General features: G+C 70.1%; 48 protein-coding genes and 1 pseudogene (1 of these 49 only partly in view). 34 read left to right on the top strand and 15 right to left on the bottom strand.

The annotated features are described in order from the left end of the window. Window positions 1–87: 87 nt before the first annotated feature. A complete protein-coding gene (locus NON19_RS11490) occupies window positions 88–2607 on the top strand; it encodes a glycoside hydrolase family 3 C-terminal domain-containing protein (protein ID WP_255926979.1) in 2520 nt (839 codons plus the stop codon). Window positions 2608–2672: 65 nt separating this feature from the next. Here the strand turns inward: NON19_RS11490 and NON19_RS11485 are convergent, their stop codons facing one another. Next, window positions 2673–4718 carry a SpoIIE family protein phosphatase gene (locus tag NON19_RS11485; protein WP_255926977.1) on the bottom strand — a complete coding sequence of 682 codons (2046 nt, stop codon included), beginning with the start codon at window positions 4716–4718 and terminating at the stop codon, window positions 2673–2675. Between the two features lie 677 nt (window positions 4719–5395). Between NON19_RS11485 and NON19_RS11480 the strand changes: the two genes are divergently transcribed. The 5 genes from NON19_RS11480 to NON19_RS11460 all read left to right on the top strand — a co-directional run bounded on the left by NON19_RS11480 (window position 5396) and on the right by NON19_RS11460 (window position 10412). Further along, on the top strand, window positions 5396–6928 hold the full coding sequence (locus NON19_RS11480; RefSeq protein ID WP_255926975.1) for a penicillin-binding transpeptidase domain-containing protein: 1533 nt from the start codon (window positions 5396–5398) through the stop codon (window positions 6926–6928). A gap of 613 nt (window positions 6929–7541) precedes the next feature. Further along, complete coding sequence (locus NON19_RS11475) at window positions 7542–7682, top strand: lasso RiPP family leader peptide-containing protein (RefSeq protein ID WP_255926973.1); 141 nt, start codon at window positions 7542–7544, stop codon at window positions 7680–7682. Between the two features lie 119 nt (window positions 7683–7801). After that, on the top strand, window positions 7802–9721 hold the full coding sequence (locus NON19_RS11470; RefSeq protein ID WP_255926971.1) for an asparagine synthase-related protein: 1920 nt from the start codon (window positions 7802–7804) through the stop codon (window positions 9719–9721). After that, complete coding sequence (locus NON19_RS11465) at window positions 9718–9975, top strand: lasso peptide biosynthesis PqqD family chaperone (RefSeq protein ID WP_255926969.1); 258 nt, start codon at window positions 9718–9720, stop codon at window positions 9973–9975. Before NON19_RS11470 ends, NON19_RS11465 begins: the two co-directional genes overlap by 4 nt. Then, window positions 9972–10412, top strand: coding sequence for a lasso peptide biosynthesis B2 protein (locus NON19_RS11460; protein ID WP_255926967.1), 441 nt, complete (start codon window positions 9972–9974; stop codon window positions 10410–10412). The genes NON19_RS11465 and NON19_RS11460 overlap by 4 nt, the downstream gene beginning before the upstream one ends. A gap of 121 nt (window positions 10413–10533) precedes the next feature. Here the strand turns inward: NON19_RS11460 and NON19_RS11455 are convergent, their stop codons facing one another. Beyond that, window positions 10534–11739 carry a hypothetical protein gene (locus tag NON19_RS11455; RefSeq protein ID WP_255926965.1) on the bottom strand — a complete coding sequence of 402 codons (1206 nt, stop codon included), beginning with the start codon at window positions 11737–11739 and terminating at the stop codon, window positions 10534–10536. A gap of 321 nt (window positions 11740–12060) precedes the next feature. Between NON19_RS11455 and NON19_RS11450 the strand changes: the two genes are divergently transcribed. Both NON19_RS11450 and NON19_RS11445 read left to right on the top strand, forming a co-directional pair. After that, the gene (locus NON19_RS11450; protein WP_255926963.1) at window positions 12061–13500 is read left to right on the top strand and encodes an alkaline phosphatase family protein; all 1440 of its coding nucleotides are present in this window, start codon (window positions 12061–12063) and stop codon (window positions 13498–13500) included. A gap of 30 nt (window positions 13501–13530) precedes the next feature. Continuing rightward, window positions 13531–14157 (top strand): hypothetical protein, encoded by a 627-nt coding sequence (locus NON19_RS11445; RefSeq protein WP_255926961.1) that lies wholly within the window; start codon window positions 13531–13533, stop codon window positions 14155–14157. A 98-nt stretch (window positions 14158–14255) separates the two neighbouring features. On the opposite strand, the gene NON19_RS11440 is transcribed toward NON19_RS11445, so the two are convergent. Beyond that, window positions 14256–15125 (bottom strand): universal stress protein, encoded by an 870-nt coding sequence (locus tag NON19_RS11440; protein WP_255926959.1) that lies wholly within the window; start codon window positions 15123–15125, stop codon window positions 14256–14258. Between the two features lie 252 nt (window positions 15126–15377). Here NON19_RS11440 and NON19_RS11435 point away from each other — a divergent pair, with 252 nt between their 5' ends. Further along, on the top strand, window positions 15378–16061 hold the full coding sequence (locus tag NON19_RS11435; RefSeq protein ID WP_255926957.1) for a helix-turn-helix domain-containing protein: 684 nt from the start codon (window positions 15378–15380) through the stop codon (window positions 16059–16061). Window positions 16062–16096: 35 nt separating this feature from the next. Here NON19_RS11435 and NON19_RS11430 read toward each other — a convergent pair whose 3' ends face one another. Next, window positions 16097–17218, bottom strand: a complete 1122-nt coding sequence (locus NON19_RS11430) for a cation diffusion facilitator family transporter (RefSeq protein WP_255926955.1) — start codon at window positions 17216–17218, stop codon at window positions 16097–16099. Window positions 17219–17294: 76 nt separating this feature from the next. Between NON19_RS11430 and NON19_RS11425 the strand changes: the two genes are divergently transcribed. Continuing rightward, complete coding sequence (locus NON19_RS11425) at window positions 17295–17651, top strand: ArsR/SmtB family transcription factor (protein ID WP_255926953.1); 357 nt, start codon at window positions 17295–17297, stop codon at window positions 17649–17651. A gap of 173 nt (window positions 17652–17824) precedes the next feature. Here the strand turns inward: NON19_RS11425 and NON19_RS11420 are convergent, their stop codons facing one another. Then, window positions 17825–18226, bottom strand: a complete 402-nt coding sequence (locus NON19_RS11420; protein WP_255926951.1) for a BlaI/MecI/CopY family transcriptional regulator — start codon at window positions 18224–18226, stop codon at window positions 17825–17827. A 226-nt stretch (window positions 18227–18452) separates the two neighbouring features. On the opposite strand from NON19_RS11420, the gene NON19_RS11415 reads away from it, so the two are divergent. Then, the gene (locus NON19_RS11415; RefSeq protein ID WP_255926949.1) at window positions 18453–19097 is read left to right on the top strand and encodes a phosphatase PAP2 family protein; all 645 of its coding nucleotides are present in this window, start codon (window positions 18453–18455) and stop codon (window positions 19095–19097) included. 113 nt (window positions 19098–19210) lie between these two features. Here the strand turns inward: NON19_RS11415 and NON19_RS33640 are convergent, their stop codons facing one another. After that, complete coding sequence (locus NON19_RS33640; RefSeq protein ID WP_255926947.1) at window positions 19211–21304, bottom strand: NEW3 domain-containing protein; 2094 nt, start codon at window positions 21302–21304, stop codon at window positions 19211–19213. Window positions 21305–21718: 414 nt separating this feature from the next. On the opposite strand from NON19_RS33640, the gene NON19_RS11405 reads away from it, so the two are divergent. Continuing rightward, window positions 21719–23269, top strand: coding sequence for a Na+/H+ antiporter (locus NON19_RS11405; protein ID WP_255926945.1), 1551 nt, complete (start codon window positions 21719–21721; stop codon window positions 23267–23269). Between the two features lie 169 nt (window positions 23270–23438). After that, window positions 23439–24887 (top strand): RtcB family protein, encoded by a 1449-nt coding sequence (locus NON19_RS11400; RefSeq protein WP_308213675.1) that lies wholly within the window; start codon window positions 23439–23441, stop codon window positions 24885–24887. A 158-nt stretch (window positions 24888–25045) separates the two neighbouring features. Here the strand turns inward: NON19_RS11400 and NON19_RS33380 are convergent, their stop codons facing one another. The 3 genes from NON19_RS33380 to NON19_RS11385 form a co-directional block, all read right to left on the bottom strand. Further along, window positions 25046–25930: a glycoside hydrolase family 25 protein gene (locus NON19_RS33380; protein WP_308213674.1), complete on the bottom strand. Its 885-nt coding sequence runs from the start codon at window positions 25928–25930 to the stop codon at window positions 25046–25048. A 232-nt stretch (window positions 25931–26162) separates the two neighbouring features. Further along, window positions 26163–27734: a glycerol-3-phosphate dehydrogenase/oxidase gene (locus NON19_RS11390; RefSeq protein ID WP_255926943.1), complete on the bottom strand. Its 1572-nt coding sequence runs from the start codon at window positions 27732–27734 to the stop codon at window positions 26163–26165. Then, complete coding sequence (locus NON19_RS11385; protein ID WP_255926941.1) at window positions 27731–28330, bottom strand: TetR/AcrR family transcriptional regulator; 600 nt, start codon at window positions 28328–28330, stop codon at window positions 27731–27733. The genes NON19_RS11390 and NON19_RS11385 overlap by 4 nt, the downstream gene beginning before the upstream one ends. Before the next feature lie 98 nt (window positions 28331–28428). Between NON19_RS11385 and NON19_RS11380 the strand changes: the two genes are divergently transcribed. From NON19_RS11380 to NON19_RS11365, 4 genes are all read left to right on the top strand, one after another. Further along, entirely contained in the window at window positions 28429–30027 is a 1599-nt protein-coding gene (locus NON19_RS11380) for an FAD-binding oxidoreductase (protein WP_255926940.1), read from the top strand. A gap of 32 nt (window positions 30028–30059) precedes the next feature. Then, on the top strand, window positions 30060–30941 hold the full coding sequence (locus NON19_RS11375) for a diacylglycerol/lipid kinase family protein (protein WP_255926939.1): 882 nt from the start codon (window positions 30060–30062) through the stop codon (window positions 30939–30941). A gap of 434 nt (window positions 30942–31375) precedes the next feature. Then, window positions 31376–32296, top strand: coding sequence for an ABC transporter substrate-binding protein (locus NON19_RS11370; RefSeq protein ID WP_255926938.1), 921 nt, complete (start codon window positions 31376–31378; stop codon window positions 32294–32296). Window positions 32297–32357: 61 nt separating this feature from the next. Next, window positions 32358–33413, top strand: coding sequence for a LacI family DNA-binding transcriptional regulator (locus tag NON19_RS11365; protein WP_255926937.1), 1056 nt, complete (start codon window positions 32358–32360; stop codon window positions 33411–33413). Window positions 33414–33556: 143 nt separating this feature from the next. Here NON19_RS11365 and NON19_RS11360 read toward each other — a convergent pair whose 3' ends face one another. From NON19_RS11360 to NON19_RS11350, 3 genes are all read right to left on the bottom strand, one after another. Beyond that, window positions 33557–34273: an alpha-ketoglutarate-dependent dioxygenase AlkB family protein gene (locus NON19_RS11360; protein WP_255926936.1), complete on the bottom strand. Its 717-nt coding sequence runs from the start codon at window positions 34271–34273 to the stop codon at window positions 33557–33559. 333 nt (window positions 34274–34606) lie between these two features. After that, complete coding sequence (locus tag NON19_RS11355; protein ID WP_255926935.1) at window positions 34607–35977, bottom strand: FAD-binding oxidoreductase; 1371 nt, start codon at window positions 35975–35977, stop codon at window positions 34607–34609. A gap of 298 nt (window positions 35978–36275) precedes the next feature. Beyond that, a complete protein-coding gene (locus NON19_RS11350) occupies window positions 36276–37241 on the bottom strand; it encodes an antibiotic biosynthesis monooxygenase (protein WP_255926934.1) in 966 nt (321 codons plus the stop codon). Window positions 37242–37349: 108 nt separating this feature from the next. Between NON19_RS11350 and NON19_RS11345 the strand changes: the two genes are divergently transcribed. The 14 genes from NON19_RS11345 (at window position 37350) to NON19_RS11280 (ending at window position 50971) form a co-directional block, all read left to right on the top strand. Then, window positions 37350–37952 (top strand): nucleoside deaminase, encoded by a 603-nt coding sequence (locus NON19_RS11345; RefSeq protein ID WP_255926933.1) that lies wholly within the window; start codon window positions 37350–37352, stop codon window positions 37950–37952. Window positions 37953–38229: 277 nt separating this feature from the next. After that, entirely contained in the window at window positions 38230–38739 is a 510-nt protein-coding gene (locus NON19_RS11340; RefSeq protein ID WP_255926932.1) for a hypothetical protein, read from the top strand. A 254-nt stretch (window positions 38740–38993) separates the two neighbouring features. Continuing rightward, on the top strand, window positions 38994–39263 hold the full coding sequence (locus tag NON19_RS11335; protein WP_255926931.1) for a DUF1876 domain-containing protein: 270 nt from the start codon (window positions 38994–38996) through the stop codon (window positions 39261–39263). A gap of 830 nt (window positions 39264–40093) precedes the next feature. Next, complete coding sequence (locus tag NON19_RS33375; protein WP_308213673.1) at window positions 40094–40264, top strand: SDR family NAD(P)-dependent oxidoreductase; 171 nt, start codon at window positions 40094–40096, stop codon at window positions 40262–40264. Window positions 40265–40577: 313 nt separating this feature from the next. Beyond that, entirely contained in the window at window positions 40578–41915 is a 1338-nt protein-coding gene (locus NON19_RS11325; protein ID WP_255926929.1) for an MFS transporter, read from the top strand. Between the two features lie 591 nt (window positions 41916–42506). Next, window positions 42507–43727, top strand: a complete 1221-nt coding sequence (locus NON19_RS11320) for a cytochrome P450 (protein ID WP_255926927.1) — start codon at window positions 42507–42509, stop codon at window positions 43725–43727. Between the two features lie 4 nt (window positions 43728–43731). After that, on the top strand, window positions 43732–44862 hold the full coding sequence (locus tag NON19_RS11315; protein WP_255926925.1) for an acyl-CoA dehydrogenase family protein: 1131 nt from the start codon (window positions 43732–43734) through the stop codon (window positions 44860–44862). A gap of 140 nt (window positions 44863–45002) precedes the next feature. Then, window positions 45003–46115 (top strand): GNAT family N-acetyltransferase, encoded by a 1113-nt coding sequence (locus tag NON19_RS11310; RefSeq protein WP_255926923.1) that lies wholly within the window; start codon window positions 45003–45005, stop codon window positions 46113–46115. Between the two features lie 41 nt (window positions 46116–46156). Then, a complete protein-coding gene (locus tag NON19_RS11305; RefSeq protein ID WP_255926921.1) occupies window positions 46157–46600 on the top strand; it encodes a type II toxin-antitoxin system RatA family toxin in 444 nt (147 codons plus the stop codon). Between the two features lie 75 nt (window positions 46601–46675). Continuing rightward, the gene (locus NON19_RS11300; RefSeq protein ID WP_255926919.1) at window positions 46676–47953 is read left to right on the top strand and encodes an aspartate aminotransferase family protein; all 1278 of its coding nucleotides are present in this window, start codon (window positions 46676–46678) and stop codon (window positions 47951–47953) included. A 29-nt stretch (window positions 47954–47982) separates the two neighbouring features. Continuing rightward, window positions 47983–48240, top strand: coding sequence for an acyl carrier protein (locus NON19_RS11295; protein ID WP_255926917.1), 258 nt, complete (start codon window positions 47983–47985; stop codon window positions 48238–48240). Further along, on the top strand, window positions 48237–49484 hold the full coding sequence (locus NON19_RS11290; RefSeq protein WP_255926915.1) for a beta-ketoacyl-[acyl-carrier-protein] synthase family protein: 1248 nt from the start codon (window positions 48237–48239) through the stop codon (window positions 49482–49484). Before NON19_RS11295 ends, NON19_RS11290 begins: the two co-directional genes overlap by 4 nt. 16 nt (window positions 49485–49500) lie before the next feature. Further along, window positions 49501–50526, top strand: coding sequence for an SDR family oxidoreductase (locus NON19_RS11285; protein ID WP_255926913.1), 1026 nt, complete (start codon window positions 49501–49503; stop codon window positions 50524–50526). Window positions 50527–50638: 112 nt separating this feature from the next. After that, complete coding sequence (locus NON19_RS11280) at window positions 50639–50971, top strand: hypothetical protein (protein ID WP_255926911.1); 333 nt, start codon at window positions 50639–50641, stop codon at window positions 50969–50971. On the opposite strand, the gene NON19_RS11275 is transcribed toward NON19_RS11280, so the two are convergent. Next, complete coding sequence (locus NON19_RS11275) at window positions 50956–53172, bottom strand: glycoside hydrolase family 15 protein (protein WP_255926909.1); 2217 nt, start codon at window positions 53170–53172, stop codon at window positions 50956–50958. The genes NON19_RS11280 and NON19_RS11275 overlap by 16 nt on opposite strands. A 378-nt stretch (window positions 53173–53550) precedes the next feature. On the opposite strand from NON19_RS11275, the gene NON19_RS11270 reads away from it, so the two are divergent. From NON19_RS11270 to NON19_RS11260, 3 genes and pseudogenes are all read left to right on the top strand, one after another. Then, window positions 53551–53952, top strand: coding sequence for an SAV_915 family protein (locus NON19_RS11270; RefSeq protein WP_255926907.1), 402 nt, complete (start codon window positions 53551–53553; stop codon window positions 53950–53952). Between the two features lie 13 nt (window positions 53953–53965). Next, window positions 53966–55308 (top strand): annotated as a pseudogene (gene lysA, locus NON19_RS11265) (diaminopimelate decarboxylase). A 199-nt stretch (window positions 55309–55507) separates the two neighbouring features. Beyond that, a complete protein-coding gene (locus NON19_RS11260; RefSeq protein ID WP_255926905.1) occupies window positions 55508–55915 on the top strand; it encodes a DUF3224 domain-containing protein in 408 nt (135 codons plus the stop codon). Here NON19_RS11260 and NON19_RS11255 read toward each other — a convergent pair. Together NON19_RS11255 and NON19_RS11250 are read right to left on the bottom strand one after the other, a co-directional pair. Further along, window positions 55900–56688, bottom strand: a complete 789-nt coding sequence (locus NON19_RS11255) for a nucleotidyltransferase domain-containing protein (RefSeq protein ID WP_255926903.1) — start codon at window positions 56686–56688, stop codon at window positions 55900–55902. The genes NON19_RS11260 and NON19_RS11255 overlap by 16 nt on opposite strands. 171 nt (window positions 56689–56859) lie before the next feature. Beyond that, window positions 56860–57671, bottom strand: the 3' portion of a protein-coding gene (locus NON19_RS11250) for a DUF2268 domain-containing putative Zn-dependent protease (protein WP_255926901.1). Its footprint extends 79 nt past the window's final position; only the last 812 of its 891 coding nucleotides appear in the window; its start codon lies beyond the right edge, outside the window — the gene reads right to left on this strand; it ends in the stop codon at window positions 56860–56862.

Raw genomic sequence — 57671 nt, 5'->3', positions numbered from 1 at the left:
CCATCATGTCAAAGTTAACTTCTGCAACGCGCGTGTGGACCGGCTCCCTCGTTCGGATCGTCTGAACCTCCCCCCAGGAGCGTGCCCATGTCTTCACCTCTTTGCCAAAGGGCCGCTCGCTGCGGCTCAGCAGCACTGACACTGCTGGTCGCCGCCTCGGCCGGGCCGGTGGTGTTCGCACCCGCGGCCCACGCCGCCAACTCCTGCCCCTGGGTGGGTTCGACCGCGCCGGTGGACCAGCGGGTCGACGAGGTGATGGCACGGATCACTCAGAACAAGGAAGTCAGCCTTGTCCACGGCAACGGCTCCACCCAGCCCTACGTGGGCAACGTGCCCGCCATTTCCCGGCTCTGTGTCCCGGCGCTGGGCCTGGAAGACGGTCCGGCCGGTATCGGCGACGGGATGACCGGTGTGACGCAGTTACCGGCGCCCGTGGCTAGCGCGGCAACCTGGGACACCGCCCTGGAGCAGCGGTACGGAGCGGTCATCGGCGCGGAAGACGCTGGCAAGGGCGCCAGCGTCGCCCTGAGCCCGACCATCAACATCGTGCGCGACCCGCGCTGGGGGCGCGCCTTCGAATCTCTCGGCGAAGACCCGTACCTCGCCGGGAAGATGGGTGCGGCCGACATCACCGGCACCCAGAGCCAGGGTGTGCTGGCCCAGGTCAAGCACTTGGCCGTCTACAACCAGGAGACCCATCGCAACAGCGCCGCCGACAACGCCGACGTCTCCGAGCGGACGATGCAGGAGATCTATCTGCCCGCGTTCCAGGCCGCGGCGCGGGCCGGGGCCTCGTCGGTGATGTGCTCCTACAGCTGGGTCAACGGCCAGGACGCGTGTGCCAACCCCTACCTGCTCAACACGGCGATGAAGAGCCAGTTCGGTTTCAAGGGCTTCGTCACCTCCGACTGGGGTGCCACCCACTCGACCATCAACTCCGCCTACAACGGCCTCGACATGGAGATGCCGGGTGGCGGCTACTTCGGCGCGCCGCTCAACTCGGCAGTCAACGGCGGTCAGGTGGCGAAGTCACGCCTGGATGACATGGTCCGCCGGATCCTACGGCAGATGTTCGCCTTCGGGCTGTTCGACAGGAAGCCGTCCGGCTCTCCGGGCGCGGTCGTCACCAGCGACGCGCACTCCACGACGGCCCGTCAGGTCGCCGAGGAAGGCAGCGTGCTGCTGAAGAACGCCGGTGGTGTGCTGCCGCTGCGGCCCTCCACCGTGCACTCGATCGCGGTGATCGGCGCGGATGCCGACTCCAAGGCGAGGACCGCGGGCGGCGGGAGCGCGGGCGTCAAGGCACCGTACGTCGTCACCCCGTTGACGGGCATCACCCACCGCGCTGGCAGTGGGATCAAGGTCGCCTACGACGACGGTTCCAACCCCAGCTCGGCGGCCGATCTGGCTGGCTCCTCCTCGGTGGCCGTGGTCTTCGCCAGCACCTTCGAGTCGGAAGGCAGCGACCTCGGCACCATCGACCTGTCGAGCGCGGACAACTCGCTGATCTCCGCGGTCGCGGCCAGGAACCCGCACACCATCGTGGTGCTCAACACCGGTTCCGCCGTCACCATGCCGTGGATCGACCAGGTCGCGGGCGTCTTCGAAGCCTGGTACCCAGGGCAGGAGGACGGCAACGCCATCGCCGCGCTGCTCTTCGGAGACACCAACCCGTCGGGGAAACTGCCTGTCTCCTTCCCCAGGAGCCTCACCGACGTCCCGGCCAGCACACAACAGCAGTGGCCCGGCGCCAACGGGCAGGTGCGGTACTCCGAGGGAGTCGACGTCGGCTACCGCTGGTACGACACCAAGGACATCACGCCGCTGTTCCCGTTCGGCTACGGCCTGTCCTACACCACCTTCTCGTACGACGACCTCTTTGTGGCAGGTCCCGACGCGCACGGCACGGTCAACGTCTCGGCGACCGTCACCAACACCGGCCGCCGACAAGGCGCTGATGTCGCCCAGCTCTACGTCGGCGACCCGGCCAGCACGGGCGAGCCGACCCACCAGCTCAAGGGCTTCCAACGGGTCGACCTCGCGCCCGGCGCGAGCACCACGGTCCACTTCACCCTCACCACCAAGGACCTGTCCTACTGGGACCAGAACGCCCACGGATGGACCGCCCCCGCCGGGCGGTACCGGATCGCCGTCGGCGACTCCTCCCGCACCCTTCCACTGACCGGCACCGTCACCCTCACCTCCACCACGGCCCCGCCGAGCGGAGCCGTCACCGGCATCGCGGGCCTCTGCCTCGACGACCGCGGGGCATCCCTCGCCAACGGAACCCCGATCCAGCTCTACGACTGCAACCACACCGGCGCCCAGAAGTGGACGGTCACCTCCGACCACCGGCTGACCGTCCTCGGCAAGTGCATGGACGCCGCCAATGGCGCGACCGCCAACGGCACGCTCGTCCAGCTCTATGACTGCAACGGAACCGGCGCCCAGATCTGGGAACCACAGCCCAACGGGGCGCTGTACAACCCGCAGTCCGGCCGCTGCCTCGACGACCCCGGCGCAACGGCCGAGCGGGAAACCCAACTTCAGCTCTATGACTGCAATGGCACGCACGCACAGAAGTGGCAGCTGCCTGAACGAATGTGACGTAGCGTCAAGTGACTCAGGCCCACGCGTGTCGACGACGAGGGCCTGCCGGGCCTGTCGGGCATTCACCGGGGACCGGGGGTGCCGACGCGGGCGATGAGGAGGGCGATGTCGTCCTGCGCGGGGGTGGGGGCGAGGCGGTTGATGAGGGTGTCGGCGAGGTCTTCCAGGGACGGATGGGTACCGGTGAGGAAGCGGACGAGCTTCTTCAGGCGCTCGTCGAGGTCTTGCCCGCGGGCTTCGACGAGCCCGTCGGTGTAGAGGACGAGCACGGTCCCGGGAGTGAGGGGGATCTCGGTGGTCGTGTAGGAGATGCCGCCGATGCCGAGGGGCGCGCCAGGGGGCAGGTCGATCAGTCGGGCGGTGCCGTCCGGGCTGATCAGGGCGGGTGGGGGGTGTCCGGCCCGGGCGAGCCAGCAGCGGTTGGCCGCGGCGTCACACACGCCGTACAGGCATGTCGCCAGGATGGGACCGTCGAGGTCCTGCATGGACTGGTCAAGGTGGTGCAGGAGCTGGTCGGGCGGCAGGTCCAAGCGGACGAGGGCGCGCAGTGTGGTGCGCACCTGCCCCATCACGGCGGCGGCGGGGATGCCGTGCCCCATGACGTCGCCGATGGCGATGGCGGCCTTGTCGGGTGTCAGGGCGGCCACGTCGTACCAGTCGCCGCCGACCTCGGTGGCGTCGGAGGCGGGCGTGTAGCGGTGGGCGATCTCGATACCGTTCGGGGGTTCGAAGCTGCGGGGCAGCATGCTGCGCTGCAAGGTCAAGGCGGTGTCGTGCTCGCGGGCGTAGCGCAGCGCGTTGTCGATCGCGACGGCGGCCTTGGCGGCCATTTCCTCGGCGTCGGACAGCTCGTCCTGCTCGAACGGGCTGGGGTTCTCCGATCGCCAGAGGCCGACGGCACCGACGAGCATGCGCCGCGAGTACAGCGGGACGGTGATCAGCGAGTGCATGCCGTAGTCCAGCAGCTCGCGGGCCTGGTGGCGGTTGCGGATCTGCCATGCGGAGGAGGTACGCAGGTGCGGCAGGAAGGTCGCGTTCGCGCTGGCCACGTCACGGATGTGCGGCGCGAAGGAGGCGAGGGTGATCCGTGAGCCCACGGGGTCGAGCGGGGGGTCGTCGCGGATCCCGCCCAGGGCGACGCGGCGAGCCTGTGTGCCGTGGTCCGTGAGCGGTTCCTCGGCGAGCAGGACGGCCGTGGTCAGGTCGACGGTGACGAAGTCGGCGAACCGGGGGACCGCCACCCGCACCAGTTCCTGCGCGGTCTGCTGCGCGTCGAGCGTCGTGCCGATGACGATGCTGGCCTCGTACAGCAGCCTGAGGCGCTCGTGAGCGTGGCGTGCCTGCTCACGGCTCTCCTCAAGTGAGCTGGCCATGGTGTTGAACGCCGTCCCGAGCTGAGCGATCTCGCCCCTGCCGGTTTCGGGCATCCGCACGGCGAGGTCGCCGCCAGCGAGCCGGGAGGCCACGTCGGCCGCCTTGCGGACCGGCCAGACAACAGCCCGGATCACGTACCCGGCGAAGGCCGCGATGAGGAGCATCGAACCGGCGAGGCCGATCGACGCTGCGATGACCGCCTCCCGGGCCTCATCGTTGGCCGCGCTCTCGCGGGCCGCGATCAGAGCCGCCTGGACCGAGTCGTAGCGGTCGAACTGCTTCCTGAGCCCGTCGACGCGCCGCTTGCCTTCCAGCGTCGCCGCCACGCCGCGCGCACGGGGGTCCCCTCGGCGTGCCGCCGCGACCAGCGGAATCGAGTAGTCGCGGATGAGGGACTCGCCAGCCTGGCTGATCTGCTGGGCCAGTCTCCGCTGGCCGGGGGTGGTGCTGAGGCGTACGAGCTGCCCTGCCTGGCCGGAGAACGTGGTCCGGGCGGTCTGCCATGGCTCAAGGAACTGGTTCTGCCCGGTGATGACGAAGCCGCGCTGACCTGTCTCCAGGTCGACGACGAGTCCCTCGACCTTCCTCGCCTGGGTGAGTGCCGCACGGGAGTCACGTTCGGTGGCCGTCGACTGGCCGAGGCCGATGATCGACCAGAGGAGCACCGCGAAGGCAAGACCGATCAGCGCGGCGAGCAGCCCACCAGCGACGGCGGTGAGGGGCACCAGCCCCACACGTGCGCGTCTTTTGGGTGGACCTGGCATGTGCATCCCCTACCTGCGCACCAACCGGCGGTCGTGCCGTCAGCAGGGCGGCACCTCGGTGAGGTCCGTCTTTTTGAGTCTATGGTGGGTTCGCCGGACCTGCCGGGACAGCGGACGGCATGGGCGCCGGGGCTGCCCGTTTCACAAGGAAAATGCCACCTCCTCCGTGTTTGGCGGCGCGATATTTGCCCCAGGCGGACCCCGTCAGGAACCATGCGGGGCCGCAGGGACGTCCTGGCTCGTGGTGCTGCGTGGCCCGCAAGGGTCACATCCGGGGTATGGACGTCCAACGCCGCCTTCAGGCGAAACCGCCTGCCCGAGGAGCTGGAAGCATGAGCGAGCACCGGCGAAAGCCGCCGCAGTCGAACGACTACGGCCGCCCCACCCTGCCCGGAGCGCTCCCCACACCGACATCTCCGTCAGTCCCGGCGGATTCCGGCCCATACACCGCCCCGCCAACCGACGCCGCGCACGCGGCTTCCGGCCGCCGCGCACGTCGGGCGTCGATGCGGCGTCGTGCCCGGTCGAGCGTCCTTGCGCAGCGGGGCATCAAGGGCGCTCTGATAGGCGGAGCCTGCTCGGTCGCGGTCGGAGCAGCGGGCTACGCGTGCTATGCCCTGCTCCAGGGCCCGGCGCACAGTAGGCCGTTGGGGCACGCCACTCACGCCACGGCCCGGGTGCCCGCGCGAAGAGAGGCCACCGCGCTGTCGCCCGCCGAGGTGGCGCGCACCTCGAGCGCCTTCCTCGCGGCGTGGTCGTCCGGCGACACGGCGAAGGCCGCCGGCCTGACCGACGACGCACGGCACTGCGCTGGCCAACTCGACGCCTTCCGGACCGAGTTGCACGCCACCTCGCTGGTGCTGACCGGCCAGTCGGCAAAGGGCACCACCGTGCCGTTCTCGGTCAGCGCCCGGTTCAGTGCCGACGGTCAGCGGTCGAAGTGGGACTACCGCTCGGAACTGACGGTCGTGCGTGACGCATCGGGGCGCCCGGTGGTCAAATGGGCCCCGTCCGTGCTGTATCCGACGTTGGGCGACGGCGAGAAGCTGGTGGTCGACCACTCGGCCGCGCCAGCGATCACCATCCTGGACCGCGACGGCGGTGCGCTGACCGCCGCCGAGTATCCCTCGCTGGGCTCCGTGATCAGCCAGCTACAGGCGGCCTACGGCACCGCGACGGGTGGCGCACAGGGCAGCGACATCCGTGTCGAGGGCGCCGACGGGAAGCTGGGGCCGGTGCTGCACCAACTCTCCCAAGGCAGGGCGGGGAAACCGTTGCGGACGACGATCGACGCCCGTCTCCAGTCGGCGGCCGAGCAGGCGGTCAAGACCAAGGGACCGGATGCCGCAACGGTGGTGGTCCAGCCCAGCACCGGCGCGATCCTGGCGGTCGCCAACCAGCCCGCGACCGGCTCCGACAAGGCGCTCAGCGGCACGTACGCGCCAGGTTCGACGTTCAAGCTGATCACCGCCTCAACCGCGCTCGAAACCGGCCGGGTCTCCCCCGACAAACCACTCAACTGCCCGAAGAACTTCCAGTACGGCGGTGCGAACTTCCACAACGTGGATGACTTCTCGCTGCAGAACGCCACGATGGCGCAGGACTTCGCACAGTCCTGCAACACTGCCTTCATCTCCACCGCGACATACCTGCCCGACAACGCCGTCGCCGACGAGGCGCACGACGTCTTCGGCATAGGGCTCAACTGGAGTGTCGGTGTGCCCGCGTACAGCGGCAGCGTGCCTGCCGCCAGTGGGGCGATGAAGGCCATGTCGTACATCGGCCAGGGCAATGACCTGATGAGCCCGCTGGCGATGGCGTCCGTGGCGTCGACGGTCAAGGCCGGTGCGTTCCATCAGCCGTTCCTCGTCTCCCCGTCGGTCGACGGGCGAACGCTCGCTCAGCCGCCGCGGCAGTTGAGCGGCTCGGTGGCCGACCAGGTCCGCTCCATGATGCGGCTGACCGCGCAGTCGGGGACGGCGGCTCCGGCGATGGCCGGACTCGACGGCGACATCGGGGCCAAGACCGGAACCGCCGAGGTGGACGGGCAGAACAAACCCAACAGCTGGTTCGTCGCGTACCGCGATGACGTGGCCGCGGCGGCCACCGTCCCGAACAGCGGTGAGGGCTACAAGTTCGCCGGGCCGATCGTCGCGGCGATCCTGAAGGCTGCCAACTGACCGGTGGCTGCGGCGAGTTGGCTCGCCAGGCCGGTGGTCAGCGCACGGCACGCCGACAGGTGTGCGGGCTGACGCCGCTGGTCCGCTTCAACCGGTCCCGGCAGGCGGCGGGGCGCCGAGGCCGACCGTGAAGATCTCGCGGTGTTCGCGCCAGGCGGGCGCGGCGCGGATCTCCCCGGTCGGCAGGCCATGCTTGTGCGCCCCCACGTAACGGAGGTCGCCAGGGTCTGCGCTTACGCTGTCTGGGTGACGTGATCGCGCACGGCATCCCCGCCTCGCGCGCACGACGCGCTGACTGGAGAGGCCAGATGACTGATCGGAGCCCGAAGGGCTTGCGCGCGTCACCGGGCGAGGTGGCGTCCACCGCCGGATTCCGCGACCGGTCCTGCCTCACCGGAGGCTAGAAGCCGGTCCTGGGCATCACCCGAGCCGGTATGTCCATGCTGCTGTCCGATAAACCTGCCCGGGTTAGGTTCACCATCATCAGTGATAAAACGTCGGCCGCCTGGACGGTTGCCCCTCAAGTGCTGTAGCGCGGTTGGACGGGCCGGTTCTCAATGGTTCGCAGGGACGCGGAATTGCCGCGTCCCTTGACCGGAGGGATGTGATCACCGTGAACGAAGCACCGGCCATCGAGCCCACCGACGTGTACGAGCCCCCGCTGCTGGCGGAGGCGGGCGACTACGCCGAGCTGACCCAGGGCGTCGAAGGGATTACGCCGGAAGGCTGGCACGCTCACTGGATGGGCTGGTAGTCACCCGTGCCGGGTGCCGGCTCCGCCCCGCGCTGGGCGAGGGCTGGCACCCGGCCGCCATCCGCGCGGCCTGGCCGCCTCCCACCACTCGTGCCCGCCTCACCGCACTGGACAGGCCCATGGGCTCCTCCCCCACCTGGTTCGTCGTTCTTCCTGACCGCGAGTTCCACCCCGATGTCATGCGGCGGCTGCGGCAGCGCGCCTCGCGAGTCGTCGCGCACCCATCCGGGCGTCCCTGGCTGGTCGGCGCCTGGTCCCAGGGCGAGCTGTCCGTCGCCGCCGCCGGAGAGGTACGGCTGGCCGTGGCCGGGACGTGCTCGCTCACCCCCGACGAGCTGGCCACCCGGGCCAGGCGCGTGACCAGCGCGGCTGCCGTCGAGAGCGAGCTGTCCGCCTGCCATGGAAGCTTCCACGTCATCGCATCCGTCGGCGGCCACACCTATGTCCGCGGGACGCTGTCCGGACAGCGGCGGGTGTACCTGGCGGCCGTCGGGGGCGGCACGGTATGTGCCGACCGCGCGCGCACCCTGGCCTGGCTCACCGGCGCCGAGCTGGACGCCGGGCAACTCGCCGTTCGTCTCACGGGATTCACCGCGCCGCATCCGCTGGCCGGTGGCGGGTTGTGGCGTGGGATCCGCGCAGTCGTCCCAGGTGAGGCGCTGCATCTGGCCACTGGCGGCCAGTGGCGTACGGCCCGGTGGTGGCGGGCGCCCGAGGGGGAGCTGCCGCTCGCCGAGGCCGCTCCCGCGCTGCGGCAGGCGCTGCGCGAGGCCGTGGCGCTACGGGTACGGCCGGGGGAGGTGCTGGGCGCGGACCTGTCCGGGGGCATGGACTCCACTTCGCTGTGCTTTCTGGCCGCCGAGGCGGGGGCCCGCCTGGTCACCGCCACCCTGCGCTGGTCGGCGCCTGGCAACGAGGACCACGCCTACGCTCGGCACGCGGCCGAACTCCTGTGCAGCGCTGAGCATTTGGTGTTCCCCTCCGCCGAACTGCCAGCCCACTTCACCGGTCTCGACCACCGCCGCGATCCCGGTGACGAACCGTCGGCCGGGCTGCGCGACCGGGCCGGTCAGCACCACCTGGCCGAGGCGATGCGGGCCCGCGGAGCCGTCCACCGTCTGACAGGGCACGGCGGCGACCACGTGGTCCAGCCACCGGACGGCTATGTGCACGGGCTGCTGCGCCGCTCGCCCCTGGTGGGGTTGCGGCATGCCGCCGGGTTGCGGGCCCGCCGACGCTGGCCGTGGCCCGACGCGGTACGCATGCTGCTCGACCGGCGTTCGTACCGGACCTGGCTGGCCGGAACCACCGCACGGCTGCGGGCCGCCCCCGCCCGCCGTGTGGTCCGCGCACCGCAGGGGTGGGGGCTGCAGCCGCAACTCCCGCCATGGGCCAGCGACCTGGCCGTCGACCTGATCGGCGCACTGCTGCGTGCCGCGGCCGACGGCGTCGAGCCACTGGCCGCCGAACGCGGTCGGCACGCCTGGATCCACCAGGCACAGGAAGCGGGCAGGATCGCCGGGCACCTGGCGTACGAATCCGCCGCCACGGGCCTGCTCGCACACAGCCCGTTCTGCGACGACGCCGTGATCAACGCGTGTCTGGCGGCCCGGCCGCACGAGGCGGCGGCCCCGTGGTCGTACAAACCGCTGCTCGCCGCCGCGATGCGGGACGTGGTGCCGACGCGCGTCCTGTGCCGGACCACCAAGGACCACTGCGGCGTGGAGTGGCAGCACGGTCTGCGGGTGCACCAGCGGGCCCTGGCCGCGTGGGCTGAGGACTCCCGGCTGGTGGCCGCGGGCGTGGCCGACGAGGAACTGCTGCGGCGCGCCCTGCTCTCCCCCGGCCTGCTCCGCGGCGGATCGGCCGAGTTGGAGGCCACGTTGGGCGCCGAGGCGTGGTTGCGGGACCTCGAGGCGCATCCGGTCCCGGCCCACCTGAGCCCGGCGCATGCACCCCGGCCGGAGCCGGACGCCGGTGGAACGGGCCGCGCCGTCCCACGCGAGCATGAGCACACGCACAAAGGAGCACCACGTTGAGCCGACTACGCGCTGATGTCACCGCGTGCCCGACCGATGACGGCATGGTGTTGCTGGACGAGCGCCAAGGGCGTTACTGGCAGCTCAACAGCACCGGTGCCCTTGTCGTCCAGGCACTCATCGACGGCGCCACGCCTGAGCAGGTGGCCGATCAGCTCTCCCGCGTCCGTCCGGTGAGCCGGGAGCGCGCGGTCGCCGATGTCGCGGCGTTGATGGATCAACTCACCCGGGCGAAGCTGGTGAGCGCCCCGTGAGCCAGGTCCTGGAGAACAGCGCCGTCCGACCACCGCTGGGCCGACGTGTCGCCGCACGCGCCGCCGTCGGTGCCGCGCGGCTGATCGCCCGGCTGCCGCCGCGCCGCATCCGCGCGGTGCTGCACCTGCTGCGGCGCGGAGCCAAGCCCGCCGAGTACGCCGATGCGCTACGGGCGCGGCAGGAGGTGACGGCCATCAGCACGTTGTGCGCCGGACGTTACTGCCTACAGCGTTCGCTGGCCACCGCCTTGCTGTGCCGGCTCGGCGGAAGCTGGCCGACGTGGTGTTCGGGGGTGCGTACGTCGCCGTTCGCCGCACACGCCTGGGTCGAGGCCGAGGGCCGGTGCGTCGGCGAGCCGGAGGACACCACCACGTACCGGGCACTGATCCGGGTACCCGCGCGATCGGCGGCGGCCACACCGGTCTGCCCCCGTTAGGCCGCGCTTGGCACGTGCGGTGCGACGCGTGGTTGCCTCGCCCAGTGGGCCGTCGCCGAAGGCGCAGCCGAGCTCAGCCGGTTCGCCCGTCGTTCAACTCCGCGGCGTGCGCGCTGACATGTCAGGTACGTGAGTCCTTACGGCAGACGCCGGTTCCCTTGGGGAGCGGGTGGCTGCGGTCGTAGGGATCGACGACCGAGCCGGTGGGGGTGCCGCCCGATGGCTGCGCGAATTCGAAACCCGGGTGCACATAGCCGTCGTGGATGTCGCACCCCGAGTTGCCGAAGTTGGAGTCGTCCTTCACCAGCCACAACCTGCCCGCGGTGACCCGGACCCGGGACGGATCAGCGACCCGCATGCCGACCTCGCGGCGCATGATGACCCGCACCACCTGATCGGTGCTGCCATCCGCCTTGGTGAAGGCGTAGACGAAGGTGTAGTCCGCGGAGACCAGCACCGAACCGTACTGGTCCTCGGCGAACGTCATCTGACCGCGGACCTTCACCACGGTGCCGACCGGCTTGAGTTCCCCGGGGTTGTAACGGGTGGCGAAGCTGAGTGGGTTGTTGTCGTCGCTCGGGGACCGGAACGCCTCCTCGAAACGGTCCCGGGTATCGCTCTCCAGTGGGTCGATCGCGTCAAGGGCGCGCTGCGGGAAACCACCGCGGAGCACCTGCGGGTCGAGATTGGTGGCGATCAGGTAGTCCTTGGTGCTCCGCAGTGCCGCTGCGACCTGGTCGCGGCTCATCGCTCCCACCGGCCGTGCGGTGGGCAGGGTGATGGCGTCGGCGCCCTCGGCCCACTGCTCGGCGGGCGATCCGGCGAAGGGGTGGTCGAACGACGCCAGGCCCGTCGGGCCGGTCGGCGGTGCGCTGCCATGCGCGCGCGTCTCGGCGGGAAGCGGGCCCGAGTGGCTGCCCGACCCGCCGGACGATCCGCCGCGTACCAGCGACAGTGCGCCGGAGGGGTTGAGGGCGACCGCGGCCACCCCGGCGGCCACCAGCGCGGCCAACGCGTTGCGGGCCCAGTTGGGAAACCCGCGCCGCCTGGACGGGATGACGTTCGGCGCGGCCCGCCAGGGATCCGGCTGCGGCCGCTTGTTCTTCCTGCCCTTCCAACCCTTGGCCCGGGCCGCCGTCTCATCCTCGCGCCGCAGCCGTTCGGTGACCATACGGGCGCGTGCCGAGGGTTCCTTGGGTGCGGAGGCCCGGATCGCGCTCTCGGAGTCGGCGAGGAGCTTGTCGAACACCTCGTCAGGAATAGTGGTGTTCGAGTCGCCATCGGTCTGGCGCGAGGATTCATCAGGCCGAGGCGGCTCTGCGGTCATCGGACTACCTTCAGTTTGTCGAAGAAAGCCCAGTTCTACTGGTGGGCACGACACTGCGACAAGATCTGCCCACCGCGGCCCGGAAGTGACATGGGCCACACCGCCCCAGCACCGCACCGCGACGGCCCGCCGAAGCAAGGAGGTTGACCTGCTCGATGACGCTGGCCGACACATAGGCTCCTCGACACCACATCACCTGTTGTTTATCTTTCGGTTACCCGAATGTTCGTTTGAACCCAGACTGCACGTGCGTGAGTTGGTGCAGAGTGCGGGTCGTCGGCGGAGGCAGTCTTCGTCGTCTCAACACGTTGAAGGAGCGATATGGCAGGGTTCACGCTCGGCCGCCGGTGGCAACACCTGGCCGCCGGGGTGGCGTTGACGCTGGCGGCGGTCACTCTGGCCCCGTCGTCGGCCTCGGCCCAGGAAGACAACCGGCCCACGGCCCACAAGATCGGACACGTGTGGACGATCATCCTGGAGAACAAGTCCTACGAGTCGACGTTCACCGGGCTGAACCAGAACAGCTATCTGTGGAAGACCCTTCCCCAGTACGGGGAGTTGCTGCGCCAGTACTACGGCACCGGTCACTACAGCCTGGACAACTACATCAGCCTGGTCTCCGGCCAGGCTCCGGCCCCGGACAACCAGAACGACTGCCCGCAGTACAAGGACGTCACCCCCGGAACCCCCGCCCCGGACGGCCAGACCCTCGCCTCGTCCGGGTGCGTCTACCCCAAGTCGGTCAAGACGCTGTTCAACCAGCTCGACGACAAGCACGTGCCGTGGAAGGTCTACGCCCAGGACATGGGGAAGAACCCCACCCGGGAGAACGCCTACCAGTGCGGCATTCCGGGCAACCCCTCCGGCGCGGGCGTCCCCGACCCCGGTAGCGCCACCGCGACCGACCAGTACGTGCCCAAGCACAACCCGGCCGTCTGGTTCCACTCGATCTTCGACCACCCCAAGGACTGCGCGAACGTGGTCCCGCTGGACGGACTTGCCGCGACCAAGGGACACCGCGCGGAGAGCGGCCTGGCCCAGGACCTCAAGCACGAGTCCACCACCCCCAGGTTCTCCTGGATCACCCCGGACAACTGCTCCGACGCCCACGACGCCACCTGCAAGGGCGACAACCTCTCCGGTGACCCGAACAACCACCAAGGCGGCCTGTACGCCTCGGACTTGTTCCTGGAGAAGGTCATCCCGCAGATCATGGCCTCGCCCGCGTTCCAGCACGACGGCCTCATCCAGGTCGTCTTCGACGAGGCGTTCCCGCCCTACAAGATGTACGGCAACTCCATCGCCGACTACACCGGCAACGCGGACAAGTCGCTCAACACCCCGACGGACACCTCCCAGTCGATCGTCGCGTGCTGCAACGAGCTGCCCGGCCCCAACACCACGCAGCCGGGCTTCCAGGCGTTCGGGCAGGACACCACACCCGGCGGCGGCATCACCGGCTCCGTGCTCATCTCCCGGTTCATCAAGCCCGGGTCCATCAGCGACCAGCCCTACAACCACTACAGCTGGCTGCGCAGCATGGAGGACCTCTTCGGCATCGACCACGGCGGCACCGACGGCCACGGCCACCTCGGCTACGCCGGTGCCGACGGTCTGCGGCCCTTCGGCGCAGACGTCTACAACAACCCCTCCGGCCGCGCCCTGCCTCCGGCCCCCTCGGGGAGCGTCGTCTATCCCGCCGTCGCCAACAGCCAGGAGGCGGAACACCCGATCGTCAACCCGTCACCCGCCGGGCGCTGACCGACCGATCCTTCGAGGACCACGCAACTGATGAACGCTGCGCGCAACGCAGCGCCGCGCCGGGCCGACCGCAGTCGGCCCGGCCTCCGGCGCGCTCCTTCCCTCCTGCGCCTGGCCCTGCCGACCTGTGCCGCGCTGGCGCTGCTGGCAGGCTGTGCCGACCACCCGCCGTCCACCGATGGCAACGGCGACGCCGCCAGCACCGTCCACAAGCTCGGCGCCGTGCCGATCCCGTCACGACCCGCCGGGCAGGCCACGCCCACCGCCGATGAGCACCACCTGCAACTGGTGGCCATGGGTGCCCCGATCCGCGCCCAACTCCCGGGCGTCACCGCCCTGGTGGTGGCCAGCGGGCCGGTGGAAGACCTGCCGTCGGCGGGCGGCAAGGTCCCCGACCAGACGAAGGGGACCATCACCATCACCGTCAGCCAGGCCACCGCTCCGCTCACCGTCAAGGCCGATGACTTCAGCTCCCGCGACGAGCAGGGCAAGGACGTCGCCCTCTCCCCCGCGGGCCCGACGACCGTCACCGCCACCACGGGGAAGTCGGCGAACCTCGTCCTGTCGGGCACATACCACTCCGGCGCCGCACAGTTGACGTGGCGCCATGACGGCAAGGTCGTCGCGATCTGGGACTTCAACATCGAACTGGACTGACGGCGAAGTGGACACGGTTCCGGCCCGCGCGGTGGCAGTCCGTCGACCATGTGCAGGGTCACCGGCTCGTCGGACCCCCGCCGCGGTTCGCCCCGCAGTCAGGTCGGTACCACCGCGACCGGACAGTCGGCCTGGTGCAGGACGCGTTGGACGACCTTGCCCAGTCGCATGGAGAACGGTGGGCGGTGGCGTCGGGCGCCCAGGACCACCAGGCCCGCGGTGTGCGACGCGTTGATGAGTGCTTCCTCCGGCTCGACCAGCCGGATCTCCTGCGTGACGTCCACTTCGGGGAAGGCCTGGCGGGCGTCGGCCAGTACCTCCGCCACTTCGGCGCGTTCCCTGGCGACGTGCTCCTCGGCGTCCGACGGGGGCGTCGCGAGGTATCCGGGGAGTGCCTGCGGGTACGTCCAGGTCCGCAGCGCGTGCAGCGGTGCGTGCCAGCGGGCGGCCTCGGCGAAGGCGAACTCCACAGGCGCGGGCGGCTCGCCGGGGGCAACACCGAGTACGACGGGGCCCGCTGCGGCCGCGTCCGCCGTGTCCCGCGTGCCGCGTACCACCACGACGGGACCCGACGCGTGCGCGGCGAGTCGTTGGCTCACCGAGCCGAGCAGCACGGCGGTGAACCGGTTCAGCCCCCGCGCACCCACCACGACCAGCGCGACCTGCTTGGCCATGCGGATCAGCGAGGACACCGGCTCGTCCCAGACCGCCTCCCAGGTCACCACCAGACCCTCGCGGCCTTGCTGGGCGCGGTGTGCGGACCGCTCCAAGTCCTCCTCGGCTTCCAGAAGATGGTGCTCGGGGACGCCCTCATGGATGGCGCCGGGAAGGTAGACGCCCAGGGCATGCAGGATGTGCAGCTCCGTCCCGCGCTGTGCGGCCTCGTCGGCCGCCCAGTCCAGCGCTCGCCACGCGGCCTGCGACCGGTCGAATCCCACGACGACGATGTCTGCGGACGGGGTGTTCATCGCTGCCTCGGTTTCGCGGCGGGTTCCCAGGTCCTGACGGGGACGTCGTCCGTCCCGGCGGGGTCCCCTGGACGCCCGGGGGGCGATGTCCTCACTACAAGTGTCCGATCCCGCCTCGAACCTCGCACGGGGGCGAAAGACCCTCATGGGCCGCCTGCCCCGAGCAGGCCGGTGGCCGCTGATCCACGATGGATGTGAGGCGGCCGCGCACGGCTGAGCGGCGGCCGGGACGGTGGAAGGAAGTGTCCGGCTGTGGCCAAGAAGCTGTCCTCAACGGGTCCGACGGAGAGGTCGTCGATGGACCGGGGCGACATCGGGAGGCGGGTCGCGCTACGACGCGAGGAGCTGGGCCTCACCCGCGAGGAACTGGACGCCCGGGCGCGGGTGGCACCCGGCTACGTCCAGTACGTGGAGGAACACTCCGCGACTCCGGATGTCAGCGGGCTGCTCAGTCTGGCCGCGGCCTTGGACACCAGCATGAACGCACTGCTGGGCAGCCACGCCGAGCTGCCGCCCGGCTTGGGGAAGGCGGCCTACCATCCCCGTCTGGTGGAGATGGGTCCACAGGAGTGCCACGACCGGCTCCGCGCGCACGGTGTGGGCAGAGTGGCGTTGAACACCGCGGACGGGCTGGTCATCATGCCGGTCAGCTACACGATGGCCGACAACACCGTCGCTTTCCGGACCACCTACGACAACGGTCTGGCGGCCGCTGACGGGACCGAGGTGGCCTTCGAGGTGGACGAGCTCGACGAGGCGCTCAGCCAGGGCTGGAGCGTGCTGGTCGTCGGGCGCATCCACCGGGTCGCGAACGCGGACACCGAGCGGCAGCTGACGGAGCGGGCGCACAGCGCTCCCTGGCCGGGAGGCGAACGTGAGCTGTGGATGCGCATCGTCCCCGAGCGCCGCACCGGCCGCCGGATCCAGGCCGGTTGACGCCCGTACGGCCCGCCCCCCTGGCGGTGGCTGCGTCAGGCGGCGTTGTGGTGGGCGAGGGCGGCGTGCGGGTCGGTGCCGTCGCTGGTGTGGTCGGTGTGGACGGTTGCGGCGGTGAGCCGGGGGACGGCGTGGATGAGGGCGTGCTCGGCGGCCACGGCGAGTCGGTGGGCTTGGACGACGGTCAGGTCGGGGTCGACGATGATGTCGGCTTCGGCGCGCAGCGCGTGGCCGATCCAGCGCATGCGGACCTGCCCGGTGCCGCGGACGCCGTCCACGTCGCGCAGGGCGGACTCGGCGGTTTCGACGAGTTCGGGGTCCACGGCGTCCATCAGACGGCGGTAGACCTCCCGGGCGGCGTCCCGGAGCACCATGAGGATGGCCGCGGTGATGAGCAGGCCGACGATGGGGTCGGCCAGGCGCCAGCCGAGTGCGGCGCCGCCCGCGCCGAGGAGGACGGCCAGGGAGGTGAAGCCGTCGGTGCGGGCGTGCAGTCCGTCGGCGACCAGCGCGGCGGACCCGATCCTGCGGCCGGTGCGGATCCGGTACTGGGCCACCCATTCGTTGCCGACGAAGCCGACGAGGGCGGCGAGTGCGACGGCCCACAGGTGTGTGATGCCGCGGGGGTGCAGGAGCCGGTCGACGGCCTGGTACGCGGCCAGCATGGAGGATCCGGCGATGGTGGCAACGATGGCGATTCCGGCGAGGTCTTCGGCGCGCCCGTAGCCGTAGGTGTAGCGGCGGTTCGCCACGCGGCGGCCCAGGACGAAGGCGATGCCCAGCGGGACGGCGGTCAGGGCGTCGGCGGCGTTGTGGATGGTGTCACCGAGCAGTGCCACCGATCCGGACAGCGCGACGACCACCGCCTGGGTCGCCGTGGTCAGTCCCAGGACGGACAGCGACAGCCACAGGGTCCGCATGCCTTCGGCAGAGGTCTGCATGGCGGCGTCGACCTTGTCCCTGGCCTCATGGCTGTGCGGGGTGCACAAGTGGCCGATCTGGTGCCGTATCCGTGACCAGCGGCCGGAACCGTGGGCGTGATCGTGCGTGTGGCCGTGGTGCGCGTGCTCGTCCGCGAAGTGCGGGTGGTGCGGGTGGTGGTCCGCGTGGTCGTGACGGTGGCCGTGGGGCGCACGGATCGCGTTGTTGTCGCTCACGGGCTCATCGGACCTTCCGGCAGGGGTGATCGGCTGGGGTTGGACACCGCGGTGGGCTCCCCCTCATTATGTGCGTATGAGCGCACGCACGCATCTATCAGATGCGCACGGCTCGCAGGAGCCAGATGACGGCGAACGCCTCGCGGTGGCCGTCGAGGTGTTGGGACTGCTGGCCGACCGCACCCGCCTGGCCCTGCTCCGCAGACTCGGCGAAGGCGAAGCGGATGTCACCACGCTCACGCAGGCATGCGGGGCCACACGTACTTCCGTCAGCCAGCACTTGGCCCGACTGCGCCTCGCCGCTCTGGTGACCACCCGCAAGGAAGGCCGACGGGTGGTCTACGCACTGCGCCACGGTCACCTGCGGCGTCTGGTGGCCGAAGCCATCAACGTCGCCGACCACAAGATCGGCCACCTCCCGCCCCACGACTGAGCGCTCCGCTGGGTGTGCGGCGATGTGCCGCCGATCGTCCGCGGCACCATGACGGCTGGCCGCGCGGTCCGCCACGCCCCCTTCAGGGCGCTACCGGACCGCCGGGTTGGTTGGAGCGGGCCGGGCGCAAGCGGCTGGCGGTCGGCGGCGGTGACGCCGTCGCCGCGCCGCCCTCACCCCACGCCCGGCAGGTCTCCGCCGAGGAGCTGGCGCAGCAACTGCTCGTCGTCGGCCGACAGATCGTCGACGAACCGGCAGAGCACCGCCTCCCGGTCGGGGTCGCTGTCAAGCACCTCCCGCATCCGGCGGGCGGTCATCCCCTGGGCGTCCGCGACCGGCGCGTAGGCGTAGGCCCAGCCCTGCTTGACGCGGGTGAGCACCCCCTTGCCGTGCATACGGGACAGCACGGTCACCACTGTGCTGTACGACAGGGCGTCGTCCATGCGCTCCAGCACCTGGCCGGGGGTCAACGCCTGCGCGGTGTCATGCAGCACGGTGAGGATCTCGGCCTCCAGCGCCCCGCCCGGCCGCCGCGAGCCCACCGGCCCCGCCGTGCCGTGCTCGTCTGCCGCCATCGGTTGGCCGACCTTCCGCTCGTGATCCGCAGTTCCGGAACTTCTACCGTCACGTAGAAGCTCTGCCGAGCACGAGTGTGCCACGACTTTCGGACACCGCATCAACTGGAGAGATCGCCACCGCCATTAACTTCTACACCCGCGTAGATGTTAGTCTCCGATTCACTTTACCGCGTTCGGATGTTCACGCGGTGGTTCCTTCGGCGACTTCGAAAGAGCGGGCCTGATGACCTTTCACCCCGTAGTACGACTGGCCTTCGACGGCTCCGGCATCGACGGCTCGCTGTTCACCTCCGTCACGGACTTCGCCCGCGCCACCCCCTGGCTGAACACCCCCATGCAGGTGTGGACCAACCTCGGGCTGGGCGTTTTCGCGGTGCTCATGGTCGTGGGCTGGTGGAACGCCCGTCGCCGGGACGCCACCGCGATGACGCTCGCGCTGGCCGCGCCGGTCTGCGTCGTGACGGCGTTCGCCGTCGCTGAAGTCGCGAAGAAACTGGTGGCGGAGGTGCGTCCGTGCTACTCGCTGCCGCACGACTTCTACGTCGACTCCTGCCCGGTGCCCACCGACTACGCCTTCCCCAGCGGCCACACCACCACCGCCGCCGCCACGGTCGCCGCGCTCTTCCTGCTCGACCGCCGCCTCAGCGCGATCGCCGCCATCTTCGCGGTGATCGAGGGCTTCACCCGCGTCTACGTCGGCGACCACTACCCGCACGACGTGCTCGGCGCCGCCGTCCTCGCCCTGCCCGTCGCCTTCCTCACCAGCCTCGTCCTGCGCCGCCTGGCCACCGGGCTGGTGGCCAACCTGCGCAACGGCTCGCTGCGCCCCCTACTGACCGCGAGGCAGGCGGCACACGCCGCTCGCTGACCGCCGCCACGCGCTGACAGACCGGGGCGGCGCGGCGGGTGAGGCCGCCGCGCCGCCCAGAGTCGCCCGTGGGTGACGTTGCCGTCGCCCCCGCCAACTCGCCTAGAGGGTGGTCAGTTCAGGGCGAAGTCGGAGAAGTCCGCCTCGCCGGAGGTGCCGTCACTGTGGGAACTGGTGAACACACCAACGTCCTGGGTGGCCGTCACACCGGGAAGCGTGGCGGCGGCCAGACGGGTCCAGGAGGTGCCGTCCGTCGAGTAGTAGCCGGTGAAGGTGGAACCGGAGCGGACCAGCTTGAGCCAGCTGGGATAGCGGGCGGTGCCGGTCCCCTGGTCCGGCGGAGCGCTGTTGGTGTCCAGATGCCCGCTGCCGGTGCTGTCCCACTGCAGGACGTACCCCTTGCCCGGCGCCGCGGCCAGGATCAGATAGCCGGGAGACCTGCCGGGGGCGGTGATGTCATCACGCACCATGATCCCGGCCTTCGCCCACTCACTCGTGCGGGCCTGAGCGGTCAACTCGACCACGGTGGTGGAACCGTCGTGCTCCGCCGCGTGCCGGTAGACCGCGCTGTACTGGTCCGTGGTTCCCCACAGGTCGGCGCCCGCACCCTCGATGGCGAACCTGCCGCCCTGTGCGCCGAAGACGGCCGTGGTGTCGGAGAAGGTACGGAACGGGGCCCTGACGGGCGCGGACAGCTCCACCGGGTTCGACGCGGTGACCCGCCAGGTGCCACCGGACGCGTGCCCGGAGGCGGTGCCGCTGACCGTCGTCCGGGTGATCGGCTCGGGAAGTACGGCGGGCGCGGTCACCCGGAAGGTGGCCACCGCTTGGCCGCCGCGGGGTATCCGGGCGAAGTGGGTGCGGGTCAGCGCGGTGACGGTCCACTGGTTCGGCGCGGAGATGCCCAACCGGACATCCGCGGCGGCCCCGGCACCGTCGTTGGCCAACGTCGAAGTCACCGTCGCGGAGGTGCCCGCCGACCACGCGGGGGCGGTGGTGGTCAGTACGACGTGGGGAGCGTAGCGGCCCGGTGTGCCGGTCGGCGCGACGCGGTACATCACCGTCCCGTGCGCGGGCACGAAGGCCCGGACGGCACCGGCGGTGGCGGTAGTGGTGTGCGCCCACACATCCCGCAACGTGTAACCGTTCGCCGCGGGCAGCCCGAGCGCGGAGGTGGTGGTGGAGATCAGGGCCGGTGCGGAGTTCTCGTTGAACAGCGCCACCGCGACGCTGTGGTCGGCAAGCGGCTTGGCCAGCACATCCAAACCACCGGTCATGCTCACCGGCCTGCCTTGGCGGCCGAGCCGGTCCTGGTCGATGGCGATGACTTCCTTGTTGCCATAGCTGGCCAGAGTCGTGGCGCTCGCACGGCGCAGATCAGTGCCAGCGATCAGCGGAGCAGCCATCTCCGCCCACAGCGAGAACTCGCTGCGGTCCTCGGTGACGGTCATGCCGTTGCCGACCTCCAGCATGTCGGGGTCGTTCCACGCCCCCGGCCCGGCCGCGTCGGCGAGCCCCACGTTCTGATGGAAGATGGACAGCATCCGGCCGTAGGAAGCGTCGATGTCGCCAGTGGTACGCCACAGGTTGCCGACCGAGCCGCCCCAACTCGCCACGTCCTCCTGGCCCCAGTCACACAGGCTGTAGACGATCGGCCGCCCGGTGCGGGCCAACGCCGCGCCCATCGCCTGATATCGCTGACGCGCGGGTATGCCCAGGTTGTTGCAGTTGTCGTACTTGAGATAGTCAACTCCCCAGGCCGCGAAGGAGTCCGCGTCCTGCTGCTCGTGTCCCAGGCTCCCCGGGTACCCGGCACACGTCATCGTCCCGGCGCTCTCGTAGATACCCAGCTTCAGCCCGCGAGCGTGCACGTAGTCCGCCACACCCTTGATGCCGTGTGGGAACTTCACCGGATCCGGGACCAGATTCCCGGCCGCGTCGCGGGAGTTGGCCATCCAGCAGTCATCGATGTTCACGTACTGATAGCCAGCGGAGCGCAACCCGCTGGAGACGATCTTGTCGGCGGTCTGCTCGACGAGTTGCTCGCTGACGTCGCAGCCGAAGGCGTTCCAGTCGTTCCAACCCATCGGCGGGGTGAGCGCCAGGCCGTTGCCGAGCGCGGAGGCCGCAGGAGCGGCAACAGGGACAGCCACAACAGGCACCGCCCCCAGGACGACCGCGACCACGGCGGCCCACAACTTGCGCATGGGATCTCCTGAGTCCGAGAGAAGTGGCGGACATTGCGGTGGATCTGATGCCTAGCGCAGTGCGGGGAAAGCGAACCAAAAACAACACATTGAGTCAATACAGAACGTCAACTCGGCGCCTATGCCGATCGAAACTCCACAAAATCAAAAGAGCCCCCAGGGTCGGACCGCTGGATAGCGGGATATACAACCCGGATCCCACATGTCGCACTCACGCCGCCGTCCACCTCGCCGGGTACCTGCCGTCATCGGCCCGAGTGGTGTGCGACAGCCCGGGAGGGGCCGCTGAGCTGCGGCTTCAGCGCTGGGCGGGGGCCCAACGGGTGAACGGTTCGTTAGGATCCTGCCAGGTGTGCCGGGAAGTCTGGTCGGCGATGCAGTTGTCAACAGCCGCTACCTACGAAGGGCGACCACGTGACCGGCCTGACCATCGTTCTCCTGCTCGTGGTGTTGGCTACGGCGGTGGCGACCGGGGCCCGGCACTGGCGGTTGCCCGCGCCCTCCCTGCTCGTGGTGGCCGGTCTCGGCATCGGGATGCTGCCCTGGGTGCCGGACATCCACGTGCCTCCTCAAGCGATCAGCGTGGGCGTTCTGCCCCCGCTGCTGTACGCCTCCGCCGAGGAGATATCCGGGCGCGAACTGCGGGCGGTGTGGCGGCCGGTGACCGTGCTGGCGCTCGGGCTGGTCGTGGCGTCGGCGGCGGCGGTGAGTCTGGTGGCCTCGGCCGTCACACCGCTGACCGCGTCGACGGCGTTCGTGCTGGGCGCCGTGCTGGCCAGCACCGATCCGGTGGCGGTTACGGCGCTGGGGCGCAGGCTGTCGTTGCCGCCGCGGGTCCAGGTGATGGTGCAGGCGGAGAGTCTGTTCAACGACGCCACCAGTCTGGTGTTGTTCAAAGTGGCCGTGGGCACCGCCGTGACGGCCAGCGCGGTCTCCGCACCCGGAGCGGTGGGCCAGTTCGTGCTGCTGGGCGGCGGCGGATCCCTGGTCGGCGCCGCGGTCGCCGCAGTGGTGACGCTGATCCGTCAGCGGACCGAGGAACCGGTGCTGGAGACGGTGATCGCACTGGTCACCCCGTACGCGGCCTACGTGCTCGCCGAGGACCTGCACACTTCCGGCGTGACGGCGGTGGTGGTCGCCGGAGTCATCCTCGGCAGCACCGGGCACCGGTTGACCAACGCACCGATAAGGCTCCAGGTACACGCCGTCTATGCCACGGTGGTCTTCCTGCTGGAGAGCGTGGTCTTCGCCATCATCGGCCTGGAACTGCCCACGCTGATAAGGGAACTGGCCGCTGACGAGCACGGTTGGCCGCTGTGGGTGCCCGCGGTGGCGTTCACGGTGCTGGCGGTGCGGCTGCTGTGGGTCTTCCCGTTGTCCGCGCTGATGCAGCACCGGCGCGGTGGTGGGGTCTCCCTGCGGGTTCCGGCGGTGCTCTCCTGGGCGGGGACCCGCGGCGTGATGCCACTGGCCGCCGCCCTGTCGATTCCGCTGGTCACCCACGCCGGAGCAGCGCTGCCGCACCGGCCGTTGATCCTGATGCTGACCACCGGGGTGGTCGTCCTCACCCTGATCGTGCAGGGATTCACCCTGGCCCCGGTGGTCCGCCGCTCCGGGATCGCCCTGGAGCCCGAACACACCGCCCGCGAAGAAGCCAGCGCCCGCAACCGCCTCGCCCGTGCCGCCCTGGCCGAACTGGAGCAACTCGCCGAACTCCAGGCGGCCCCCGAGGTCGTCGTCGACCAGCTCCGCCGCCGCATACACATCCGCCTGCAACAGGTGGACACCGAAATCGAAGAGGACCAGACCGACCCGGCGAACGCGTACCGCGACCTGCGCCGCGCCCTGATCGCGGCGGAGTCGGCGGAACTGCAGCGGTTGTACGAGGCGAACCAGATAAGCGGCACCACCCGACGCCGCCTGCAACGCGCCCTGGACCTCGAAGAGGCCGGACTCGGCGGATAGCCCCACAGCGCGCCGCCACTCCCCGTTCCGCACGCTCCGCAGTCAAGCCCTCACCGCACTGTCTGGCCACGCCACCCGCCATGCCTGGGCCGCCAGAACGGCGCGGCGACCGCGTTCCGATGCGCGGTGGCCGGGTACCAGGCCTGGAGGGGGTGTTCGCCGTAAGGATGTGATCACTGTGCAGACGGCGGAGACGGCACCCATCGAAATCGTGGAAGACGGCCCGTTCCGGTTCCGCATCCCACAGCACGGCCAGATGCGGGTCCCGGGGGTGGTCTACGCCAGCCATGAGTTGCTACCGCGGACGTTCGACGACCAGGCGTTGCAGCAGGTGGTGAACGTGGCCACGCTCCCCGGGATCGTCACCGCCTCGTATGCGATGCCCGACGTGCACTGGGGGTACGGCTTCCCCATCGGCGGCGTCGCCGCGACGGACGTCGCCACAGGTGGTGTGGTCTCTCCTGGTGGCGTCGGCTTCGACATCTCCTGTGGTGTGCGACTGCTTGCCGCGGGATGCGACCGCGCGGCACTCGCCTCGCACTTGCCCGCGCTGATGGACGTGCTCGGCCACCGCACCCCGCGTGGTACGGCTCATGGGGCGGTCTGGCACGTCGGTCGGTCGGAACTGAGGCAGATCCTGGAGGGCGGGGCACAACACGCGGTGGACCGCGGTCACGGGGTCCGCCGTGATCTGGAGCGCTGCGAGGACGAGGGCGTACTGGCGGGCGCGGAACCGGATCGCGTCAGTGAGCAGGCCCTGGAGCGCGGTCTGGGACAGGTGGGCAGTCTGGGCTCGGGCAACCACTTCCTGGAGGTGCAGGCCGTCGAGACCGTGTACCTCGAGGACGCCGCGCGGGCGATGGGGCTGAGCGTCGGACAGGTGTGTGTGATGATCCACTGCGGGTCTCGCGGCCTCGGGCACCAGATCTGCACGGACTACGTGCGGACGATGGATCAGGCCATGTCGCGGCACGGGATCACACTTCCCGACCGGCAACTCGCCTGCCTGCCGGTGGACTCGCCCGAGGGGCGCTCCTATCTGAGCGCGATGGCCGCCGCCGCCAACTACGCGCGGGCGAACCGGCAGTTGCTCTCCGAAGTGGTGCGTGACTCCTTCGAAGCGGTGGTCGGCTGCGGTGTTGACCTGGTCTACGACATTTCGCACAACATGGCCAAGATGGAAACGCATCGTGTCGAGGGCGCCGAGCTACTGCTGTGTGTACACCGCAAGGGCGCCACCCGCGCGCTGCCCCCGGGCCACCCCGACCTGCCGCCCGACCTCGCCGAGGTCGGCCAGCCGGTGCTCGTTCCCGGCACGATGGGCACGGCCTCCTACGTCATGGTGGGCACGGTCGGCGGCGGCGCGTTCCACTCCACCTGCCATGGCGCCGGACGTGTCCGCAGCAGGCACGCCGCGATGCGCGAGGTGAATGGGCGAGAACTGCGCGATGACCTGGAGTCGCACGGCATCGCGGTACGGGGGACGACACTGCGCGGGCTCGCCGAAGAGGCACCTGTGGCATACAAGGACATCGACGCCGTGGCGCGGGCGAGCGAGGGCGCGGGGCTGTGCCGCAAGGTGGCCCGACTGGTGCCGTTGGGCGTCGTCAAAGGCTGAGCCATGCCCCATGAGGGTCACCAGACGGAGGTCCAGGGCGGGCACGACGGTCGCCCGCGTGTGGACGATCCCCGACCCGCGGCCATCGCCGTGCTCCACGCTCTGCCAGCCACAACACCGCGCCGCCGGGCCCTACTCGGCGCCGCCCACGACCGTGGTCACCAGGTCTCCACGGCGTAGGCGACGCCGGGATCGCCGGTCTGCAAGCTGATCTTGACGTCGGAGTTGGTGAGGTCGACATCGACGGTGCCGCCGGAGGCGCTGACGGTCGCGGTGGACTCGCGCCAGCCGGAGCCGTTGTGGATCGCGACCCGTACGCTGGCCCGCGCGGACGGGTCGCCGACCGTGTCCATGCCCAGATGCAGGCACCGGTGCGGTGCCGTCGACCAGGCGTTGCCGTGCGGGACGAGCACAACCGTGGGCTCGGCACCCGGAGTTACGGAACCGGCGATCCATTGCGGCATGTCAGTCTCCCAGGGCGGAGGTGTGGGGTCGGTGTGGGTCGCCCAGGCCACGAGCTCCGTGGCGGAACCGAAGTTGCCGACATCCCGGTCGATGCCACCGGAGTCGGAGTACTGGTGGAAGGTCCACGGATGCTGGACCCGCGGACGACCGGCGGTGGTGATGTCCGCGATCCACAGGCCGTCAGCGCAGTCGCTGGTGGTGTCCAGGTTCTTCCAGAAGTACGTGTTGCAGTACAGGACGAGCCGGTGGCTCGGCCGCAGTTGCCGGACCGCGGCGAGGAACGCGTCCTTGTCCGCGCCGGATACCGAGCTCTCCTCCCAGTCACAGGCGAGGATGTCACCGGGCACGCTGTCGCACTGCCGCACGAAGTACTCGGCCTGTGCCCACATGCTGGCGGACGAGTCCAGGTAGTGGTAGAAGCCCACCACGAGTCCGGCGGCACGGCCGTGCGCGGCCTGCCCGGCCTGTAACGGGTTGACGTACCCGGTGCCCTCGGTGGCTTTGACGAACACGAAACTGAGGCCGGAAGTGTCGTAGTTGGTGGGTTGGTACGAGCTGACGTCAACGCCCGCGATCATCCGATCAACCCCTTCGCGAAGTGGCGGCTGCCAGAGCGACGCCCGAGGCGATGTGGTGGGTGACTGGTCCTACCGAAAAGGGTCGTCCCAACGGGCCCAATGCGCCAGGTAGTGAACCAGAGAACGCTGGGACAGGCCGCGATGCTTCAACGAGACCAGAGTGCTTCCCGTGCACCGTTGCGCACTCCTGCCCGGAATGCTCCACTCCGCAAAGACAGCGGCTGACCGGCCATCACCGCCCGGCGGGCTCCGCGGCAGCCGAGGCCAGCGCCTCGCGTGCCGCGTCGAGCGCGGCGGCGCGGTCGGTGGGCACCAGGCCGATCCGGGTGCGCCGGTCCAGCAGGTCGGACTCGTCGAGCGCTCCTTCGTGCCGTACCGCCCAAAGGAGTTCGGCCCGGGTGACCGCGACCCCGTCGGCCACCGGCTCGCGCAGTCGCGGTTCGCGCTCGCCGAGGGCGTGGATCGCGGCGGCCTCGGTGCCGTAGCGGGCGATGAGTCGGCGCGGCGCGGACACGGCGGCCAGTGACGCGGGCGAGGCCGCGCCGACCAGCGGCAGCCGGGCGGTACGGCACGGGGCGGCGGCCACACCGCGGGCGGCCAGCGCGGCGTCCACCGCGTCCTGGGCCATCCGCCGGTACGTGGTGAGCTTGCCGCCGACGATGGTCACGACACCGTCACCGGAGGTCAGTACGGCGTGTCGGCGTGAGATGTCGGAGGTGCGGCCGGTGGACCGGTCGTCGTCCGGCGCGTCGTCCAACAGCGGGCGCAGCCCGGCGAACGCGCCCACCACGTCGCCTCGGTGGACGGGTGTGTCCAGCACGGCGCCGAGGATGTCGAGCAGGAAGCCGATGTCGGACTCCGGCACTTCGGGCACGTCCGGCAGCGGGCCGTCGACCGGCTCGTCGGTCAGTCCCACGTACACCCGGCCGTCCCCTTGCGGCAGGGCCAGTACGAAGCGGTTCAGCTCACCGGGGACGGGGATGTGCAGCCCGGTGGTCAGTCCTGCCAGGCTCTTGGCGCGCAGGACCAGGTGGGTGCCGCGCGAGGGGCGCAGTTTGATGTCGCCGACCAGCTCACCGGCCCACACGCCGGTGGCGTTGATGACCGCGCGGGCCTTGATCCGCGTTTCCTGGCCGGTGAGTTCGTCGCGCACCAGGGCACCGGAGCCGGTGACGGACAGCGCGCGGGTCCTGGTCAGGATGCGGGCGCCGTGACCGGCCGCGGTGCGGGCGATGGCGGTCACCAGCCGTGCGTCGTCGGTGAGTTGGCCGTCCCAGGACAGCAGTCCGCCGCGCAGCCCCCGCGGGCGCAGACCGGGCGCCGCCCGTAGCGTCTCCACCGCCGAGAGCCGCCGGGGCCCGGGCAGCGTCCCCCGCGCGGTACCGGCCGAGACGCGCAGCAGGTCACCGGCGTGCAGCCCGGCCTGTGCGAGGGCGGCGTTGCGGCGCGGGGTGAGCTGGGTCAACGGCATGACGAACGGCTGGGCACGCACCAGATGAGGGGCGGTGCGCTCCATCAACACCCCGCGCTCCACGGCGCTTTCGTGCGCCACGCCTATCTGCCCGCTGGCCAGGTAGCGCAGCCCGCCGTGGACCAGCTTGGAGCTCCAGCGCGAGGTGCCGAACGCCAGGTCGTGCGCGTCGATCGCGGCCACCGACAGACCGCGGGAGGCGGCGTCCAGCGCGGCGCCGGCACCGGTGGCGCCGAGCCCGATGACCAGCACGTCAACCGTCGTTCCTTCGGCCAACTCGGTCAGTTCGCGGGCACGGCGGCGGGCGGTGAGGACGAAACCAGGACGGTTCACGGGGCGAGGGTCCTTTCCAGGATGTGTCGCAGCTCGTCGTGGAACGCGGCGTCACCGAGTTCCGGGTCGCGGTCGGCCGTCATGGTCTGCATCGACAGCGCGAAGGACTGCATCACCAGCAGCAGCGCCCTGGCCTGCCGCACCGGATGGTCCACGCGAATCGAACCGTCCTGGTGGCCCTGCCGCAGGGCGTCCTCGATGAACTCCAGCAGGGCGTCCTGGCTGGCTCCGCGCCGGTCGAACAGGTACGGCAGCAGCAGTTCGGGGTCCACGTCGAGGATCTTGCGCAGCAGCGGATGGTCGCGGAACGCGCGCAGTCCGGCGACCAGTCCGTTCACCAACTGGTGCCGTCTGGGGCGGGAGTCGTCGCTGTCCGGCATCGCGCCGAGGGCGACGGTCACCCACTCGCGCGTCATCACATCGCCGACCAGGGTCCGCACATCGGGCCAGCGGCGGTAGATCGTCATGCGGGACACCCCGGCCCTGCGCGCGACATCGGTCAGCGTCGTCCGGCGCACCCCAACCGCCAGGACGCATTCCCGTGCCGCGTCGAGGACGGTTTCGTCGTCCCGACGGTTGTGACGGATAGGCTTCATCTGTCACAGTGTAACGACGGACGGGTTCGCGGCAACCCGCGACCCGTACCGCGGGTCCGGCACAACCGCATGACGAAGCGGGTGATCAGGTGGGTTCGGTGGACATGCTGTGGAGCGGCTGGGGCGATCCGGCCAAGGCCGCGCCGCTGCCCGAGAAGGTCGTCGGTCTCCTGCGCGATCTGCTCGGGGTACGGACGACCGACACACCGCCCGCGACGCTTTCGGCCGTCAAGCCCCAACCCAGCCGACTGGCCGAACAGGTTCGCGCCGCCCTGGCGGAGGTGGTCGGCGAGGCGCACATACATGACGACGACGAGAGCCGGATCCGCCACACCCGCGGCAAGTCGACGCCCGACCTGCTGCGGATCCGCGCCGGCGCGGTCAGTGACGCACCCGACGCGGTGGTGCTGCCCGCCGACCACGACGAGGTACTGGCCGTACTGCGCGCCTGCGCCCGACACCGCGTCGCCGTCGTCCCGTTCGGCGGCGGCACCTGCGTCGTCGGCGGACTCAGCCCCCGCGCCCATGACGGCTTCGTCGCCCTGGACCTGCGGCGGATGAACCAGTTGCTCTCCCTCGACGAGGTATCCCGCACCGCCACCCTCCAACCGGGCCTGCGCGGCCCGCGGGTCGAGGCGCTGCTGGCCGAACGGGGCTACACCCTGGGCCACTTCCCGCAGTCCTTCGAGTGGGCGACGATCGGGGGCTTCGCGGCGGCCCGCTCAAGCGGCCAGGCGTCCGCCGGATACGGTCGCTTTGACGACATGGTGATGAAGCTCCAAGTCGCCACCCCCCAGGGCACGTTGGAACTCGGCCAGGCGCCCCGCTCCGCCGCCGGGCCGGACCTGCGTCAGTTGGTACTGGGCTGCGAGGGCGCGTTCGGCGTGATCACCGCCGTGACCGTACGCGTTCGGCCGAAGCCCGAGACCAAGGTCTACGAGGGCTGGCGGTTCGCCTCCTTCGCGGCGGGCCAGGCGGCGTTGCGCACCCTCGCCCAGGACGGGCCGCTGCCGACCGTGCTACGGCTGTCGGACGAGGCGGAGACGCTCATCGGCCTGGCCGACCCCGGGGCGATCGGCGCCGGTCTGGATTCCGCCGCCGGCTGCCTGGCCGTCGCGGGCTACGAGGGCACCCCCGCCGAGACCGCCGCGCGCAGGAAGCGCGCCCACGCCGTACTGCGGGACGCCGGGGGCGAGTTCCTCGGCGAGGAGCCCGGCGACAAGTGGGCGCACGGCAGGTTCTCCGCGCCCTATCTGCGCGACGCGCTGCTGGACGCCGGGGCGTTCGCCGAGACGCTGGAGACGGCGGCCTTCTGGTCCGATGTTCCCGCGCTCTACGAGGCGGTACGCGACGCGCTCACCCAGACGCTGACCGGCGCGGGCACTCCGCCGCTGGTGATGTGCCACGTCTCGCACGTCTACCCCGCGGGCGCGTCGCTGTACTTCACCGTCGTCTCCGCCCAGGGCGAGGACCCGGTGGCGCACTGGGCGCCCGCCAAGCAGGCGGCCAACGACGCGATCCTGGCGGCGGGCGGCACCATCAGCCACCACCACGGCGTCGGCACCGACCACCGCGACTGGTACGCCCAGGAGATCGGCCCCTTGGGCGTGGCGGTACTGCACGCGGTCAAGAACGAGCTCGACCCGGTCGGCATCCTCAACCCCGGGGTCCTGCTGCCTCCCCCGCCGTCCGCGTAACGTCCGTCCGCCCTGCCCAACGGAGTGCCGTCATGCGACAGTTCACCGCCGTCGTCAATCCCACCGCGGGCGGAGCGCAGGGCGCGGCCGCCCTCATCCCGCTCGCCAAGCTGCTTCGCGACGCCGGGGCCACGCTTGAGGTCGAATACAGCCGCGGCCTCGACCACGCACGGACGTTGGCCCGCCAGGCCGCCGAGCGGGGACGCGTCGTGCTCGGCGTCGGCGGTGACGGCATGGCGGGCTGCGTCGCGGGCGCCCTCGCCGGGACCGACGCCGTCGTCGGCATCGTCCCGGCCGGACGCGGCAACGACTTCGCCCGCGCGCTCCACCTGCCCACCGAGACCACGGCGCTCGCCGAGCTGCTGCTGCACGGCACACCGCGGAAGATCGACGCGATCGAGGTCGAATCCGCCGTCCACCAACGCCTGGCCGTGCTCGGCAGCGTCTACGCGGGAGTTGACGCGGTGGCCAACCGCCACGCCAACGCCTCCCGGCTGCTGCGCGGCGCCGCCTCGTACTACGTCGGCGGGCTGCGCGCCATCGTGACCTGGCGCACGGCCCACTACCGCATCACCGTCGACGGCACGGTCCACGAACGCCGGGGGTACACCGTCGTCGCCGCCAACTCCGGCTTCTACGGCTTCAATCGGCGCATCGCCCCGAACGCGGCGGTGGACGATGGTCTGCTCGACGTGGTCGTCATCCAAGCCGCTCCGCGCCCCTTGTTCTTCGCCGTCATGAACGAGCTCAAGGACGGCAGGCACATCCACCGCCCGCAAGTGGAAGTGCTGCGCGGCCGCGAGATACGCATCGAGGCGGACCGCCCCCTCCCCTACGGCGCGGACGGCGAGGTCGAGGCCACCTTGCCGGTCACCGCCCGAGTGCTGCCGGGGGCGCTCACCGTACTGGCCTGACCTCATGCGTCGCCCGACAGGCCGTCGTCCACGGCGGCATCCTCCGGGGTGAGCGTGACCCCGCACACGGCGGCCCGCGGGCCCGGCGGTACGGCGAAGTCCTCGGCGGACCGCCGCGAGTTGACGCACGCCTGGACGAGTTGGGGGGGGCGCCGAGGCCAGTGGCAGCGGTACGTCGGTCGGTGGCAGCGGTACCTCCAACGGGCGTCCGGTGCCGATCAAGCCAACGGCTGGTGCGTCGCTCACTGTCACTCCCGTTGTCATCGCCTCCTGTGGGCCGTCGCATCCACCGACCGCAATCGATTGCGGTCGGCACCGGCACCGTCTGAGATCACTGCCTTGTCAAAGAAGGGCCGAACTCCCCACAATCGATTGCCCTCAGCGGAGTGCACCCTTGGACCGGCCCCTGCCCTCATCGCGCGTCAGGAGCACGCATGCCCAACCGCCCTCTCAGCGTCGGAGTCTTCAGCCCGTCCGTGCTGCTGCGCGTCGCGCGCTCGGTCGGCCTGCTCCAGGAGCACGGCGTCGACGTCACCGAGGTCGAGGTCGAGTCCGCACCCGACCAGTTCCGCGACCTGCTCAACGGCACCCTGGACGCCGCCTTCACCAGCCCGGACAACGTCATCGCCTATCGCTTCACGCCGGACAACCCGCTCGGCCGCACCGGCGACGCCCGCATCATGGCGGCCCTCGACCGGGGTCTCGGCCTCGGCGTGTACGCGCGGCCCGGGGTGACCGCCGCCGCCCAACTGCGCGGCACCACCGTGGGGGTGGACGCTCCCGGCTCCGGCTATGCCTTCGGGCTGTACGCGGTACTGGAGTCGCTGGGCCTGCGCCCTCCCGGCTCCGGGCGGCCCGATTACGCGGTTCGGCCGCTTGGCGGCACGCCCCGGCGGCTGGCCGCGCTGCTCGACGGGCAGTGCACGGCGACGGTGCTCGGCGCGGGTGCCGAACTGCGGGCGCAGGATGCCGGAGCGGTGCGGTTGGCCGGGCTCGTGGAGGTGTGCGGCCGCTATCTCGGCACCGTGCTGACGGCCGTCGGGGCGCACGGCGTGCGGGCGGCCAGACCGCTGGCCGAGGCCCTGGGCACCACCGCGCGCCTGATCGTCCGCGGCGAACTGGACGCCGCGGTGCTACGCGAGTCCCGCGCCGCCCTCGGCCTGACCGCCGAACAAGCCGCCCGGCACGCGGCACGGTTACGCGATCCCGACGAAGGTCTGGTGCCTGACGGCACCGTCGACCGCCGCGCCCTGCGTACCGTGCTCGCCCTGCGCATGCGGCACTGCCCACGCGACCGCTCGCTGGCCACCGCCCTGGAGCCGGAGCGCGGCCTGCTGGAGCCACGGTCGCGGTGAGGCTACGCGTTCCCGCCGTACGACTCCGGCCCGAGACGCGACCGAAGACCAAGGAGCACCTTTGACGCCTGAGGAGCACGGCCCCCCGAAGGCGACACCCCGGCCCCACCGCCTGCGTGATGTGGCACGGGCCGCCGGTGTGCACCCGGCCACCGCCTCGCGTGCGCTGAACCCCGCGACCCGTGTCCAGGTCAACGCCGACACCGCGCGCCGCGTCCTGCAGGTGGCCCAGGAACTGGGCTATCGGCCCAACCCCGTGGCCCGCGCCCTGAAGACGGCGCGTTCGCACACCGTGGGCCTGGTCATTCCCGACCTGACGAACCCGTTCTTCCCGCCCATCGTGCGCGGCATCGAAAGCGAACTCGAACCGGCCGGTTACCACGCCTGGATCGTCGACACGCGCAACGATCCGAAGCGCGAGCTGGCCCACGTGGAGTCCCTGCGCGAGCGGCAGGCGGAGGGCCTGATCATCGCCACCGCCCGCCGCCACCACCCGTACCTGTCGGCGCTGCACGCCCAGGGCGTACCAATGGTGTTGGTGAACCGGCGAGTTGAGGACCTCGCCGTGCCCTGTGTCACCCCCGACGACGCCTCGGGCGTCACCCAGGCCGTGCACCACCTCGCCGGGCTCGGGCACACCCGTATCGCCCACATCGGCGGCCCGGCCACCACCTCCACCGGCGCCACCCGCACCCGCGCGTTCCGGCACGCCGTACGCGACCTCTCCCTGGCCGACGACCCCGCCCTGATCACCGAGGCGGCGCAGTGGAGCGAGCAGGCGGGAGCAGCGGCGATGCGCCGACTCCTCGACCACCGCGCCCAGTTCACCGCCGTGGTAGCGGGCAACGATCTACTGGCGCTCGGCTGTTATGACGTCTTCGCCGAACGCGGCATCGACTGCCCGGGCCAGGTCAGCGTCGTCGGCTTCAACGACATGCCGTTCCTCGCCCGCCTCCGCCCTGCGCTGACCACTGTGCGCGTACCACACCACGCCGTGGGCGCGGAGGCCGCGCGCATGCTGCTGGACAGCATGGCCGACCCGGGCAGGACCGCCCGCTCTCTGCTGCTGCCGGTGACACTGGTGGTACGCGAATCCACGGCACCGCCAGGCGGTTGATCTGCTCGCCCACCAACAGGTAGGCGGACAGGCCGTCTTGTGGCTGGCGTTGACCGCCGCGTACCGCGGCGGCCATGAACTAACTTGGCGGCACTTGGACGGGCAGGCGGCACCTGGACGGGCTCAAGTCCGCTGTGTGAGCGTCAGTTGCGGGCGGTACCGACATGCCTGGTCGCGCGGTCCGTGAGGCCCGTCTCGCGAAGTGTGACGCTCACCCGACCGCGCCGGATGCCCAGTTCTGGCGGTGCGGTGCCGGGGATCGTACGCACCACCCCGTGAAAGGCGAGGCGTGACGGCCCGCCGAACACGAACAGGTCCCCGCTGTGCAGGACCACATCCTGCCAAGGCCGACCGCGGCCACCGGGATGCCCGAACCGGAAGACACACCTGTCGCCCAGGCTGAGCGAGACCACCGGTGCCGCGTTGTCCTCCTCCCGGTCCTGATGCATGCCCAGCCGGTCGTCGTCATCGTAGAAGTTGATGATCGCGGCGTCGGGGGCGTACTGCTGCCACCTCCGGCACACCCGTGCGTCCAGCCGGGCGGCGTCGCCGACCCCCGTGCGGGCCCACTCGGCCAGCCAGTCGGGCAGCGGCTTCACCGGCGCGCCGTCAACGTCGTCGGCGGTGCGGGAGTACCGGTACGGAGCCCAATGCCACCCCAGACACACCGAGCGCATGTGCAGCGGAGTGCCGTCGGGCATCCGCGGGCGGCGCAGGCCCGCGGGCCCGGTCGCCCAGCCCCGGCAGGCCTCCAGCAACTCCCGCTGGGCGTCTGGGCCCAACCAGCCCGGCACCAGCACGGCGCCCGGTGCCACCACGACGGGCGGCCGCCCGAACAGGGCTCCTTCCTCCACGTTCACGCTTGTGCTCCCGAAGCCGACACCCGAACCGCCCGCCGCTCGATACCCCTGCGACCGGCGCCCTTTTCCACCCTGCCACCTTCCAGCCCAGGCCCGGCCGCAGGCTGGCGGTCATCGGACGTCCACACCGCCGCGCCGGACGTGACGGGTGCGGAACGCGTTCTCGACGGCCTGCTCGAAGGGCGGTGCCTTCCGGTCCGGAGGGCTTGTCCACGTGTCCCGCGGATGTGCGGTACCGCGTCGAGCAGGGTGAACCGCTCTCGCACTGCGTTCCGCGCATGGTGGAGACGTGCGATCCAACTACCGCTGCGGACACGGGAGTTAGCGGTCCTGTCACGGGGTGAGGTAGGAGTGGAAGAGGCCCTGGGGGTCGAACTCCGTTCGGAGGTGGCACAGGCGTTGCCAGGCGGAGGGAGTGAAGGAGCGCTCGGCTCGGGTGGGGGCGGCGGTCAGGTCGGCCTCGGCGATGTAATGGCCCGTGGCGAGAGGTGCCATGGTCTCGGTGGTCTCGCGCAGCCAGCGGACGTTGGCCTCGTCGTCGTCCGGGTCGGTCCAGATCGCGTAGGGGACCGCGTAGGACTCGCCCAGGGCGGAGAAGGCCATGTCCTGCCACAGTGCCGGGTTCCGGGACGCGGGGGCGACAGGGACCAGGACGAGCGACTTGGCGGAGGGGGCCGTGGCGACGGCCGTGCCGAGTCTCGGCAGCAAGGTGGTGAGGTCCTCGCTGCTCCACATGGTGTCGGCGGCGTAGCGGTGGTTCTCCGGCCAGAGGGTCGTGGATCCCGCGTAGAGGGCGTCCATGGAAGTCGGTTCGTCGGTCTGGTGGGAGAGCGCCCGGTCGGCGAGCGGACACACCCGGACCGGTCCGAGCCAGTCGGCCGCCTCTGTGGTCGAGTCGGCGAAGGCCGTGGCGGTGAGGGTGACCACGGGCTGTCCGGTGCCGGGGTCCGCTGCCGCGAGCACGAAGCTCAGCTCCACGCCCGGTGGGAGCTCGACCGCGGCGTCCATGGCCCAGCGAGCCACCGTCCCGGCCTCGGTCACGGGAAAGACGTAGGCAGTCGTGGTGATCGCGGTGGACAGCGGGTGCAGTGCGAGCCGGAAGGCAGTGACGGCGGCGAAGAAGCCCGGGCCGGCGCCGCGGGCCGCCCAGAACAGATCCGGGTGCTCCACGAGGTCGCAGTGGACCTGTGTACCATCGGCGGTCACCGCCTCGATCCCGCGCACACCGGCGCACGCTGGGCCCCAGCGGCCTGGGTCCCATCCGAGCCCGCCGCTCAGCAGGTACCCGCCGACAGCCACGGAGCCGCAGTGCCCCGAAGAGAAGGCGAGGCCGTACCGGGCGAGCTTCGGGACGAGTTCGCGTCCGATGACGCCGGGCCCCACGGTCGCCGTCCGGGTCTGCGGGTCCACCACGCACTCCCGCAGTCCCGACAGGTCGAGCAGCAGCCCGCCGTCACGCAGCGGCGATCCGCACCAGTTGTGGCCGCCGGACCGCAGTGCCACTCGTAGTCCTCGGGAACGGGCTAGATGGACGGCGGCAAGCACATCGCGCTCCGATGCGGCGCGCACGATCACATCGGGCTGACGGGTGGGTTTGACGCCGTTCCACACCATCGTGGTGCGGATGTGCTCGTAGTCCGCGTCACCTTGTTCGACAACGCGCCCCTCGACGGCGATGCCGCCGTCAAAGCCGTGGCGCTCCATGTCCGCCTCCTCGCCCACCGACCGTTCCCGCCGGTTGCGCCGAGGGGCCGGTGGATGAATTTGGAGATGCGGCTGTACGTGACCATTGTAGTTCGGTCAGTGATCCGCTCGATGTGCGAGAGGTCCCGGCGCCGCGCGATGAAGCCCGCTGTACCGATGAAGTCCTCTGTGCTGCGGAGAGTCGGTGAAGTCGCCGTATCGACAAGTGATGTCAAGAGGTTGGCGCAGCATCAGCGCTCTGTGGCGAGCGGCCACCCTCCGCGTTTCCGGCACGAGTCCTGCCAGCGCGGGATTCCTCTCAGGTGGTCAGAGCGAAGATGAGCAGTAGCACGCCGTAAAAGACCGCCACCAGTGCGGCGCCCGCGACATGGACGCGTGCGGACCGGGCGCGTTCCGGAAGCAGCCAGAAGGCCAGACCACGGTTGACCAGGGGCATCAGGATCCAGGTCAGTATGGCGACGCTACAGATATTGGAGATGAACAGGCCGAGGTATCCGGCCACGCCGAACCGCACGAGTGCCGGGCCGAGCGTCAGGTTCAAGACCATGACCGTCGGATACAGGGCCAGGAGCACCGACATGGCCTGCTTCCAGTTGGGCGGCATCTCCCGCGCCGCCCCCGCGCCAAACCGGAACCAGCCGCCGAACGACGATCCGATCTTGCGCACGTCGTAGCTGACGAAGCAATCGCGGCCCTCGTCCAGCAGCTTGCGCCGGAGGTCGGAGGCCAGCCACTCCTCCAGGTGGGCGCGCGTGTCGAAGCGGAACACCACGACCCATCGGTCCTGCAGGCCACGCACCGGTTTGAACAGCTCCGAGCCCATGAATCCGGGGAACTTCTCCTGAGCTTTCAACATCTTGTCCTGCCACCGCGCGAAGTCCTGCTCCCGGCCGGGCCGCACCTCATGGGAGACAACGGCGGTCACCGCGTCCTGAGCTGGCGCTCCGCCGGTGAGCACCTCCTGCGTGGGGGGACCCTCGAGCAGGGCGTTGCCCTCGTCGAGCAGCCGCTGTCGGGCGTCCGAGCCCAGCCACGCGGTCAGCTGATGGATGTGGGAGAAGCGGAAGACCTCCACCCACTCGTTCTCCTCATCCGAAGCGGGCGGGTACAGCTCGTCGCTCTCGAATCCTTCGAAGGAGCGCGCGACCTGGTTGGTCTTCTCCTGCCAGCGTTTGTAGTCGTCAACCCGGCCCGCGCGTACTCGCTGCGAGATCACGACAGTCGCGCTGTCGCCGCCTGGGCTGCGGCTTGCACGAGCACCCATGCCACGTAGCCTAGTTCAGTAGGGCAAAGCCCAACAAATGGTGCGCGTTCAACAGAAGCGAATTCAATCAGCGGATCCCTCAGCATCCTCGAGCGGAGGTCTACTGCCATGGCACGCAATGCGGCGTTGGCTGAAAAGGCAGCTCTCGGACACCAGGACTTCCTGGCCGAGGCGTGCCGACTGGCCATCGAATCAGTGGAACACGGCTGGGGCGGCCCCTTCGGCGCGGTGATCACCCGTAACGGCGAGATCATCGCACGCGGACAGAACCGGGTGCTACTGACCGGGGATCCCACCGCGCACGCCGAGGTGGAGTGCATCCGCAAGGCGGTCCAGCGGCTGAATCCTGAGGCGCCGTCAATCGCCGAGGAGCACCAGAACGAAAGCACTCTCGCATACGTGCCGCGCCCAGACGGCTCCCCCGACCCGGTTCCGCAGCGGGCCCGCATGCTCCAGGGGTGCTCGATCTACATCAGCGGTGCGCCGTGCCCGATGTGCATGAGCGCCATCTACTGGGCAAGGATCGACGAGGTCTACTTCAGCTCCGACCTGGAGGCGACCCGCGCGATCGGTTTCGACGACGCGTTCCAGTACGAGGACTTCGTAAAACCCCTGGACCAACGGCGGATCCTGGTCCGGCAGATCTACCCTGAGATGGGCGCCGAGGCATACCGCACCTGGGCCCAGAAGCCGAACCAGCATCCGTACTGACCGCGGCATACGGCAGCATTCTTCCGGTCTCTTGCGGGTACGCAAGCACCGAAGATCTCCAACTCGCCTGCGGCATCGTCTGCTTGAGACGATTCCGAACCTCATTCCGAAACGATCAGTAAGGCCATCAGTAAGGCCTGGAAGACCTCCGACACCGTCCACCCGGTCAACATTCCCGTCTCCACGGTCGACGGCCTGTGTCGCAGTCGTCGAGGCGCACGACACGCGGGCCGGGCCTGGCGCGGGGGACCGGGTTGGCGGCGGGCATGATGACGCAATGCGGATCCCAGAACGGCTGAAGTCACTGGGGCGCCTGGTACTGCCCCTGGACCATCCCGTTGAGGGGATCTTGGGCACGGTCATCACCGCTGAACTCATGGCTGCCTACTCCGAGGCGCCGGTCCATCTGGGTGCCGTGGTCCTCGGCATCATCGTGGCTGTGCTGGTCTACTGGCTCACCCATGTCTACGCCGACGAAGTCGGCCGTGGCCCCGTCAAGGGGCGTGCCTTCGCCAAGCGTCGACTGATGTCCACTCTCCGTAGGCAGTGGGCGTTGGTGAGCGCGTCGTTCCCGCCGCTGATCGTGCTGCTCGTTGCCTTCGGGCTGGGCGCGGGACCGTCCATGGCGTTGCTCATCGCGGACTGCGCCGCGGTGCTGCTGCTGGTCGGGTGGGGTGTCGTCACCGCGCGGCGACGTGGGATCCGGGGTCCGGCACTGGTCCGTACGGGGTTGGTCGCGGGGGTGCTGGGGCTGGTCGTCGTGGTGCTCAGGGCTGTGGTGCACTAAGCAGGTCGGGTGGAGTCCGCTGCGGTCCGGCGGCGACCCGAAGGGGCGTGGGGAACTGCGCGACCAGCTACGACGGTGCCGCAGCCGATCGACGGCACATCGCGGCACTTCCAGCAGCAAAGCGCTTAGCGCCTGGGCTGCGATCCGCGTCGCAGGTCAACGACGGTTCAGCGGGCTTTTGACGGTTCCGCGTGCCTTACGCGCCGGTGCGGGTGCAGGCTGGATAGGTACCGGGACGGCAGGAGGTGGACGTGATGCAGACGATCGCCGGCTGGCACATCGAGATGGAGTTCAAAGAGGTCGAGAAGGAAACCCGGGCCGCAGCCATGGTGAGACTTCCGGACGGCACGGAGATGCGGGCGCGTGGTCATGCCACCCGGCATCCGCACGACGCGGAACAGCTCAGGGTCGGCGAGGAGATCGCCGCGGCCCGCGCGCTGAACGAGCTCTCCCGTGAGCTGCTGCACAAGGCCGAGGGAGAGATCGAGCAGGTCACACACCGCGAGGCGCATCTGCAGATGTGAGGCGCGAAGGCGGTCGAGCCCTCGTCGGCACGCTCGCCGAGGAGGGCCCGCACCGCGCGTCCGCAGTGGTCACCCAACCCAGCGGTTGGAGAGTCCGCTGGTAGATGTGGGCATGAGTGCACTTGTTCTTCGGTGCGTCGTTCAGTCTGCTGGACATTTCAGCGTGATAATGGCAGAGACCACAAGTCCCGCTAGGGCCCGTAGGGACTGCGTCTGCCACCCCGCCCCTACCGCGCCGACGTGTTCGGCCTGGCTTGGAGGTGCAGCTCGTGTCCACTCTCACGCAACTCCTGCACACCGCCTGTGTTCTGGCCGGGACCACCGGCGCACTGTACGCGGCCACCGTGGCAACGGTCGCCGGTGTCTGCGTACTCGCCAGGAAACCGCAACGGCGCCGCGACGCCCGAGCAACACTCGAACTGCTCCTCCGACAACAGACACGCAGTCACTGACCGGGCTTCCGCGCGCTGAGCTGACGCGCACGCCCCAACACCCGTGTGAGCCCCGGGAGTTGGCTGAGTCGCCCGGACGCGCTGTCGGCACGAGGCCCGACAGCCACCGGGATGGCCACTGCTGGGGGCACCGACCTGTCGAGCTGATCGTCAGCAAGTGGTTGATTGACGCGGGGAGAGCGTCGTGACCCTCCAGGCGCCCTCCTCACGCACGACCGTCGCATCGGCCCTACTACGGCCCGTCGTGCGATGGTTCAGCGGCGCACCGGCTTTCGTGTAGCGCGGCAAGCGCTCCGGAGCTGTGCCCCCGGTACGCCAGCGGCACTCCGACCGCTGCCGCCCCAGTTCCCGTTCGCACACCGGCCGGGCCGGGCAACCGTGTCCACCTACGGGCGCCTCGACGGGGTGGTGCTGAACGCCGGTGCCGGGCGAAGCGGTGCGGTCGGCGATCTGTCAGTCGAGGACTGGGAGACCGTCATGCGTACGAACCTCACCGGCCCCCTCCTGCTGCTCCGCGCCGCGCTCCCCCACCTGCTCACATCACGCTGACTCCTCTCGCCCGCCGCTTCCTTCGTCAACGGCGCCACAGTGACCGTCGACGGTGGCGTGACGGCCGTTGCCCCGGGGACCGCGGCGTTCACCTTCCACATTGGCCCTCGCGGCACTCCATAGCGACAGCACGGCCTCACCGGGTGGACCACATCTCCCCTTGTTCGCCGAGGAGTTGAGGATTACACCCGACCTGGCCGCTGTGGCCCATCCGGCACCTGGCACACAACCAAACTGTCTTGACATCGAGACAGTTGCCCAGGCAGGCTGTCCTCGATTCTCTTGACGTCGAGATATATTTGAGGGGGCGACGATGCGGCGCGGGGCACTGCGCGGGAGGTGCGCGAGCGGTGGACACGGTCTGATAGCGCAGTTGCGCAACCCGCCGGGTGGCCGCAACGCCAAAGTCATGCTGCTCGCCCTGGCAGTGGATCGGACCGGCTCAGGGCTGTGGGCCGCATCCTCGGTCCTGTACCTGACTTTCGTGGCGCACCTGAGCGCTCCGCGGATCGGTGTACTGCTGGGCGTGGCCGGGGTCGCGGGCATCGTGGGCTCTCCCTTGGCTGGACGGCTGGCCAGCCGCTTCCCCGTGCGCCCGCTGCTGATCGGCTGTCACCTGCTCCGCCTGTCAACCCTCAGTCTCCTGTTGATATGCACCGGCTTCGACGCGCTGCTGCCCACCGTGGCCATCACCTACCTCGGTGACCGGGCGGCGAAGACCCTGGAGATGCTGTTCGCCACGCGGACGGCCGGTGAGCGGCGCGCGACCTACCAGGCGCTGTCACGCAGTTCGGCCAACGCGGGCTACGGACTCGGCGCGGGCATCGCGGCCCTCGGCTTGGCCGTGGGGACGATCGACGCCTATCGGGCGCTGATCCTGGGCGACGCGCTGTCATTCGCCATCGCGGCCGCGCTGGTGTGGCGCACCCGGGAGCCGCGGGACCACGTCGAGGTGACGCCGCCCGGCGACAGGGCCGCCGAGGGGCAGCCTGCCATCGGCCACAAGAGCCCATGGCGGGACCGCGGCTACCTCCTGTTCGTGCTGTTGGACATCCCGATGAACATCGACGACTCCGTCCTCAGCGTCGGTCTGCCGCTGTGGTTGGTGAACCACACCTCGGCGCCGCACGCGCTGGTGCCGACCTTCCTGATCATCAACACCGTGATGGTGGTGGCGTTGCAGGTGAGGGTGTCGGCGTGGGCCGAAGGCCCCCGGCTGGCCGCCCGCGCGGTGCTGCTGTACGGGGTGATGATGTTCGTGAGCTGCGCGGTCGTCGCCAGTGCCACAGGAGGCGGCGCCTGGGCCGCCGCCGTGGTCCTGCTGGCCGCCGCGTTGCTGGTCACCCTCGCGGAGTTGATGCGTTCGGTGAGTTCGTGGGAGTTGGCGGTCCTGCTCGCACCGCAGGACGCTCGCGCGCCGTACCTGGGAGTGGCGGGGATGTCCCAGTCCATCCAGAGGTCAGCCGGGCCGCCGCTGCTCACCGGCTTGGTGATGGCCGCGGGCCCAGCCGGGTGGGTCGCGCTGGGCGCGGTCGTCGCGGGTCTGTCCGTCATACAACGGACCGGTTGTTTGCGGCGACTTCGGCCGTTGTCGATCTCCGAGCCTTCCCCGCAGCCCTCAGCGGCGGCTCGTTCAGCCTGTACGAGTTAATCTCCGGCTCCTGTCCCCGGGTCACAACCGGCCACCTTCGCCTACGAGTTACCCTCCGCCATCACAGCGGCCCCGGCGCAAGCGCTGGGAGAAGACCCGCACCCCTTTACATACCGATGTCTTTGTCTACTGCATCAAGCCATTACTTGAATTCAATCGAAACCATGCCCGTCAGCATGTAATCCTTATCCTGGGCGGCAGCTACCCTGAAACGAAGCGGAGGCCCGTAAGCAGGCCGCCTCTCGCAGGCCAGTGGCCCGCACAGGGTGGTCGGACTTGCCCGGTCCAGCGCACCCAAAGACCGAATCCCTGCCTCCACTTGTCCGCTATCAAGAAACCCTTCCCGAAACGGAAGGAGGTAACGTAAGCTGCCGATCAAAAATTGGCAGACTGATTCAACCTGGCTGCCAACACTCCAACCAACAGCGGCAGTTGCTGGCACCATCAACTGGTGGGGGTGAGCAGCAAACCAAAACATCCTGCAGTAACGTGGTGCTGCCACCGAATCCGGTCACATACCGCCGGAACGTAAGCAGGAGCTTCCTTGCGCGAAACTCCTGTGCCGACATACGACGGGGTGATGCTTGCCCAATGGATCCCCAGGCCCTTCTTTTCTCCTTATTCACGCCCGAGGGGCGGGAGGACCCGCACACTCCACTCGAGGAACTGCGCCGGGTTGCCCCCGTCTACTACGACAAGGATCTCGACACCTTCTTCCTGACCCGCTACAGCGACTGCCACAGCGTGCTGACCGACCCCAACTCGGCCGTGCCTGATCTGACGTGGTGCGAAGCCGAACTGCCCGACTGGCGTGAGCACCCGGCGGCTGACTTCTTCTACTCCTCCATGCTGCGCAGCAACCAGCCGGACCACGGTCGGCTGCGCAAACTGGTGAGCGGCGCCTTCACCGCACGCCGGGTCGCCGCACTGCAGCAGGCCGTCGAAGAGATCACCGATCGGCTGCTGGATGACCTGGCTGACACCGTGGCACACCACGGACATGCCGACTTCCAGAACGTGGTGGGGTATCCGCTGCCCGTTGCGGTGATAGGCGAGTTGATCGGCGTACCCGCCGCCGACCAGGCGCAGTTCTGGCAACTCGGCCAGGACGCGGGCCGTCTGCTGGAGCCGGTGCGTTCGGCGGAGGACTGGCAGCGCGCCGACGCCGCCGTGAAGCAACTGCGTGACTACTTCCGTGAACTCACCGCGGCACGCTCCCGGCAGCCAGCCGATGACCTGGTCTCCGCCCTGCTGCCGATGGCGCGGGGCGAAGGTCAACTGACCGAGAAGGAGTTGACGGACACGCTGCTGTTGGTGTTCGTGGCGGGCTTCGAGACCACCACCAGTCTGCTCGCGTTGACCGTGCACGCGCTGCTCGGCCATCCCGAGCAGCGCGCCCGGCTCGTCGACGATCCGGACCTGGTCCCCAACGCCGTTGAGGAGTCGCTGCGCTGGGACACGCCAGTGCGGATGACCGAACGCATCACGACTGCGCCGATGTCCGTCGGCGGCGTGCCGGTCCCCGCTGGCAGCAACCTCACCACCGTGCTCACCGCGGCCAACCGCGATCCCGAGCAGTTCCCTGACCCTCACCGCTTCGATGTGTCACGCACCGGCAGCAAGGTGCTCAGCTTCAGTGCCGGACCGCACTACTGCCTGGGGGCTGCCCTGGCCAGGCTGGAAGGCACGGTGGCCATCCGGAAACTGCTGGCCAGGTTCCCCTCCCTGAGGTTGGCCGGTACGCCCCGGCGGCGCGAGTCCCTCAGCTTGCGGGCCTACGAGAGCCTTCCCATCACGACGTCCGAGAGGTAGTGACGTGGCTTTCCTCGACATGGAACGGGAAGAACTGGAACGGCTCCTTCCGGGGTTGGACGCCGCCCTGGCCGCGCAACCGCTGATGGAGTTGGAAAGCCCGTCCGGCCCGGCGATCGAGTTGTTCCGGAAGGCGGGGGGACCAGCACTGCTGGTGCCGACCGCGAACGCCGGGATCGGGGCGAGTCCGCTACAGGCCGTACGGGTGCAGCGGGCGGTCGGCGCCCGCAGCCCCTCGCTGGCCGTGGCCACCACCATGCACCACTTCTCCGTGGCGAGCCTGGTGGAGGCCGCCAAACACGGCGGCGGATTCGAATGGCTGCTGCTGGAGGCCATCGCCAACGACCGAAAGCTGCTGGCTTCCGGCTTCGCCGAGGGCCGCACCGGCCAGTCCATCCTGCGCCCGTCCATCACCGCCAAGCGGCACGGTGACAAGGTGGTGCTCAACGGGAGCAAGAAGCCGTGCAGCCTGTCCCGTTCGATGGACCTGCTCACCGCCTCGGTCTCGATGGCGGACGACACGGGTGTGGAGCGGCTGGCCGTGGCCATCGTACCGGCCGATGTCGAGGGGCTGTCGGTCCGGCCGTTCTGGCGCAATCGCGTACTGGCCGGTGCCGAGAGCGACGAGGTGGTGTTGTGCGATGTCACGCTCGACCACCAGATGGTGGTGCTCACGGATGTCACCGCGGACTCCGAGCTCGACTCGCTGCACGTCGCCGGTTTCCTGTGGTTCGAACTCCTGGTCACCGCTGGCTACTTGGGCGTGGCGAGCGCGTTGGTGGAACGGGCGCTGCGCCGTGATGGCGCCCCGGCGCACACCCGGGCGGGGCTGGTGGTGGATCTTGAGGCGGCCGTGCTGGCCGTCGAGGCCGTGGCGCGGTCCATGGCGGAGGACGAGTGGACCGAGCGCACCTTGGTGAACGCGCTGACGGCCCGCTACGCCGCGCAGGACGCGATCGCCCGTACGGCGCACGACGCCATGGCAGCACTCGGCGGCATGTCGTTCATCGGCTCCGACGAGGCAAGCTACCTCGCCTCCGCCGCGACGGCCCTGGCCTTCCACCCACCGTCCCGGGGACGGATGCACGAGCAACTGTGCGCAGCGGTGGACGGCCGACCGCTCCACATCGCGTGAGCGTCCGAGCCACCGCGGCGGTGCGGAAGCGTTCCCACGACGACCCTTCCTGGACTGGTGAGTTGATGGTCAACAACGGTGTCCGATCCGCGGCGGTCGGCGGTCCCGCGGAATTGCCTGTTCCAGGCTGCACCGTCGAGGTGGAGCCGAGCATCGCGAGGTTGCCGCGGTCGGTGTGGGAGGAACTGGCGCCGCCAAGTGACCCGATGTGGGCGCGGGGTGTGTTCTCGGCGATGGAACGAGGTGCCATCGGTCCTGACGCGCATGCCTACATCGTGGTCCGCGAAGGTGAGCGCATCACCGCTGTCCTGCCGATGAGCGCCTTTCGCGGCCTGCGCCTGGACGACGTCGTCGGGCCACGTGAGCGGCAACTGCTGGCTCCGGTACGGAGGTTGTTCCCCGGGCTGCTGAGGGTACCGATGCTGTTCTGCGGCAACTTCCTCGGCTCCGGACATGTGCTGCACGCCGGGCCGCTGTCGCCGCGCACCTCCCGGCTGCTGGTAACCGCTGTCATGGCGTACGCCCGGCGGTACCGGATCGGCACGGTCGTCTTCAAGGACTTCGCGGACGAGGAGTTGGCGCCGCTGCGGCCAGCGCTGGAACGCGAGGGGTTCTTCACCGTACCGAGCCTGCCGGACACCGAACTGCCGCTTGGGTACGGTTCCTTCGAGGAGTACCTGGCGGCCCTGCAGGCCAAGCCACGCCGTAACGCGCGTAGCAAGATACGCAAGTTCCACGACTTCCAGCCGGAGCTGCGGATCGAGGTGCTGGCCGAGTTCACCCACCTGCTGCCCGCCATGCTCGGCCTCTACCAGCAGGTGATGGACCGTGCGGACCAGAAGCTGGACGTGCTCGACCACTCCTTCCTGCGGGCCCTGAGTGAGGCCGACGATCTCGACCAGCGGCTGGTGGCCTGCTTCGAGGGGGACCGCCTCGTCGCCTATCTGCACTGCCTGTTCCGGGGCAGCGGTGCCATCGGAGCCCGTATCGGACTGGACTACCGGATAGCCCACCAGGCGCGTCTCTACCACAACGTGCACTACGCGGCCATCAAGGAGGCGATCAACCGGGGCTGTCGGCACATCAGGTTCGCGCAGACCGCATACGAACCCAAGCGCGAGCTGGGTTGCTCGCTGGTGCGACAGTCGTACGCCATCACACATCTGCGGCCGGTGCCACGGGCGGTGCTCCGCGGCCTGCTGCCCCGGGCGCTCAACTCCGCACTGGCCGACGCCCTGTCCCGCAAATCCTGAAGCCGCCACCCGCAAACCGCGTCCCAAGGGAGAAGACACCCGTGCCGCGAGTCGAAGTCGACCTGCCCATAGCCGCCGAGCCCGAACAGAGCTGGGCCGCCGTGGTGGACGTCGAGAGCTACCCCGAGTGCATGGCGAACGTCCAGTCCGTCAAGATCGTCGACCAGGACGGCCCGGACCGCCGCTCCACGGCGTGGTCCGTCCATCTGAAGGGATCGGTCCTGGAGTGGGTGGAGGCCGAAACGCTCGACCACGCCGCCCACCGCTTCGACTTTCACCAACTCAGCGGCGATCTCGCGTACTTCGTCGGCCACTGGGCGGTCCGGCCCGGCCCCGCGGGCGGCAGCGTGGTGTCGCTGCACGTCGAGTTCGACATCGGCATCCCACTCCTCGCCGACATGCTCAACCCCGTCGCCACGGCGGCACTGCAGGACAACGCCCGGCAGATGCTCGACGCCCTGGACCGACGGCTGACCGGCTCCTGAGCACCGTAGACCCCACCCCGCACCCGGGCGACCGGTCCCCGCACCGGCCGCCCACCAACCAACCAGGAGATCACCATGGCCTCACCGAAGGCCGTGCCCACCGCGACCGGTGACGCCTTCGACACCGGTGAAGTCTTCGACAAGCTCCGCCGGCACCTGTCCCCGAGGCTGGCGCTGACCGGCAAGTTCGCGGGCAAGGGCGCCGTGGAGACCGCCGCGCAGGGCTCCAGGGTGACGCTCTCCGACGGCCGCTCGGTCCTCGACTTCGGCTCCTACGCGGTGACACTGCTCGGGCACCGCCACCCCGAAGTGTTGCGTGCCGTACGGGGACAGCTGGACCTGATGCCCACGTCCACCCGCAGTCTGGCCAACCCCGTCACCGCCGAGGCGGCCGCCAGACTCGCCGACTACCTCGGCGGATCCCTGCCCAAGGTGCACTTCGGGCTCAACGGTGCCGACGCCGTCGAAGTCGCCGTCAAACTCGCCCGTCTGGCGTCGGGACGCGACCGGGTGCTGGCGGTGCGCGGCGCGTACCACGGAAAGTCACTCGGCGCGCTGGCCCTCACCCACAACCCGCTCTTCAGAACGGGACTGCGCGGATGCGCGGTGGACGTGGTGCATCTGGACCCCGAGGACCCGCACGCCGTACGCCGCGAGGCGGCCCGGGGGGAGGTGGCCGCGGTGGTCTTCGAGCCCGTGCAGGGTGAGAACGGGGTCGTACCACTGCCACTGGATGTGCTGCGCCAGTGGTCGCGGGATGCCAAGCGGCACGGTGCATTTGTGATCGCCGATGAGATCCAGTGCGGGCTGCGCCGGTGCGGGGAGCGGTCGGTGGCACTCGCCGAGGGGCTCGCGGTGGACGCGGTGCTGGTCGGCAAGCCGCTGGGCGGTGGCATCATGCCGCTGTCGGCGGTCGTGTGCTCCGAGGAGATGTACGCGCCGCTGGGCGCAGACCCGTTCCTCCATTCGGCGACCTTCGGCGGCCACCCGCTCAGTTGCGCCGCCCTGCCCGCCGCCCTGACGGCGCTGGAGGAACTCGCCGACCATGGGCGGGAGTTGGCCTCGTCGCTGTCCGCCTCGCTGCGGTCGTTGCAACGACGCCACAGCGCGGTGATGAGCGGACTGCGTGGGCGCGGGCTGCTGTGGGGCATGGACTTCACCAGCCCGCGGGCGGCGGGCGAAGTGGTGATCGAACTCGCCAACGCGGGACTGCTCGTCTCCCCGTGTCTGAGCCGCCCCACCACAGTGCGGCTGCTTCCCCCGCTGTCCACCACCGCCGACGAACTGGCGGAGGCCACCCGGATCCTCGACAGCGCATTGCGGCTGGCGACCCACGCCGTCAGCGACCTGTGACCGACCGACCGCCGACAAGGGGTACCACCATGGAGTTGACCCGCCAGGAGCTGGCCCGAACCGCGCAGGCGGCCATCGCCGAAGTCCTGGGCACCGACCCAGGCGCGATCAACGACCACACCGATCTACAAGCCGAATACGACATCGACAGCCTGGAACTCATGGCGGTCGGCGCCCAGTTGGAGCGCACCCTGGACATCCAGATCGAGGTCGAGGACCTGTTGAAGGCGGAAACTGTGGGCCAGGCCATCGACATGCTGGCCGACCGATTGGCCACCAGGGCATGAGCGCACCGGAGCGCACCAGGGTCGCGATCACCGGTATGGGTGTGAAGTCCCCGGCGGGCAACAGCGTTGACGAGGCCTACACCACCATCATGTCCGCGAAGTCGGCGGCGACCACGGTCGACGAACTGGTGGCCGAGAACGCTCCGGTGCGATTTGCCTGCATGGTGCCGGACTTCCCCATGGACGGCTATGTGAGCCTTCGGGAACGCAGGCAGATCGACCGCGGCACCCAACTCGCCTTGTGCGCCGCGGCGGACGCGGTACGCGACGCGGACCTGCCGACGACGCTGCCCGCGGAGCGCGTCGGCGTCCATCTGGGCACCGGCATCGGCGGACTGACCAGCATGGAAGCCACCGCGCTGAACCACGGCGACGACCCGGCGGGCATCCCCGTGCACACCGTCCCCCGCACGATGGCCAACAGCGCCGCCGCCCGTGTCGCCATGCGCTACGGCTTCCAGGGCTCCTGCACCACGTACGCCACCGCGTGCGCGAGCGGTACGACGGCGATCGGTGAGGCGGCCCGCAGGATCCGGTACGGGGAACTTGACGCGGTGGTCGCCGGTGGTTTCGACTCCGCCATCACCACCATCATGGTCGCTGGCTTCGCCCGTATGCGGGCCCTGTCGACCCGCAACGACGCACCGTGGTCGGCCAGCAGGCCGTTCGACGCGGAGCGCGACGGCTTCGTCCTGGCGGAGGGCGCCGCCATGATGGTGCTGGAGCGGTGGGATGCCGCGGCAGCACGCGGTGCCCGGATCTACGGCGAGGTCGCCGGATACGCGGCGAACGCCGATGCCTTCAACATCGTGGCGCCGCTCGCCGATGGAGCGGTCGCCGCTCGTTGCATGGCTCTTGCCATCGCCGACGCCGGGCTCGGCCCGGCCGACATCGGACACATCAACGCGCACGGCACGTCGACCAGGTCCAACGACAGCGCCGAGGCCGCCGCCATCTCGCGGTGCTTCGGCGCCACCGCCCCGCCGGTCACGTCCGTCAAGGGCGTCACCGGCCACCTCATCGGCGGCTCCGGTGCGTTGGAGGCGTGCGTCGCGCTGGTCTGCGCCGAGCGTGGCGTGGTACCCCCGGTGGCCAACCTGGCCGACGGCGATGAGTTCGACTTCCTGGACATCGTCACCGGTGTGCCGCGTGCGGTGCCCACCGCTCCGGCGCTCTCCAACTCCTTTGGCTTCGGCGGGCAGAACGCCTGCCTGGTACTGACCCCGGCACTTTGGAACTCGTGAGGAAACGGCCGCAGTCATGCGCATACTCGTCACCGGTGCCACCGGCGTCGTGGGCACCGAAGTCACCCACCGGCTCACCGCGGCCGCACCCGCCGCCGACACCGTACGTACCGCGAGGCGCGCGGGCGAACCCGGCGTGGTGCCGTGGACCATCGGCCGCGAGCCGGTCCCCGCCTCGCTCACCGGCCACTGGGACGTCATCGTGCACACGGCGGCCGCCACCCGGTGGACCCTGACCCGTGCCGAGGCCACCGAGGCCAACATCGTGCCGCTGCGCGAGGTGCTGGCCCTGGCCGACCGGGAAACCCACTTCGTCCATGTCTCCACCGCGTACGTCGGCGGAACCCGCGGTCCGCAGGACCTCACGGGCGCCGAGTTCGAGGGTTACCGCAACGGTTACGAGTGGTCCAAGGCCGTCTGTGAGGACATCGTGACGGAACACCGGGGCCCGGTCACGGTGGTCCGCCCGCCCCTCGTCATGGGTCGTCGCACGGACGGGGTGATAGCGCGGTTCTCCGGTCCGTACAGCCTCTTTCCCGCTCTGGTCTCCGGGCTCGCGGCGGTGGTCGTCGGCGACCCCGACGGCCACGCGGAGATCGGACCGGTCGACGAGGTCGCCGACGCGATCGTGACGGCGGCCTGCGGCGCTCCGCCCGCCACGCCCCGCACCGAGGTGATCTCCGCTGGCGAACACGGTCTGCGCCTCGGCCAGCTGGTGGACGTCACCTGCGCCGCGATCAACGACTTCCGTGCCGCCCACGGTGTCGCGCCGATCGAGCGTCCGCCCACGGTCTCCACGGACAGCTGGAACCGGTTCTTCCTGCCGCTGGCCGAGCAGTGGCTGTCGCCCGTGCAGCGGCAGGCGGTCCGGTTGCTGGCGATGTTCCAGAGCTACACCAGCATGTCCGAGCCGTTCACCCCCACCCGGCTCGTCGCGGATCCCGCGCGGGTCGTCGAGGTGTCCGTACGGTACTGGGCGCGCCGCAAGCCGCGGCAGGCGCTTGCCGCTCCCAGCCCGTGGACCATGGTGACCGCACGTTGAGCCCCGGTGTCGCGGCCTGCGCCATCGGCGTGACGGCAGGCATCTTCGCGGGACGGTGGGGAAACGCATAGGAGGTCAGCGCCAGGCATTCAGCTACGACGGAGAGATACGGATGCGAGTTGGTAGAGCGCTCGGCAGCGGTGTGATGGCGGTCGCGCTTGCTGCGGGTGGAGTCCTCGTCACCTCGGGATCGGCCCACGCGACGTACAGCGCCTGCATCGACACGCTGGCGGCCGGGGGCGTGAACATCTGGGACCACGATGGATACATCGCGCAGGCGTGCAGCGCGGGGGCGGGGGGCGACGAGGAAGCCTGTGTACGCACGCTCCACCGCGCCGACATGCACGTGGAGGACGAGGGCCTGTACCCGCGCGCCTGCAAGGCGGCGGCCGTCAAACCCGCCGCCCAGCCCACCACCGCGCCCAGGCATCAGCCGCGCACGTAGCGTTCCGCCACCACCGTGGGGTACTCCACCGGCCTGCCGCGCTGTACCGACCAGGCCAGGCGCAGGTACTGCGCATGGGTCCAGGCCAGCGGCGTGGCGGAGGTGGTTGGGGTGCCGGGGCGGACCCGAGGAGCCGGAGGCTGGTCGTCCCAGACCTGTTCGGGCAGCAGCAGCGTTTCCCCGGCGGTGGCCGCCATGTCCCGCAACCTGCCTGCCGCCGCACGGCGGTTGCCGTCGAGCAGTTCGTACTCCGCGCGCTCCCCGGAGAAGATCGGCCACAGGCGACCGTAAGTGTGCTGTACGTCAGGCCGGTTGACGTCCCACGGCGCGCCGTCCGCCTGCTCGCCGTATCCGTCGTGGCTGTAGCGGTGCCAGTGCCGACCGGAAGGCGTCAGCACCGAAATGTGCTTGTCGACGACGGCGAGCGAGTTGCGGACCACCGGATCCGCCGCGTTCTTGATGCCGAGGCGGACGAGTTCGAGGAACCCGGCGTCCACCACCGCGCGCTGGTCGACCGCGGCGGGGTTGTTGTTCCCGAGGTCGTAGGCCGTGCCGGTGTCGGGTTTGCCGTCCTTCGTCAGCCGCAGGTAGTACGGCTTGGGTGAGTAGGGGCCGGTCCTGGTCACCGTCCAGCCGTCCACCGCGTCACGCCAAGTGTCGGCTGCTGCCAGGTACTTGGCCGCCTGCTCGCCGCGTCCGCCCCTGCGCAGCAGGTCGGCCAGGCAGACCAGGCCCGCGATCACGGAGGCGATGGTCGAGGGTGAGTAGCCGCTCTGCTCCTCCCACCGCTCCTGCTGGGTGTACGGCGCGCGGTGGCCGTCGGCGGAGTAGCCGAGGATGAAGTCGGCACCGCGCGCCAGCCGGTCGAGCGTGCTGGTGTCGTGGCGGTCCAGCAGCCAGGCGAGCAGCATCGGTGCGGCCGTCTCGTCCAACTGGACACCGGTCCAGAAGGGTTTGCCGTCCACGGTGGTGTTCTGCGCCCAGTGGCCGTCCGGTTGCTGGATCCGCAACAGGTAGTCAAGTGCCCGCTCGGCGGCCTCGCGGTCGCCCGCGGCGAGCAGTCCGGTAGCGATGTGGTAGAGGTCGCGCGGCCACACCAGGTGGTAGGAGCCACTCACCGGGGCGACCTTGCGGTCGGTGCCGAAGGCCCATGGCATGGTCGGGGAGGCGATGAAGGCACCGGGGTTGTTCTTGTCCTCGCTGGCAGTCAGCGTCATCACCGACGCGGTGTACAACCGCTTCTCGCGGGCCGTACGCAGGCTCGCGGGTGGTTTGGGCAGGGCGGCGAGGTAGGAGCGCCAGCCGGTGGCGTAGTCGTGCGCCGCCTGCGTGAACCCGGTCCGCAGCGCCCGACGGGCGGTGCCGAGCGCCTCGTTGGCGTCGGAGCCGTAGCCCAGCACCACGGTCTGCCGGGTGTGCGCGAGGCCGTCCAGCCGTAGTCGGCCGAGTTGGACGACGTTGCCGGGCCCGGCGGTTGAGTAGCGGTGCGTCAACCGGCCCTTGTACGCCAGTAGTTCGGTCCAGCCGTCGTTGACGCCGAAGTAGCCGACCGTGGACTCGGCGAATCCGGCAGCGGCGACCAACGCACTCGCCGAGCGCGCGTCCTGCGCGACCAGTGCGCCGCCTTGCGGGAAGGCCCGGTCGTCGTCGCCGTTCGCGGACAGCGCCGGGTCGTGCAGGACGTAGACCTGGAGTGGGGCACCGCTGGTGGAGCGGACCTCGAAGTCCAGTAGGACGGCGGCGCGTTGGGGATCGGTCACATAGCGGGTGACGGCCTGCCAGCCGTGTCCGGTGCTGATCTGACGGTAGCCAGGGACTCCGGGTTCCGGCAGTTCGGTGCGGGTCGGCACGTCACTGGCCCGCTCCACGAAGGTCCTGCCGTCGGTGACCACCAGTTGGGTTTCGCGGCTGGCTGGAGTGCTCAGGTCCGGGTAGTACGTCTCGCTCATCCGGCCGCCCTCCAGGGTGAACCACACCGGACTGCGCCCGCCGCGGGCCGTACCGAAACCGAGCTTGTCGGCCGGGGTGAAGGCGGACGGGGCGCCCGGGCCGCCCGGCGCGCCCCCGGTGGCGTTGTCCGCCCGCGCGCCGGACCGGTCGGCGGCCTGGGCGGTCCCGGCGAGCGGTACGGGTGCCGCGAGCACCGAGGCGCCGACGAGCGCCGCGCGCACGAAGTCCCGTCGGGAGGAGTTTCTTACCACCGTGACCTCCAGTAAACCCATTGTCGTCAATCGGGCGTCGGATCACCACGAACGTTCACCCTGTGAAGCCGACTTGCCCGTCTTCGCGGCTCTGACGTGCAGAATGAGGCTCCCTGTGGTGGTCGGACCGCGTCAAGGGGTCGTACATGACTTCAAGAGGTGTTTCCGGTCGCGTCTTTGCGGCACGGTGGGCCCGAACGCTCGTCCGGCCCTGGCCGAGCCGCTCCACGTGAACGGCACATCAATCGTCGGGCGGATGCCGTCAACACCGCGTCAGGGCCGGGCGCGCCCAGGAGCGGCAGCAATAGCGTCGTTGGTGCGCCTCGGAGCACGCCCAAGGACCCGGGGCCCACCGTCGTTCCGTGAGGAGTACACCCCATGGCTGAATTCGTACGCGGGGACGATCACGAACCTCCAGATCGCCTCCCGACCGGACTGCTCTACGTTCCCGTCCGGTCGGGTCCCGCAGGGTGTGCGACCCGCCTCTTCCGTACGCCCTTGGGCGGCCGCACGGCCGTCGGATTCTCCACTCAGCGGCGGCTGAGCGACACCCTCGGCGCCGAGCAGGCATGGATCAGGCTTTCCGAACCCGCGCTGCGCGCCCTCACCGAGCCGCTGGGGGCCACGACCCTCACCATGGACCCCCAGCTCGCCGCCCCCGCCACCACCCACACCTCCCGCGGTTCGCTGTGGCGGGAGTGGGATCCGCAGACCATCGGCGTTCTGCGGGTGACGGGGGCGGTGGCCCTGGTCGATGCCGTCAGCATGTGGATCGGTTGAGGAGTCCTTCGAGATGACACTGACCGTCGTACCCAGCCGGGCCGAACTCCCTTCGGGATCCGATGAGTTGTCCGTCTGGCCCGCCTCGACCCGTCGTGCGGCGCACGAGGAGCTGACCGTGGGCGGGGTCGCGCTCACCGAGATCGCCGAACGCTTCGGCACCCCGTCTACGTCCTGGACGAGGACGAGGTACGCAGCCGCTGCCGCGCCTACAAGGACGCCTTCCCCGACACCGACATCCTCTACGCCGCCAAAGCCTTCCTGTGCCGAGCCATGGCCACCTGGATCCACCATGAGGGCCTCGGCCTGGACGTCAGTTCCGCCGGAGAACTGGAACTCGCCGTCACCACCGGCTTCCCACCCGAACACATGGTCATGCACGGCAACGCCAAAAGCCCGCACGACCTGCGCGCGGCCATCCGACTCGGTGTGGGACGCATCGTCATCGACAGCACCAGCGAGATCGCCCGGCTGGCCGCCGAAGTCCCTTCCGGCACCCGGCAGAAGGTCCTGGTCCGCGTCGTCCCCGGCATCGCCGCCGGCGGCCACACCGCGATCCGCACCGGCACCGAGGACCAGAAGTTCGGACTGTCGCTGGTCGACGGCTCCGCCCAACACGCCATCGCCCGAATCCTGGACCAACCAGGACTCCAACTCACCGGTCTGCACTGCCACCTGGGCTCGCAGATCGCCACCGTGAAGCCGTATCTGCTGGCGGTGCGCCGACTGGTGGGACTGCTCTCCCGCATCCGCCAGCAACACGGCATCACCCTCCCCGAGCTGGACATCGGCGGTGGACACGCGGTCGCCTACCGACCCGGCGAAAGCCTCCTCGACATCGAAGCACTCGGCACCCGCATCCGCACCGAACTCGACGCCAGTTGCGCCGCCGCTGGCCTGCCGGTGCCCCGACTGACCATCGAACCCGGCCGCGCCATCGCCGGGCCAGCAGGCATCGCCCTGTACCGGGTGCTGTCCGTCAAACGCACCGGAGAGCGCACCTTCGTCGCCGTCGACGGCGGCATGAGCGACAACCCCCGGCCCGCACTGTACGGAGCCCGCTACGCCCCACGGCTGCTGGGCCGCCACTCCCCCGCCGACCGCCAGACCGCCACGGTCGTCGGACGGCACTGCGAGGCGGGTGACATCCTGGCCTCCGATGTCCAACTCCCCGGCGACACCAGGCCGGGTGACCTGATCGCCATTCCGGTGGCGGGCGCGTACCACCTGTCGATGGCCTCCGGCTACAACATGGTCGGCCGCCCACCGGTGGTCGCCGTCACCGAGGGCCGGGCCCGGCTACTGGTCCGCCGCGAGTCCTTCGCCGACATCCGCAGCCGGGATGTGGGGCTGTAGCGGTGGCGTTGGGGCGGTAGCCACGGCATCGGGGTAGCCGCGGCATGGGGCGGTACGGCATTGGCGACACCGCGGTTGGTGTCAGGCCGTCACGGCGGAGGCGGTCGCACGCGCTGGCGTCGGCCGCCTCCGGCCGGGCGGTAGCGCCGAGGACTCCGGCCGAAGCCGATTGTCAGACCCCGCCCATACGATCAGCACCATGAGAGCCACAGGAACGTTCACCGTCAAAGCCTTCTCCCCGACCGAGCTGGTCCCAACGCCCGCCACGCCGACTGGAGTTCCCGTCGGCGTCGCGACCATGGACAAGCGGTACGAGGGAGATCTCGTCGGCCGCTCGGCGACCCTGTTCACCGCGGCCTTCGACCAGACCACCGGCATCGGCACCTATGTGGCCATGGAGTCCTTCCAGGGCTCGCTACGAGGCCGCGACGGAGCCTTCAACTTCGCGCACTCGGCTACGACTTCCGGCACCGACCGCAGCGCCGAGTTCTTCACCATCGTCCCTTCCAGCGGCACCGGAGAACTGACCGGGATCACCGGCACCGGCGGGATATCGGTGGAACCCGACGGCACGCATCGCGTGTGGTTCGACTACGAACTGGGCTGAGTGGCGCAGGCGGTGCTGACCGCGCTTTCCAGCAACGCCGTCGCCTCGTCGATGGCAGCGGTCAGGGCTTCCGGGCGGGGCGCCAACCCGCTCAGCAGGCCATCGATGTCCCGGATGCCCGCACGGTCCAACAGCGTCTTCTCGTTGGTCACCCACTGGCCCCGGGCCGCCAGCACCGCGTGGGCCGCCTGGCAGGCGGCGGTGGCGATCGCACCGGCGCAGTCCGCGAGGTGGCCGCGTGCCGCGTGGGCGGCGCGGGCGTAGGCGAGGGTGTGCCGGGCGTCGCCCCACCAACGTTGGGGTGCGGCGCGCCGCAGCGCTTCGGGGTACTCGGGGCGCGGTAGGTCACCGTGCAGGACCTGGTTGACCGCGAGTTCGGCGACGACGATGTAGGTGGGGATGCCAGCCAGGTGGAACAGCAGTCTCTCGACGCCGAATCGGCCCTCACGCGCCTCAGCGAGTTGGTGCTCGACATCGTCAAGGTCGCGGTAGTGCACATCGATGTGCCGGTCGTCAACGCTCAGCCATGCTCCGCCGTTGAACACACCTCCGCCCCACCCACCGATGTCGGAGATCTCCCCTGGCCATCCGAGAGCGCGCAGGCTCTCCGGGGAGAACCCTCCGTGGTAGTAGACGGCGAAGTCCCAGTCGCTGTCCGGTCCGTGGGTACCCGTGGCTCGCGAACCGCCCAACGCCACTGCCCGCACACAAGGCAGTGCCGCGAGGCGACTGGTGACATGGGCGATGAAGTCCTGGTCGTTGTACACCGGCATGGACCCGATCTTGCCAGGTCGTATGACGTCCCGCGCGGCCGCGTGTCCTGGTTTCGGCACCCTTGAACTCCCGTTGCTCGCAAGGCGATGCGTACCACTGCGTACGTGGTCGGCGGCCGAGCCGTGGGGTGCCGTGGCCCGAACACCGCGTCTGGCACCACCCCGCGGCCTTCACGCGCTGGTCGCCACGCCCGCGTTCGTCAGGATCTCGCGTGCCGGCAGGGCGACGCTCTCCGCGGCGGTGAGGCCGGAGGCCGCCAGGTGCGCGTCCACCACACGCAGTCCCACGGCGTAACCGGCGAGTTCCGGCAATCCCACGGGCTGCTGCCCCATGCGCTGCGCGACGGCGTCGCCGAGGACGTACGCGGTCAGGTTCTGCATTCCGGCAATGTCGATATCGGCGGTGATCCTTTCGTAGGCGCTGTCCAGTTCGGAACCGGTCAGCTTCTTCGTCCACGGTCCCATCGCCTGCTCGCCCGCCAGTTCCCGTACGAACGCCTCGGCCAGCCCCTCGGAGACGACCCACTCACCGAGCGTCACGGTCATCGGGTTCCAGACCACATTGGCGTAGCGCACATTGTGGTGGAGCTCGTGCGCGGCGGCGTGGCCGATGTTCCGCAAGCTCATGTCGTTGGGCCACACCACGAGTTGGATCGCACCCGGGATCCCACCCATGCCGAAGTATCCGGCGCTGCGGACCATCAGGTGGTCGTCATCGGGGTTGCCGAGCACCACGACGACGTGCACGGTCTCGGCGTGCTTGACGCCGGGAACCGCACCGCTGATCCGCTCCCACGCGGCGGCGAGGGAGTCTTCGATCTGGTTCCACACGCCCGCGTCCCGCATCTGCCGCACAGCGGGCAGGTACCGCGGGTCCTCACGATCGACTCGGAAGCCACTGCCCAGGCGCTGGTGCATCTCGACCGGGTCGACATTGCCCATGGCGGCCATCATGTTCTGGAGCGGCTGGAGCATCTCCCGTA

It is taken from the genome of Streptantibioticus rubrisoli (assembly GCF_024436055.1).
Lineage (GTDB): Bacteria > Actinomycetota > Actinomycetes > Streptomycetales > Streptomycetaceae > Streptantibioticus_A > Streptantibioticus_A rubrisoli.
The sequence above is the reverse complement of the archived record's forward strand: the minus strand, read 5'-3'. Positions and strand labels throughout refer to the sequence as shown.

Bases quoted from the DNA above. Each gene is read 5' to 3' on its own strand.
- NON19_RS11490 (WP_255926979.1), top strand. From the start codon at position 88: ATGTCTTCACCTCTTTGCCAAAGGGCCGCTCGCTGCGGCTCAGCAGCA.
- NON19_RS11470 (WP_255926971.1), top strand. From the start codon at position 7,802: ATGGGCTCCTCCCCCACCTGGTTCGTCGTTCTTCCTGACCGCGAGTTC.
- NON19_RS11455 (WP_255926965.1), bottom strand. From the start codon at position 11,739: ATGACCGCAGAGCCGCCTCGGCCTGATGAATCCTCGCGCCAGACCGAT.
- NON19_RS11450 (WP_255926963.1), top strand. From the start codon at position 12,061: ATGGCAGGGTTCACGCTCGGCCGCCGGTGGCAACACCTGGCCGCCGGG.
- NON19_RS11445 (WP_255926961.1), top strand. From the start codon at position 13,531: ATGAACGCTGCGCGCAACGCAGCGCCGCGCCGGGCCGACCGCAGTCGG.
- NON19_RS11440 (WP_255926959.1), bottom strand. From the start codon at position 15,125: ATGAACACCCCGTCCGCAGACATCGTCGTCGTGGGATTCGACCGGTCG.
- NON19_RS11425 (WP_255926953.1), top strand. From the start codon at position 17,295: ATGAGCGCACGCACGCATCTATCAGATGCGCACGGCTCGCAGGAGCCA.
- NON19_RS11420 (WP_255926951.1), bottom strand. From the start codon at position 18,226: ATGGCGGCAGACGAGCACGGCACGGCGGGGCCGGTGGGCTCGCGGCGG.
- NON19_RS11415 (WP_255926949.1), top strand. From the start codon at position 18,453: ATGACCTTTCACCCCGTAGTACGACTGGCCTTCGACGGCTCCGGCATC.
- NON19_RS33640 (WP_255926947.1), bottom strand. From the start codon at position 21,304: ATGCGCAAGTTGTGGGCCGCCGTGGTCGCGGTCGTCCTGGGGGCGGTG.
- NON19_RS33380 (WP_308213674.1), bottom strand. From the start codon at position 25,930: ATGATCGCGGGCGTTGACGTCAGCTCGTACCAACCCACCAACTACGAC.
- NON19_RS11385 (WP_255926941.1), bottom strand. From the start codon at position 28,330: ATGAAGCCTATCCGTCACAACCGTCGGGACGACGAAACCGTCCTCGAC.
- NON19_RS11375 (WP_255926939.1), top strand. From the start codon at position 30,060: ATGCGACAGTTCACCGCCGTCGTCAATCCCACCGCGGGCGGAGCGCAG.
- NON19_RS11370 (WP_255926938.1), top strand. From the start codon at position 31,376: ATGCCCAACCGCCCTCTCAGCGTCGGAGTCTTCAGCCCGTCCGTGCTG.
- NON19_RS11355 (WP_255926935.1), bottom strand. From the start codon at position 35,977: ATGGAGCGCCACGGCTTTGACGGCGGCATCGCCGTCGAGGGGCGCGTT.
- NON19_RS11350 (WP_255926934.1), bottom strand. From the start codon at position 37,241: ATGGGTGCTCGTGCAAGCCGCAGCCCAGGCGGCGACAGCGCGACTGTC.
- NON19_RS11345 (WP_255926933.1), top strand. From the start codon at position 37,350: ATGGCACGCAATGCGGCGTTGGCTGAAAAGGCAGCTCTCGGACACCAG.
- NON19_RS11340 (WP_255926932.1), top strand. From the start codon at position 38,230: ATGCGGATCCCAGAACGGCTGAAGTCACTGGGGCGCCTGGTACTGCCC.
- NON19_RS11335 (WP_255926931.1), top strand. From the start codon at position 38,994: ATGCAGACGATCGCCGGCTGGCACATCGAGATGGAGTTCAAAGAGGTC.
- NON19_RS11325 (WP_255926929.1), top strand. From the start codon at position 40,578: ATGCGGCGCGGGGCACTGCGCGGGAGGTGCGCGAGCGGTGGACACGGT.
- NON19_RS11320 (WP_255926927.1), top strand. From the start codon at position 42,507: ATGGATCCCCAGGCCCTTCTTTTCTCCTTATTCACGCCCGAGGGGCGG.
- NON19_RS11300 (WP_255926919.1), top strand. From the start codon at position 46,676: ATGGCCTCACCGAAGGCCGTGCCCACCGCGACCGGTGACGCCTTCGAC.
- NON19_RS11295 (WP_255926917.1), top strand. From the start codon at position 47,983: ATGGAGTTGACCCGCCAGGAGCTGGCCCGAACCGCGCAGGCGGCCATC.
- NON19_RS11290 (WP_255926915.1), top strand. From the start codon at position 48,237: ATGAGCGCACCGGAGCGCACCAGGGTCGCGATCACCGGTATGGGTGTG.
- NON19_RS11285 (WP_255926913.1), top strand. From the start codon at position 49,501: ATGCGCATACTCGTCACCGGTGCCACCGGCGTCGTGGGCACCGAAGTC.
- NON19_RS11280 (WP_255926911.1), top strand. From the start codon at position 50,639: ATGCGAGTTGGTAGAGCGCTCGGCAGCGGTGTGATGGCGGTCGCGCTT.
- NON19_RS11270 (WP_255926907.1), top strand. From the start codon at position 53,551: ATGGCTGAATTCGTACGCGGGGACGATCACGAACCTCCAGATCGCCTC.
- NON19_RS11260 (WP_255926905.1), top strand. From the start codon at position 55,508: ATGAGAGCCACAGGAACGTTCACCGTCAAAGCCTTCTCCCCGACCGAG.
- NON19_RS11255 (WP_255926903.1), bottom strand. From the start codon at position 56,688: ATGCCGGTGTACAACGACCAGGACTTCATCGCCCATGTCACCAGTCGC.